This is a genomic window from Actinomadura sp. GTD37, assembly GCF_041951365.1.
GTDB lineage: Bacteria > Actinomycetota > Actinomycetes > Streptosporangiales > Streptosporangiaceae > Spirillospora.
In genome coordinates this window covers 170072-226568 of the sequence record NZ_JBGNUS010000005.1, presented here as the reverse complement: position 1 = coordinate 226568, position 56497 = coordinate 170072, and the positions used below count along the sequence as shown (strand labels likewise).

Sequence of the window (56497 nt, the reverse complement as noted above, 5' to 3'; positions counted from 1 at the left end):
CGCTGGAGTTCGCGGGCCTCCGCGTCCGCACCTACGACCTGGTCGTCCTGCTCGTCGCCGCCGTCGCGGTGGTCCTGCTCGTCGGCTTCCTGCAGCGCACCAAGATGGGCGCGGCCATGCAGGCGGTCGCGATGGACCACGAGGCGGCCACCGCCGTCGGCATCCACGTCGGCCGCAGCAACGCCATCGCGTTCGCGATCGGCGCCGGGCTCGCGGCCCTCGCCGGCGGGCTCGTCGGCCCGCTGCTGTACGTGAACCCGACGATGGGCGGGACGATCGGGATCAAGGGGTTCGCGGCCGCGATGCTCGGCGGCTGCGGCAACATCCCCGGCGCCATCGCCGGCGGGTTCGCCATCGGGGTCCTGGACTCCTTCGCCGCGGGGCACTTCCAGGGGTACTCGGAACTGGTCGTCTTCCTGGTGTTCACCGCGGCCATCATGATCCGCCCGACCGGCCTGTTCGGAGAGATGACGGTGAGCCGGGCATGAACGCGCTCCTCCGGCACCCCCGCGCGCCGCGGCTCGGGGCGATCGCCGCCCTCGCCGCCGCGGCCTGGCTGCTGCCGTACCAGCTCGGCGGCTACGCGATCCACGTCGTCAACATCTCGCTGGTCTTCGCGCTGCTGGCGATCGGCATGGGCCTCGCCATGGGCATCGCGGGCCAGATCAACCTGGCGCAGATCGCCTTCTTCGGGGTGAGCGCCTACGCGACCGCGATCCTCACCACGCACAGCGGGCTCGGCTTCTGGGCGGCCGCGGCGCTGGCGATGGCCGCCTCGGCGGTGATCGGCCTGCTGGTCGGGATCCCGGCGCTGCGCATGCAGTCGCACTACCTCGGCATCGTCACGCTCGGGCTCGCGCTCGGCTTCATCAACTGGGCGACGAACGCGGAGATCGCCGGCGGCGCGGAGGGCATCTCGGCCATCCCCGTCCCGCCGATGTTCGGCATCGACCTGTCCAGCGAGTACCTGTACTACTACCTAGAGGTGGTGGTGTTCGCGCTGGCGCTCGGCTTCGGCGTGTTCGTCGTCCGGACGGGCCTCGGCCGCCGGATGATGGCGATGCGGGACGACCCGCTCGCGGCGGGCTCGGTCGGCGCCGAGATCCCGCTGCTGCGGATGACCGCGTTCATGCTGTCCAGCGTGTTCGGCGGCCTCGCGGGCGTGCTGTACGCGGGGCTGATCCGCTACGTCGCGCCCGACACCTTCAGCATCGCGAACATGTTCCTGCTGCTGGCGATGGTCGTGATCGGCGGGCGGCAGAGCCTGGTCGGCTGCGTCGTCGGGGCGGTCGGGCTGACGCTGATCCGCGAGCAGCTCGTCGGCTACCCGACCTACGCCCAGCTCGGCTTCGGCACCGTCGTGGTGCTCATGGTGGTGTTCGCGCCCACCGGTCTCGCGGGCGTCCCGGCGCGTATCAAGGCCGTGCTGGACCGCAGGCTCGGCAGGTCCGCCGACCGGGCCGCGCTGCGCCCCTTCCGGCCCTACGAACCCGCCGAGCCCGCCGAACCCGCCGAGCCCGGCGCGGAACCGACGGCCGGGACGCCGATGCTGGAGGTCCGCGAGATCGCCAAGCACTTCCGGGGGCTGAAGGCGCTCAAGGACGTCTCCCTCACGGTGGAGCGCGGCGAGATCCGCGGCATCGTCGGCCCGAACGGGTCCGGCAAGACGACCCTGTTCAACGTCATCAGCGGCTTCTACCGGGCGTCCGGCGGCAAGGTGCTGCTGGACGGGCGGGTCGTGTCCGGGGCCCGCCCGTACCGGCTGTCCATGCTCGGCGTGGCCCGCACGTTCCAGAACCTCCGGCTGTTCGGGGAGCTGACCGTCCGCGACAACCTGCTGGTCGCCCTGGACCGGACGCGCACCTACGCGATCTGGCGCTACCTGCTGTGGCCGGTCGGGATCTGGCGGCACGAGCACCGGCTCCACCGGCAGGTCGAGGACCTGCTCGAACGCTTCGGGCTGGCCGAGTTCGCCGGCGCGGCGCCGGGCGCGCTGCCGTACGGCATCCAGCGCCGCATCGAGATCGCCCGCGCGATGGCGGGCTCGCCGCGGCTGCTCCTGCTGGACGAGCCTGCGGCGGGCCTGAACGGCGAGGAGGTCCGCCAGCTCTCGGAGATCGTGCGCTCCATCCGCGGCAGCGGGGTCACCATCGTGCTCATCGAGCACAACATGGGCCTGGTCATGTCGCTGTGCGAGCGCGTGACCGTCCTCGCCGGCGGCACGGTGATCGCCGAGGGCACGCCCGCCGAGGTCGCGGGCGACCACGCGGTGATCGAGGCCTATCTCGGCGATTCCGCCATGGCCGGCATGCCCCTCCCGAGTCCCACCGAGGTGAGCCCGTGAACGCCGACACGACCGAGACCGGTGCCACCGCCCCCAGGACGTCGGCCGGGCCCGACCCGGCGACGCTGACGGTGGCGGACCTCTCCGTCCACTACGGGGGGGTCTGCGCCGTCAGATCGATCGGTTTCACCGTGGCGCCGGGCCAGTCGGTCGGCATCATCGGCGCGAACGGGGCGGGCAAGACGTCCACGCTGAAGGCGCTGATGGGCCTGGTGCCCCGCAGCGGCGGGACCGTCACCTTCGGCGACACCGACCTGACGAGGGTCAAGGCCCGCGACGTGGTCCGGCACGGCATCGGCTACGTGCCCGAGGGACGGCACGTGTTCCCGGGGCTCACCGTGGAGAAGAACCTGCTGCTCGGCGCCTACGCCCGCGCGTGGCGCGGCGCCGAGACCAAGGAGGCTCTGGCGGAGGTCCACGAGCTGTTCCCGGTGCTGGGGGAGATGCGGTCGCGGCTCGCCGGCGCGCTGTCGGGCGGCCAGCAGCAGATGCTGGCGATCGGCCGGGCGCTGATGGCGCGGCCGCGGCTGATCCTCCTGGACGAGCCGTCCATGGGGCTGTCGCCGAAGCTGGTCGAGGACATCCTCGCGGTCCTCGTCCGGCTGCGCGAGGAGGGGCTGAGCCTGCTGCTCGTGGAGCAGAACGCCAAGCTGACGTTCGAGGCGACCAGCGACTGCGTGGTCATGGAGAACGGCGAGGTCGCCATGACCGGCGCCTCGCGCGACCTCCGCGACGACGTCCAGGTCCGGCGCATCTACCTGGGCCTGTAGCCGGCGCTCGCCGGGGGGCGGGGGGAGGACCCGTCCACCGGCGAGCGCGCTCGCGGCCGGACGCGCCGCTACCGGCAGAAGGGCTTCCTGCCCATGGCCGACTCGATGCCGTTCAGGAGGAGGTGCTGGAACTCCCCGGCTCCGGCGAAGCCCGTGGTCGTAGTAGTTGGCGCCGCCGAGGAGCCCTTCGTACCAGGGCCAGTTGTACTCGGTGCCGAACGCGCTGTGGACGCCGACGAAGCCGCCGCCCCCGCGGACGTACTGGCGCAGCGAGGTCTGGGCCGCGTCGTCGAGGGTGTCGCGGGTGGTGCTCATGAAGGCGACGGCGCCGAGCACACCGGGAACGGCGCGCCGCGCGCACCGGCCCGGCCTGCGCGCTCTCACCCGACCACCGTCTCGTCCGGGAACCGGCCGGGGCCGCAAGCCGCGCCGTCTCGTCGCAGACCGAGTCCGCCTCGGCGGAGCCGCTCGTCTACCGGCGTCCGGGCCGGACGCGGCACGCGGGCGCCGGGGCGGAACGCTGACCATTTCTGTCAGAGCGGATCGGCGCGCGGCGTTGCGCGGCCCGCGCCGGTCAGGTAGGCGACCACCATCTCGCCGATCATCTCGCGGTGGCGGGAACGGTGCTCGGGCGCCGTCAGGTCCCTTCCGAACAAGGTGCCGAACGTGTACTGGTTCGCGATCCGGAAGAAGCAGAACGAGCTGATCATCATGTGCACGTCGACGGCGTCCGCCGCGGTGACGAAATCGCCGCTCGCCCGCCCGGCGTCCAGGATCTGGGAGATCAGCCCGGCGACCGGCGCGCCCAGGTTCACCAGCACCTCGGATTTGCGCAGGTGCTCGGCCTCGTGGATGTTCTCGATGCTGACGAGCTTGATGAAGTCCGCGTGCGCCTCGTGGTGGTCGAAGGTCAGCTCGGCGAGCGTGCGGATCGCCTCGACCGGCGCCAGATGCTGGACGTCGATGGTGGCCTCGACCTCTCTGACCTCCGTGTACGCCTTCTCCAGCACCTCCACGTACAGCTGCTCCTTGCCGCCGAAGTAGTAGTAGATCATCCGCTTGGTCGTCCGGGTGAGCGCGGCGATCTCGTCCACCCGCGCTCCCGCGTAGCCGTGCCGCGCGAACTCCCGCTGCGCGATGGCGAGGATCTCCGCCCGCGTGCGTTCGGCGTCCCGCTGGCGTTCTCCAGAGGCGGGTGTGGCGGATTGCGACGACATTTGTCTCCACGAAAAATCGCAGTCGAGAAAAAGTTCATCCTAGAGCGGGCGAGCCCCGCCCGGGACGGCGTGCTGGGCGGCGAGCCGGATCGGCGCGTTGACCGCGCCGTATCCACGGTAGCCGCCGATCCGCTGGACGACCTCGAAGAACACCCTGCCGGACGTGGCGGTGTAGAAGTGCAGGAATTCCCCGTGCTCGTCCCGGTCGTAAAGCAGGCCGAGTTCGCGGAGCGTCCGGTGCCTTTCCGCGCCCAGATCATGGCGTGCTTCGAGGTCGTCGTAGTAGTTGTCCGGTATGGGCAGCGGCGCGGCGCCCGCGGCGCGGGCCCGCCGGACCGTGGCGACGATGTCGCGGCTGGCCAGCGCGATGTGCTGGCGGGCCGCGTCCGGCGCCCGCGACGGGCCGCCCGCGTAGGCGACGTTGAGGGCCATCCGGACGGCGCCGTCGCCGGTGGAGACCGCCCGGCTGCGCAGCAGCCCGTAGGGGTCGGGCAGCTCCAGGCTCTCGTGCGGGCGGAGCCCGAGGACGCTCCGGTAGAACAGCGACGCCTCGTCGAAGTGGTGCCAGGGCTGGGTGAGCGCCACGTGGTCGATACGGGTGATCTCCGCGGCGTCGCCCGCGGGGTCGCGGCGCCCCTCGGTGAAGTCGTCGGTCCAGCTCGAATGGTCCGCGTGCCTCGTCCGGCAGAAGAACAGCTCGGTGCCGTCGGGCGCGGCGACGGCGTCCAGCGGGGCGTCGCGCGGGCCGCGCGTGCGCGGCAGGACCGGGGACAGCAGCGCTTCGGCGCGCTTCACGGACGCGGCGGGGTCCGGCGACTCCAGCCCGATCGCGCCGAGCGCCGGCCCGTCCTCGCTCTCGGGGCTGCCGGTGTTCAGCAGGATGCGCGCCCCGCCCTGCTCCCACAGCTCGACCGGCTTGCCCGCGTGGACCCCCGTGCGGACGAAGCCGAGGGACGACAGCTGCTCGCCGGGCGCGGCGGTGCTCGGCACGGCCAGCTCCACGAAGGCGAATCCCGTCGGGACGACCGGCGGCGGGGGCGGTGCGAGCGACGCGGCGGAGCCGCCGAGGCGTTCGCCGACCGTCTCTTCCAGGAACGCCAGCGAGCGCATGGCGTCCAGGGCGGTGCGCATGCCGGCGGCCTGGCGGAAGATGTCGTTGAAGATCTCGAGCGAGAGCGGCCCGTCGTACCCGGCGCGCAGGACGTGCGCCGTGAACCCGGGCAGATCGAGGTCGCCCTGCCCGGGGAAGCAGCGGTAGTGCCTGCTCCAGTACAGGACGTCCATCGGCAGCGTCGGCGCGTCGGCCAACTGGAGAAAGAAGATCTTCTCCCCGGGAATGGTCTCGATCGCGTACGGGTCGGCATCGCGCGACAGGATGTGGAAGCTGTCGAGGCACAGCCCCAGATTCGGGTGGTCGGCCATCCGCACGATCCGCCAGGAGTGCAGGTAGTCGCTGACGTGCCGGCCCCAGGCCAGCGCCTCGTAGGCGATCTGGATCCCGTGCTGGGCGGCGCGTTCCGCGAGGGTCCGGAGCTGCTCCGCGGCGAGTTCGTCGTCGTCCACGGAGTCGGGGGAGACGGTCGAGCAGACCAGCAGCCGGGTGGCGCCGAGCCGGCGCATCACCGCGAACTTGTGCTCGGCCCTGCGCAGGTTGCGCTCCAGGAGCGCCGGCGGAACCGCCTCGAAGTCGCGGAGCGGCTGGTAGAGCTCGACGGCGAGCCCGAGACCGGCGGCCCGGTGGCGCACGTCCTCCGGGCTCATCCGGCTGGAGACCAGGTCGTTCTCGAAGATCTCGACACCGTCGAACCCGGCGCCGCCGATGGCGGTCAGCTTGTCGGCCAGGGAGCCGCTGAGCGACACCGTGGCGATGGACCTGCGCATGTCGCGGTACGCCTCCAGATTATGGACGAACTAGTACGTTAGCCTAGTCCGCGCGTCCCGCGGGCGTCTACGATCCGCCGCCCGGCCGTCGGGGCCCCGGGCTGGGGGAATTCGCGGGATCACCGTCGCCCGCCGGGTCGCGCACGCGGCGCGCCGCCCTTCCCGCCACTTCCACCGTATAACAGATCAGCGCGTCTCATGAGGCGCAAAAAATTGCCCCATACTGCCGCTGTCGCGAACTGGCCGGCGAAAGTTGGAGTAGTGGAATTGGGCTTTGTGCTGGGTTTCGAGCAGATCGACTCGACGAATGCCGCGCGCGTCGGCGGAAAGGGATCGCACCTGGGGGAGTTGTCGCGCGTCGACGGCGTCCGCGTGCCGGACGGCTTCTGCGTCACGACGGACGCCTTCCAGCGGGCCGTGGCCGAGGCGCCGTCGTTCGGCGCCCGGCTCGATCCGCTCTCGCGCGTGGAACCGGACGACCGCGACGCGATCCGCACCCTGAGCGCCGGGATGCGCCGCGTCGTCGAAGGCGCCGCGGTGCCCGCCGGCCTTGCGGCGGACATCGGCGCGTCGCTCGCCCGGCTCGGGGAGCACGCGTCCTTCGCGGTGCGTTCGAGCGCGACGGCCGAGGACCTGCCGACCGCGTCCTTCGCCGGCCAGCAGGACTCGTACCTGAACGTCGCCGGCCCGGCGGAGGTCCTCCGGCACGTGCGGCGGTGCTGGGCCTCGCTGTTCACCGAGCGGGCGGTGGCGTACCGGGCCCGCAACGGCTTCGACCACCGGAAGGTGCGGATGGCCGTGGTCGTGCAGCGGATGGTGCTCCCGGACGCGTCCGGGGTCCTGTTCACCGCGGACCCCGTGACCTCGAACCGGAAGACCGCCACCGTGGAGGCGGTCTGGGGGCTCGGCGAGGCGCTCGTCTCCGGTCTCGTCCCCGCGGACGTCTACACGGTGCGCGACGACCGGGTCGTCACCAGGGCGGTCGCCGAGAAGCGGCGTTCCGTCCGGGCGTCGCCGGAGGGCGGCACCGAGGACGTACGGGTCGACCCGGCGCGGCGGGCGCGGCCGGCCCTGACGGACGCGCAGGTCGTGCGCCTGGTGCGGCTCGGCCGGCGCATCGAAGCGCACTTCGGCCGCCCGCAGGACATCGAATGGTGCCTGGCCGGCGACGAGTTCCACATCGTCCAGAGCCGGCCGATCACCACCCTGTTCCCCCTTCCGAGGGCCGATGACGAGGAGAACCGCGTCTACGTCTCCGTCGGCCACCAGCAGATGATGACCGACGCGATCAAGCCGCTGGGGCTCTCCCTGTGGCAGCTCACGACCCCGCGGCCGATGCACGAGGCGGGCGGCCGGCTGTTCGTCGACGTGGCGCCCGTCCTGGCGACGCCCGCGGGCCGCACGAGTCTCCTGGAGACGCTGGGGAGGTCGGACCCGCTGATCCGCGACGCGCTCCAGGCCGTCGTCGACCGCGACGGCTTCCTCCGCCCGCTTCCGGACGAAGACCCCGGCCCCGCGCCCGCCGGTGACCCGCCCGCTCCGATCGAGACCGACCCGGCCATCGCGGCCGGGCTGATCCGGCGCGGCCGGGCGTCCGTCGCCGCCCTTCAGCGCGCGATAGGGGACCTGTCCGGGCCGGCGCTGCTCGACTTCGTCCTCGCCGACATCGCCGAGCTGAAGCGCGTCCTGTTCGATCCGCTGGGCTCCCAGGTGGTCATGGCGGGGATGGAGGCGGCCTGGTGGCTCAACGACCGCCTGGACGCGTGGCTCGGTGAGAAGAACGCGGCCGACGCGCTCACGCAGTCGGTCCCCGGCAACGTCACCTCGGAGATGGGGCTCGCGCTCCTCGACGTCGCGGACGAGATCCGGCCGCATCCGGACGTCGTGGCGTTCCTGCGGCGTGTCGCGGACGAAGGCCGGGAGGGCGCCGGCTTCCTGGACGAACTGGCCGGGTTGCCCGGCGGGCGGGAGGCGCGCGACGCCCTCCGGGGCTACCTCGACGAGTACGGCATGCGCTGCGCGGGCGAGATCGACATCACCAGGACGCGGTGGAGCGAGCGTCCCGCCATGCTCCTCCCCGCCGTCCTCGGCAACATCGGGAACTTCGGCCCCGGCGCCGGCGAACGGCGCTTCGCGGAAGGGCGCGAGGAGTCGCGGCGCAAGGAACGGGAGCTGCTGGCGAGGCTGCGCGCCCTACCAGGAGGGGAGCGGAAGGCCGCGGAGACCAAGCGGATGATCGACCGCGTCCGCGCCTTCGCCGGATACCGGGAGTACCCCAAGTACGGCATGGTCAGCCGCTACTTCGCGTACAAGCAGGCGTTGCTGGGGGAAGCCGATCGCCTCGTCCGGTCCGGCGTCCTGCGTGCGCGGGACGACATCTTCTTCCTTCGGCTCCAGGAGTTGCGGGACGTCGTGCGGACCGGCCGCGTGGACGCCGGGCTCGTCCAGGAGAGGCGGGAGGAGTTCCGTCTGCACGAGGCGCTCACACCGCCCCGGGTCGTCACGTCGGACGGCGAGGTCGTCACCGGCCGGTACCGGCGCGACGACGCCCCGCCCGGCGCGCTGGCCGGCCTCGCGGTCTCGGCCGGCACCGTCGAGGGCCGGGCCCGAGTCGTCATGGACATGGCGCAGGCCGATCTCGAGGCGGGCGACATCCTGGTCACGGCCTTCACCGACCCCGGCTGGACGCCCCTGTTCGTCACCGCCGCCGGACTGGTGACCGAGGTGGGCGGGCTCATGACGCACGGAGCGGTGATCGCGCGGGAGTACGGCCTGCCGGCCGTCGTGGGAGTGGAGCACGCCACCCGGCTGATCCGGGACGGGCAGCGCATCCGCGTCCACGGAACCGGCGGCTACGTTCAGATCCTCGCTTGAGGGCTCCCGGAGAAAGGTCGCCGTGCGGCCTGCGCGGCCGAAGAGAAGGCATTTTCGCGCAGCAGACCACCGTGACGTTTTGCCAAGTTTTGGAAATGGCTTGGCGGTCGCCTCGCCCACCCCGGCCGAAAAGGCGGGGCGGGCGGGGACGGTGGCTATAAAGTCCGTCGAACGGGGCATTTCGGCGCACTGGGAGGTGGCGCACATGCCGGCGACTTTGATCACGGGCGCGAAGGTGTGGGACGGTCTCGCCGATGGGCCCGCGGGGCCGCGGGACGTGCTCGTCCAGGACGGCTGGATCCGGCAGATCGCGACGGACGTCCCCGCGCCGCCGGGCGCCGAGGTGATCGACCTGGACGGGCACACCCTGTCCCCGGGCTTCATGGACTGCCACACCCATGTCACGATCACGCCCGACATCATGTCCGTGGTCACCGGTTCGCCCGCGGCGATGGCGCTGCGGTCGCTCCCGGTTCTGCGGACCCTGCTGATGAACGGGTTCACCACGGTCCGGGACCTGATGTGCGCCGACGTCGGATACGGCATCGTCGATCTGCGCGACGCGGTCGCGGCGGGCCGGATCGCCGGGCCGCGCATGCTGGTGGCCCCGCACCTGATCTCGGCCCGGGGCGGGCACGGCGACTTCAGCACGGTGCTCGCCGACCAGTTCCAGGGATCCCCGCCGCCGCTGGAGTTGGCCGCGGCGGACGGATGCGACGAGATCCGCACCCGCGTGCGCCAGGAGGTCCGCGCGGGCGCCGACTGGATCAAGTTCGGCGCGACCGGCGGCTTCTCCAGCCCCGGCGACGATCCCGGCCAGACCACCTACTCCCAGGAGGAGATGACCGCCCTGGTCTCGGCCGCGGCCGACCTCGGCGTCCCGGCCACGCCGCACTGCTACGGCGACGAGGGGGCCAGGCGGGCCGTGCGGGCGGGCGTCCGCAGCATCGAGCACGCCAACCTCGCGTCGGCGGACACGCTGAAGATGATCGAGGACGCGGGCGTCTTCGTCGTCCCGACCCAGTACACGGTCGTCAACGACGCCCGGAACGCCTTCAACGAGGGGCACTGGAGGGGCGCGCCCGCCTTCAAGCCCCGCAAGTTCCAGAAGTACCAGCAGGCGCTGCTCGACAGCGCGGAGAACCTCGCCGCGAGCGAGATCAGGATCGCCTTCGGCACCGACGCCGGGATGTTCCCGCACGGCGACAACTGGCGGGAGTTCCCGATGATGACGTCCAACGGCATCGCGCCCGCCCGCGCCCTGCGGGCCGCCACCAGCGTCGCCGCCGACCTCCTCGGGCTCGGCGATCTCGGCGTCCTCGCCGAGGGAAGGATCGCCGACATCATCGCCATGCCCGGCGACCCCTTCGCCGACATCCAGGTCACCGGACGAGTCGACTTCGTCATGAAGGACGGCGAGGTGTACAGGCGTCCCGAACCAGCGCAGGCCGCCTAGCCGGCCGCTTCCGCGGGCGGAGACCAGACGTAGGGGGTCGTCGTGGTGACGGGGGCGAAGCCGAGGCGCTCCAGGATGGGCCGGCTGTCGTCGGAGGCGTCGACGTGCAGGTACCGGTAGCCGCGCTCGGCGGCCAGGCGCGCCCGGACGGCCACGAGCGCCCGGTAGACGCCGCGGCCCCGCCACTCCTCCAGCGTCGACCCGCCCACCAGGGACGCGAACACCCCGTCCTCGCGGAGCGCCGCCCAGGCCGCCGCGACGACCCGGCCGGCGGCCTCCGCCGTGAAGATCGCCAGACGGCCGGGGGCGGCGGCCAGGCCGCCGGCCAGGTGGTCGCCGACGAAGCCGCAGTCGCGCCCCCACACCTGCGACTCCATCGCCACGATGGCGGGGATCGCCTCGCCGCCGACCCGGCGGAGCACCACGCCGCGGGGGGCGGGCGGCGCGGTCGCCAGGCCGGCGACGCGGCCGATCACGACGGTCTGGGCGGGCTCGGCGGCGAACCCCGCGGCCCGCAGCCGGTCGGGCAGGTCGGCGGGGAGGTCGTGGCCGCGCGCCTTCCACTCCACGGCCTCGCCGCGGGCTCCGAAGAAGGCGGTCTGCGCGGCGATGAGGGCGTCGACGTCGTGGCCGGACAGGTCGCGCGGGGCGGTGACGAAGCCGCGGTGCTCCCCGACGATCCGCAGCAGCGGACCGTCCCGCTCGACCCGCGCGCCGAGCGCCGGCACGCCCGTCCCGCGCAGATGCGCGTCATAGGCGGCCAGAAGATCTTCGCTCATCCGGCCGAGAATAGTGCGGGCGGCGCGGCCGGCGGCGGTTGACGGGCGATGGCGGTCGCCGCCTCCAGGGCCGGGCAGACGGGGATCGTTCCGCTGGGGCCGCATTCACTCACCGGCCGGGTCTCACCTCTGCTTTCGCGCGTGCGCCGGACCAGTCCGGTGTTATTTGCCACAGCGCAAGGAATCTGCGTCATCCTGACGGTGTGCCGGGCCGCGGGGGCCGGGTCCGCCCGACGTCGGGCGGACGGTCGCGAAGGGGGAGGGGACTGCGAAATGTCCTATACATCATTCTGTGGGCGGACTGAGGTGGCGTCGACCGACGCCGAGGCGCCGGAAGGGGACGCCGGGCGGCGCCGGGAGAAGCCCCAGGGGCCGGCCGGCCACGCGCCCGCCGGCCCGGAGTGCCGGCCGGGGGCCGGGTCTTCGGAGTCCCGGCGCATCCGCGGCGGTGCGCAGGAGCCGCGCTGAATGAGCCGGGCGCCGACGCGGACGCCGTCATCCGGGGCCCGCCCGCGTCCTCGCGGACCCCGGCTCTGATCCGGTGAGGGCCGGGACATTTCGCGGGCTTGCCGGAACATGACGACGATGTGGCCGCTCGAAAAGGTGACACGCCCCTTGGCAATGATCTGATTCGAATGCCGTCACGGGTGCGGTAACCCGTCGCGAGTGCGTGTTCCTATGAATGCGGTAAGAGGAATCGCTTCGAACTCGCGGAGAAGAGTCGATGACATGAGACGTGGGATGACTCGCGGCATCGCGGCGGTCGGCGCGGCCGCGGCCATCGCCTCGACCGGGCACGCCGCGGCGGCGTACCGGGGGCCGGGGCCGGTGCTGGTCGGCGAGTCGTTCACCGGAGCCGCCGCGGACGCGCGCTTCGTGGGCTACGGGGCCGCCTGCCTGACCGGTGCGCGGCGGGGTGGAGAGGTCGCGGACGCCGCGAACCACCCGCTCGGCGGATGCCATCCGGACCCGGCCGGCGCCGTCCCGCCGGTGGGTGCGGCGCCGCGCGGCTACCTCCAGCTCACCGACGCCCACTTCGAGGAGACCGGCGCCGTGCTGTTCGACTCGCCGGTCGCGGCGGAGGACGGCCTGGAGGTCACGTTCGAGCAGTGGCAGTACGGCGGCACGACGCGGTCGCCCGCGGACGGCATCTCCTTCTTCCTCACCGACGGCGCCGTCCGGCTCACCACGCCGGGGGCGTTCGGCGGGAGCCTCGGGTACGCCCAGAAACTGCCGGACGGCGGAACGGACGCCCATTTCGTCCCCGGCGTCGCCGGCGGGTACCTCGGCATCGGGCTCGACGTGCTGGGCGAGTACTTCGGCGACGGGGAGAGGCGCGGGAACGGCTGCGAGCGGCGTTCCCCGGCCGGTACCGCGCCTCGGCCGGCGCTTCCCGGCCCCAACATCGTGACGGCCCGCGGTCCGGGCGACGGCGTCGAAGGGTACTGCCTCCTCGCCGCCACGGCGAGCGGCAGAACGGGAGCCGGCCCCTGGTCGTCGACGCTGCCGGGGCGGCTCCACGGCGACTTGCGGACCCTTCCCGCCGGCGTCACGCCGGCGCGGGCCGAGCGGCTGCTGGAACCGGTCGGACGGACCGTCCGGGTCTCGGTGTCGCCGGAACCCGACCCGGTGGCGACGGTCGACATCGACTTCCGGGACGGGCGCGGCTTCCGGCGGGTGCTGCGCTTCCCGGCCCCCGAGCCCGTCCCGAGCACCGTCAGGTTCGGGTTCGCCGCGTCCACCGGTCCGCTCACCGACGTCCACCTCATCCGCCGGGTCGCCGTGCGCTCCCTGCCGGACTCCGCGGACGCCCCGGACTGACGCTCCGGCGCGGGATTCCGTTGCGCGCACAGCCATGGTAGAACGTGTTCTACTATGCTGGATCAGTGACTGGACACGTGTCCGGCCGGTCGTGCGCCTGGAGGTATCCGTGGTCCGAGCCGATTACGTCGTCGTGGGCGCGGGCAGCGCCGGGTGCGCGCTGGCGCGCCGCCTCGCCGAGAGCGGGGCGAGTGTGGCGGTGCTGGAGGCCGGGGGCCGGGACACCGCCCGCGGGGTGAAGAACCTGCTGGAGATCCCGGGCGCGGTCGCGGTGATGCTCTCCACGCCGCAGCTGAAGAAGCTCGTCGACTGGGGCTACAAGTCGGTGCCGCAGACCGCCGCCCTGGACCGGGTGATCCCGCAGACCCGCGGCAAGGTGCTCGGCGGCTCCAGCTCCGTCAACGGCATGCTGTTCGTGCGCGGCAACCGGCAGAACTTCGACGACTGGGCCGCGGACGGCGCCACCGGCTGGTCGTACGACGACGTGCTGCCGGCCTTCAAGCGGCTTGAGGACTGGGAGGGCGGCGCGGACGAACTGCGGGGCGCCGGCGGCCCGATCAAGGTGCGCCGCCAGAAGGACCTCACCGACGCCTCGCGCAGCTTCATCGACGCCGCGGCCGACCGGCTCGCCGTCCCGTTCCTGGACGACTACAACGGCCCCGAGCAGGAGGGCGTCGGCGTCTTCCAGCTCAGCGCGGACCGCGGCGTGCGCTACTCCGCGTCCCGCGCCTACCTGCGCACCGACCCGCCGGACAACCTCCTGGTCCTGACCGGTGCGGCGGCGTCCCGGATCGTGGTGAGCGGCGGCCGCGCCACCGGGGTCGAGGTGGTCGGCGCCGACGGCGACCGGCAGGTGATCTCCGCCGACCGGGAGGTGATCGTCTCCGCTGGCGTATTCGGCTCGCCCAAGCTGCTGCAGCTGTCCGGGATCGGGCCGGCCGCGCACCTGCGGCAGCACGGCATCGAGGTGGTCAGCGACCTGCCGGTGGGCGACAACCTCCACGACCACCTGTTCGTCCCCATCTCCTTCCGGATGGACTCCGCGCTGCGGCGGCCCACGCCCGCGTACTTCATGCGCGGGCTCGCGCAGGCGCGGTTGCGCCGCTCGGGCTGGGCCAGCGGCTCGCAGTTCGAGGCCACCGGCTTCGTCCGCAGCTCGCTGTCCGGTGCGATCCCCGACCTGCAACTGCACGCGCTCTACTGGGTGTACCCGTTCCCCAACCAGGACGGCGACAAGGCGGTGCGCCCGCCCACGACCAAGCCCGGCCTCAGCGTCTTCCCGACGCTGATCTACCCGGAGAGCCGCGGGACGGTCCGGATCGCGGGCCCCGACCCGGCGCTCCCGCCGCTGATCGACCCCGCGTACCTCACCGCGGGCAAGGACGCCGACGTGCTGCTCGAAGGCGTCTCGATCGTCCGCCAGGTGATGGCGGGGACCGGCGACAACGAGGGCGAGATCCGGCCCGGGCCGGACTACTCCGACTCGGCCGAACTGCGCCGGCTCCTGCCCGACATCGTGCACTCGGTCTACCACCCGGTCGGCACGTGCCGGATCGGGACGGACGAGCGCGCCGTCGTCGACCCGCAGCTGCGGGTCCTCGGCGTCGACGGCCTGCGGGTCGCCGACGCGTCGGTGATGCCGTCGGTGACCGGGGGTAACACCAACGCGCCCTCCATCATGATCGGCGAGCGCTGCGCGGACCTCGTGCTGGGAACGGAGGGACGGTGACCATGGAGGCTCCGATCCTGCGGGTCGAGGACGCCGACCGCGTCCGGACGGTCACGCTCGACCGGCCCGCCGCGCTCAACGCGTTCAACGAGGCCCTCTACGACGCGCTCACCGACGCGCTGCACGAAGCGGCCGAGGACCCCGCGGTGGCCGTGGTGCTGCTGACGGGCGCCGGCCGCGCGTTCAGCGCGGGGACCGACCTGGTGGAGATGGGCGAGCGCATCGCGAACCCCGACTTCGAGCCGGGCCGGCACGGCTTCCTCGGCCTCGTCGACGCGCTCGACGCGTTCGACAAGCCGCTGGTCCTGGCGGTCAACGGGCTGGGCCTGGGCATCGGGCTGACCGTCATCGGGTTCGCGGACCTGGTCCTGATGTCGGCGGACGCGCGGCTCAAGACGCCGTTCACCAGCCTGGGCGTCGCTCCGGAGGCCGCGTCGAGCTACCTGCTGCCCCGCCTGGTCGGGCGGCAGAACGCCGCCTGGATCCTGCTGTCGGCGGAGTGGATCTCCGCGGCCGAGGCCAAGGAGATGGGGCTGGTCTGGCGGGTGTGCGAGCCCGCCGCGCTGATGGACGAGGCGACGCGGGTCGCGGCGACGCTGGCGAGCCGTCCGATCTCCAGCCTGCGCGAGGTCAAGCGCGACATGACCGCGCCGCTGCGGGAGGAGATCCGGCGGGCGCGGGAGCGGGAGAACGACGGCTTCGCCCGGCTCATGGGCGGCCCCGCCAACGCCGAGGCGCTGACCGCGTTCGCGGAGGGCCGCGACCCCGACTTCACCTCGCTGCCGCCGGGCTGGTGAACCGCCCGGCCGGCGAGGGCCGCCGGACGAGAACGTGTTCTACTTCGCTCCCGGCGGGCGGTCGGCGTCCGCGCCGCGCGGGCTCCGCGGCGGATCCGGGGCGATGACGCCGAAGCGGGCCCCGGTCGGGTCGGTCAGCACGGAGATCCGGCCCTCGGCGATCTCGGTCGGGGGGAGGCGGAGCCGGGCGCCCCGCTCGGTGGCCTCGGCGGTCGCGGCGTCGCAGTCGGGGGTCTCGAAATAGGGCGTCCAGTGATTCGGGTAGTCCGCGGGCCACTGGCCGTCCATGGGGATGGCGCCGGCCACCAGCTCACCGCCCGCCCTCCACCGGGTGTAGCTGAAGCGCGGGTCGTCGAGGCTCTCGGCCGACCAGCCGAAGACGGCCCCGTAGAAGCGCTCGGCTCCGCCGACGTCCCGGCAGGCCAGCTCGACCCAGCGCGCGGCGGAGCGGTCGCCCATCAGCGTCGTCTCCCCGGACGGCCCCGGCTGCCAGACGGCGAACTCGGCGCCCTGGTCGTCGGCGAAGACGGCGATCCGCGCGATGTGCGCGACGTCGATGGGGTCGACGTGCGGGAGCCCGCCCGCGGCGAGGACGGTCCGCACGCACGCGTCCACGTCCTCGACCCGGAAGTAGCACGTCCACGACGGGGGCTGGGTGTCGTCCGCGAGGCTCTGGAGACCGGCGACCCCGGAGCCCGGCGCCTCGTCGGTGAAGACCTCGTAGTCGCCGAATCCGCCGGCGTTCAGCGTGTAGGAGTCCCAGCCGAAGAGGCCGCGGTAGAACGCCTTCGACGCCGCGGGATCAGGACTCGCCAGATCGGCCCACGACGGCATTCCGTGCAGGTCGATGTATCGGCGTCCGTACCACTCGGTCGCTGCGCCCATACATATCAGGCTAAAGAGGATTCGCCATGGGAACGGAAGGCGCGGTCCTGAGAGGAGCCAAGATTCCCCGGTTCACGCGCCCGGCCGGCGCCCCTCCAGCCGCATCGGCAGGTGCCGGATCCCGGTGTGCTTGTGGGACCTGACCCGCTGCACGGGCCCGGTGATGGCGAAGTCCCCGACCCGGTCCAGCAGCGCCTCGAAGACGACCCGCATCTCCATCCGCGCCAGACCGGCCCCCAGGCAGAAGTGCGGGCCGCGGCCGAGGGCGAGGTGCGGGTTGGGGGAGCGCCGGACGTCGAAGACGTCGGGGTCATCGAAGACGCCGGGGTCGCGGTTGGCCGACGCCCACCACAGGGTGACCTTCTCCCCGGCGCGGACGGCGGCCGTCGGCGCGGACCTGTCGGCAGTCCTCCCCCGGTTCGGGCGGCGCGGCGCGGCGACGTACGCCAGGTGGGGAGGGTTCCAGGCGTCGTCCGCTTCGAGGCCGGCGAGATGGCGGCAGGCGCGGGCCACGTCGAGCGGGTCCCCGAAGCCGGGCGCCGTCTCGGCGAGATGGCCCGCTCCGTGCAGCAGGGTCAGGATCAGCTCGGCCGACCGCACCCGCCGGCCGGCGCCCGGCGCCCGGCAGGATTCCAGGGCGAGGGCCAGCAGCAGGCCGTCCAGCCTCGCGAGCCCGGCCATGGCGGTGCGGCCCGGCTCGTCGTCGAACAGCTGAGTTGCCCGCCGGGCGCTAGACGGGGGTGATCGGCAGGGAGCGGCGCGGTTCGAAGGCGAAGCCGGAGCCGGTGCTGAACCGCACCACGGCCACCTCGCCCGGCTCGGGGGCCGGGTGGTCGCGGCGGACGACGGTCAGCCGCCAGTCCTCGCCGGCGCCGAGCCCGGTGACCTCGACGTCGAGGTGGTCGTCCAGGGCGCGGACGATGGCCTGGAGCGGGGCCGTCCAGTCGGGGCCGCAGAGCGAGATCCAGGCGTCGTCCTCGTGGGCGGGTGAGGGGCGGACGACGATCCCGGCGCGTTCGATGTCGGCGTCGACGTAGGCCGCGGGGTTGAGGAGCGGGTGCAGGGACAGCAGGCGGGTCGCCCCCTCGGCGTCGGCGGGGAGGTCCAGGGCGCGGGCCAGGCGTTCGGCGGCGATGCCGGCGATGCCAACGAGCTGCTTGCGGCAGATGCGGAGGAGCTCGCCGTCGTCGGCGGCGCGCTGCGCCACGGCGAGGGTGAAGGCCCGGTTGAGCAGGTGCATCTGCAGGCACACCTCGTCGGCGATCCGGGCGAGGGCGGAGCGGGAGAAGGCGGCGAAGTCCAGGTCGGACAGCAGCGGGCCGGAGTAGTCGGCGAGGCCGTCGTCGGCCGGGTCGATCGGGTCCAGGTCGAGGCCGGCGGCGCGGGAGCGCTCGTTGTCGGCGAGCAGGGGGGTGCCCTTGGCGTCCGGGTGCGACTCGTCGATGATCACGGTCCAGGCGCAGTGGGGGTGCCGGTCGGCGGGCCGGCGCGGGGGCCGGTGGATCGGGCGCACCTGCGCCTTGGGGTTGGTCGCGACCGCGGTCGCGTCGAAGGTCGGGTCCTCGATGTCGTGGCACATGGAGCGGACGTAGTCCTCGCCCATGGGCTCGACGTCCATCAGTGCGCCGCAGTGGTCGAGGTGGAACTCGCCGTGCCATCGGTCGTGGACGGTGTAGCGGAAGTCCATGAACTGCGGCGGGGCGCCGATGTCGAGCTGGAGGCCCTTGAAGATGGTCGGGACGTCGCCCTTTCCGGGGACGTCGGGGGCGTAGCCGAGAGCGCGTTGCATCCGCCTGGTGTAGATCGGGCTGGACGCGGCCCACTCGTCGATCGCGATCCGCGCCATCGCCTCCCGCCCGAACGCGGAGATGCACCACGCCATCCCGGAACGGTCGATGAGCTGCCCGATCAGGAGCAGTTCGGGAACGAGGGCGGCGAGCCGCTCCCGGGACAGGCCGGCGTAGCGGCTCGCGGGCGAGTCAGGCATGTGCGGTCTCCTCGGTGGGCGGTCGGCCACCGCCATGGTAGAACCTGTTCTACATGTGTTGGAATAGTGACTGGACATCTGTCCAGCAGGCCGCCGCCCGAACCGGCCCCGACCGGGGCCGTCCCACCCGTTGAGGAGCACCATGGCCATCCGCGTGCTGCATGTCGCGACCGGGAACGTCGGCCGCATCGCGCTGTCGCAGCTGATCGAGGACCCTCGCTTCGAGCTGGCCGGGCTGGTCGTGTCGAGCCCGGAGAAGATCGGGCGGGACGCCGGTGAACTCGCCGGCCTCGACGTGGTCACGGGCGTGGCGGCCACCGGCGACCTGGACGCGGCGCTGGCCGCGCGGCCGGACTGCACGGTCTACTGCGCGCTCGGGGAGACCCGGCTGTTCGAGGCGCTCGACGACATCCGGAGGATCCTCACGTCGGGCAGCGACGTCGTGGCCTCCTCCCCGGTGCCCCTGGTCCACCCCTGGGGCGTCCTGCCGGACCGCATGATCGCCCCCATCGAGGACGCCTGCCGCGCGGGCGGGACGAGCCTCTTCGCCACCGGAGTGGACCCCGGATGGATCAACGACCTGCTGCCCTTCGCGATCGCGAGCACCTGCCAGCGGGTGGAGCAGGTGCGCTGCTCGGAGATCGCCGACTACGCGACCTACGACGGCGGCCCCGTCATGTTCGACTTCATGGGCTTCGGCCGCCCGGTGGGGGACCTGCCGAAGATGTTCAAGCCGGGGATGCTGGCGGCGTCCTGGGGCGTCAGCCTCCGGATGCTGGCCCGCGGGTTCGGCTTCGAGCTCGACGAGATCACCGAGTGGTTCGAGCAGGAGCCGGCGCCGGAGGCGTTCGACGTGGCCGCCGGGCACATCCCCGCGGGCGGGGTGGCGGCCATGCGGTTCCAGATCACCGGCGTCGCCGGCGGCCGGGAGGTCCTCGTCATCGACCACACGACCCGGCTGCGCGGCGACCTGCGCCCCGACTGGCCGCAGCCCGCGCAGGACGGCGGCTCCTACCGGGTCGAGATCGTCGGCGAGCCGTCCTACCGCGTCGACGTCTGCCCGACCAGCGCCAGGGGCGACCACAACTACGCGGCGATCGCCTCCGGCGCCGGGCGCATCGTCAACTCGATCCCCGGCGTCGTGGCGGCCCCGCCGGGCCTGCGGACGCCGCTCGACCTGCCCTTCGACACCGCCCGTGGCGTCTTCGCGACGGCACTGGGCGGCTGAGACCCCGCGAACGGAGAGGACACCAGCGATGGGACGTGTGGACGGGAAAATCGCCCTGATCAGCGGGGGCGCGCGCGGCATCGGAGCGGCCAGCGCCCGGGCGCTGGCCGCCGAGGGCGCCCGGATCGTGATCGGCGACATCCTCGACGACGAGGGGAGGGCCGTCGCGGACGAGCTGGGCGCCGCGTGCCGCTACGTGCACCTCGACGTGACGCGCCCCGAGGACTGGACGGCCGCCGTCGAGGCGACCGTCGCCGAGTTCGGCGCCCTCAACGTGCTCTTCAACAACGCGGGGATCGCCAACGGCGCGGCCATCAACCGGTTCAAGCTGGAGAAGTGGCAGCGGATCATCGACGTCAACCTCACCGGCCCGTTCCTCGGCATCCGCGCGGCCACCGACGCGCTGATCGCGGCCGGCGGCGGCTCGATCATCAACAACTCGTCCATCGAGGGCCTGCGCGGCACGTCCTGGGCGCACGGCTACGTGGCCTCGAAGTGGGGCCTGCGGGGCCTGACCAAGTCGGTCGCCATCGAGCTGGCCCCGCACGGGATCCGGGTCAACTCGCTGCACCCCGGCCTGATCCGCACCCCGATCACCGAGGGCATCCCCGACGACATGGTCCCGATCCCGCTCGGCCGCCCCGGGCAGCCCGAGGACGTCGCCTCCTTCGTGGTCTTCCTCGCCAGCGACGAGTCCTCCTACGCCACCGGATCGGAGTTCGTCATCGACGGCGGCACCGTCAACCAGATTCCGCACAAGGGCTGAGCCGCAGGCCGGCGACCAGACGCAGCCCGGCTCATGAGACGCAGCCGGGCTCACGACACGAGGCAAGGACCGATGAACGCACAATCCTCCCCGGGACTGGCCGTCCCCCAGGTGATACCGGCCGCGGAGCTCGCCGAAGACGCCGAGCGGTTCGACGTCGTGGTGGTGGGTTTCGGCATCGCCGGCGGTTGCGCGGCGCTGGAGGCGGCGCGCGCGGGAGCGCGGGTGCTGCTGCTGGAGCGCGCCGCCGTCCACGGCGGCACGTCGAGCATGTCGGGCGGCCACTTCTACCTCGGCGGGGGCACGGCCGTCCAGCGGGCCACCGGCCACGAGGACACGGTCGAGGCGATGGCGCGCTACCTGACGGCGAGCACCAAGGACCCCGACGAGGAGAAGATCCGGGCCTACTGCGAGGGATCGGTCGCCCATTTCGAGTGGCTGGAGGCCCTGGGGTTCGAGTTCGAGCGGTCCTACTTCCCCGGGAAGGCGGTGATCCAGCCCGGCACCGAGGGCCTGATGTTCACCGGGAACGAGAAGGTGTGGCCGTTCCGCGACGAGATACCGCCCGCGCCGAGGGGGCACAAGGTCCCGGTGCCCGGCGACACCGAGGGCACCAAGATCGTGATGGACCTGCTGCGGGACCGGATCGAGGAGGCCGGGGTCGAGGTCCGCTACGAGACGGGCGCGACCAACCTGGTGGCCGCCGAGGACGGCGCGGTCGCCGGCGTCGCCTGGCGGAACTACGACCGGACCGGCGCCGTCCGCGCCGCCGCCGTGGTGATCGCGGCCGGCGGGTTCGTGATGAACCCGGACATGGTCGCGGCCTACACGCCGGCCCTCGGCGGGAAGCTGTTCACGCTGGGCGGCAGCTACGACGACGGGCTCGGGATCCGGCTCGGCCAGTCGGCCGGCGCCGCGCTGGAGCACATGCAGGAGCCCTTCATCACCGCGCCGTTCTACCCGCCGTCCTCGCTGGTGAAGGGGCTGATCGTCAACAAGCGCGGAGAGCGGTTCGCGGCCGAGGACGGCTACCACGCGCGCACGTCGTACTTCGTCCTCCGGCAGCCGGACGCGACGGCGTACCTGATCGCCGACAGCGAGCACATGGAGGAGCAGCGGATGCCGCTCGTGCCGCTGAAGGACGGCTACGAGACGGTCGAGGAGATGGAGGCGGGCCTCGAACTGCCGCGCGGCTCGCTCGCGGCGACGATGGCGCGCTACAACGAGCACGCCGCGCGCGGCGAGGACCCCGACTTCCACAAGCATCCCGACTGGCTGGCGCCGCAGACGAAGGGCCCCTGGGGCGTCTACGACCTGAGCCTCGGCACCGCCCTGTACGCCGGCTTCACGCTCGGCGGCATGGCCACCACGGTCGAGGGCGAGGCGCGGCGGGCCGACGGGTCGGTCATCGGCGGGCTCTACGCGGCGGGGGCCTGCGCGTCCAACATCGCGCAGGACGGCGCCGGATACTGCTCGGGCACCCAGCTCGGCGAGGGCTCGTTCTTCGGCCGCAGGGCAGGCCGCGCGGCGGCCCTCCGGGCCCGCGCCGCGTCCCGGTAGGGGAGCGGGTCAAGGACCCTCGTCCTCCGCGGGGAGCGGCTCCGTGGATCTTCTGCGGAGGACCAGCAGCGCCGTGTCGTCCGCCAGCCTGCCGTGTGTGTGCTGCTGCAGTTCGCGGTGGACGGTCGGTGCGATGTCACTGGGAGGGACGTCGTTCCAGGCGGCCGCACGCTCGTCCAAGGGGAAGAAGACGCCGGACGGGTCCCGCGCCTCGGTGACGCCGTCGGTGCACAGGAGGAGCGTGGTCCCCTGGGGGAAGTCGAACCATATGGCGGCGCGCGGCCGCGGATAGAGGGAGGCCAGCCCCAGCGGGAGTGACGCCTCGCCGAGGGGCACCTGGCCGGGATCCTCGCCGTGCAGCAGGTAGGGCGGGACGTGCCCGCAGTTGACGGCCTGCACCTTCGTCTCGGGGCCGATGCCCAGGACGAGCGCGGTGACGAAGCGCTCGGCCTCGCCCGCCTGCGCGGCGAACGAGTTGTGCCGGAGCACGGAGTTCTCCAGGGCGTCCACGACGGCGGTGAGGGTGGGCTCCGTCAGGGCCGCCTCGCGGAAGGAGTTCAGCACGGCGAAGGCCGTGCTGATGGCGGGCAGGCCCTTGCCCTGGACGTCGGCGATGAAGACCCGGCTGCCGTACGGGGTCGCGACGACCTCGTAGACGTCGCCGCCGACGAGGCTGTCCTCTTCGAGGGGCTCGTACAGGCCGTAGACGACGAGTTCGGCGGTGGTGAGGGGGAACGGGCGCAGGATCTGGCGCTGCAGGGCGGCCGCCGCCGAACGCAGCCGGATGATCTCCCCCTCGTTGCGGACGCGCTGCGCCGCCTGCGCCGTGCTCAGCCCGTTCAGCGCGACGGCGAAGAGGAGCACGCTCGCGTTCGCCGCCGCCGTGTCCAGCGGGCTGCGGATCAGGGATCCGGCGATGACCAGGGTCGACCACACCGACGCGACCGCGGTCTGCCGGACCGTTCCCCGTCCGGAGATCAGGGTGGGCAGGAAGACGAGGAACGGCGCCAGGCCCGTCTCCCTGCTGAGGACGACGCCGGTGACCGCGAGGACCGCCGTGATCCCCACGAGCCACAGGATCACGACCGGCCACGTGAGCGGGACGGTGCGCCCGTCCCGCCTCACGGCGACGTTCGGGCCGTCCGGATCGTTCGAGGTGCGCACCCTGGCCCCGGTCCTCCCCGCAGGTGATCGGCAGGACCGCCATTCTAGTGACCGGCCGGTCGCGGACCGTGACGCCGGGTCGTCAGCGCGCCGGGAAGGCGGATGTCGGGGCGCAGGGGGGCGGCGGAGCGGGCGCGCAGCGAGGCCGCCGTCACTCCGGACCCGTAGGCGGCGTCCTCGGCGAGCCGCAGGACGGTGTAGCGGACGGGGTCGACCGCGGGGCGTTCGCGCGCCCATTCCAGCGCGATCGGCGCGATCATGGCGAGGGTCGCGGCGCGGGCCGCGCGGCTGCGCGGGGAGGCGGCGAGCGCGAGCAGCCCGGCGGGCCACCATTCGCGGCGGAGCGCGTGCCCGAGCGCGGCGGCGTCGGCGACGGCGCCCTTCGCGACGATGGCCGCGGCCAGGCTCCAGTCGGCGGGCAGCCGGGACAGCCGGCGGGCGAGCAGCGCCGCGGCGAGGCCGGTACAGGCGGCGGCGGGCGCCGGGCGGCCGCGGGCGAGCAGGCCGAGGGCGGCGAGGTTCCAGACCGAGGGGCGGGCGGGGGCCAGCCTGCCGGGGTGGCGCCGGGCCAGGCCGGCGGCGGAGGTGCCGTACTGGTGGCGCCGCCGGGCCCAGTCCGCCGGGCGCAGCCGCGGCGTGTGGAAGACCTGGGCGGCGGGCTCGTAGCGCACGTTCCACCCTTCGTCGGCCAGCCGCCAGACCAGGTCGACGTCCTCGCCCAGCCGCAGCCGCTCGTCGAAGGGGGAGCCGTCCAGGGCCGCCACGCGGACCAGCAGCGTCGCCGTGGGGACGAAGCCGGGCCTCCCTCCCGGCCGGACCAGCGCGGGCTCGCGCCCCATGTCCAGCGCCGACCGGGCGTCCTCGTACCGGGCCAGGAGCCGGGTGTCGCCGGGCCGGGGCACGACCCTGGGGGCGGCGGCCGCGACGCGGGGGTCGTCGAAGTGCGGCATGAGGACGTCGAGCCAGCCGGGGGCGGGGCGGCAGTCGGAGTCCACGAACGCGGCGAAGGCCGTCTCCACGAGCCGCAGCCCGGTGTTGCGCGCGGCGGCGGGCCCGCGGTTGCGGTCGTGCCGGACCAGCCGCGCGCCGTGCGCGGCGGCGGCGCGGCGCAGCGGCCCGGGGTCGGGCGAGCCGTCGTCCACGACGATCACGGGCAGGCCCTTGACCGCGGCGAGCGAGGCGTCGAGTTCGTCGGCTCGTCCGTAGGCGGGGACGACGACCGTGACGTCGTGCGGGCCCGGACGCGGCGCCGGGAGCGGCCGGGCCAGGCCGTGGTCGAGGAGGCGGCGGGCCAGCGCCCGCCCGACGGGCGAGTCGTCGGCCAGCCCGCGCGGGCCCGCGCGGCGCAGCGCCGCGAGGTGCGGCAGGGCGGCGTCGCCGAAGCGGACGACCTTCCAGGGCACGCCGCCGGTGGCGATCCGTCCGCGCGACCGGAGGGACGTCCGCGGGTCCAGCACGATGGGGAAGCCCGCCGGGAGCGCGGACGGGCCCCGCGGGGCGCTCACCGGCGCGGCTCCGGGGACGGGGCGGCGCCGGGGCCGAGGAGGCGGCCGCGTGCGTCCGCCCGCCCGTCCCCGATCCGCCGGGCGGCCGACGCCGCGGCCGACGCCAGGATCTCGCGCCCCTCCTCGGCGGACGCCCCGGCGGGGTCGCCGAGGACGCCGGACGGGGAGACCGCGCGGACGCCCCGGGCGAGCAGGTCGGGCATCAGCTCCCCCAGCGGGCGCGTGTCGCCGGCGACCCCGTCGAACGGCCGGACGAGGTGCGGCGCCAGATGCAGCATGATCGAGGTCTCGGTGAATCCGGCGTGCGGGTCGCCGCCCGGGACGTCGCAGCCGGTCCAGGCGGCGTCGTGGCCCTCGGAGCGCATCACGGCCACGGCGGCGCCGAGGGTGGCGACGTTGCCGCCGTGCCCGTTGACGAAGACGATCCGCCCGGCCCACAGCGCCAGCGAGCGCACGGTCTCCACCAGCACGGCGCGCAGCGCCTCGTGTCCGATGGAGACCGTCCCGGGGAACCCGGCGTGCTCGCCGCTGGCGCCGTACGGGATCGGCGGTGCGACGAGCACCGGCCGGTCCGGGTGCGGCCCGAGGGCGCCGGCCGCGCGTTCGGCGACGGCCTGGGCGATCAGGGTGTCGGTGGACAGCGGGAGGTGCGGCCCGTGCTGCTCGGTCGAGCCGACCGGCACGAGCACCAGCGGTCCCGCCGGGACGCCGGGCCAGCAGGCGTCCGCCAGCCCGCGGCCCGCTCCTGCGGACATCTCAGCCCGCCGGCGCGCCGGGCGCGGGGTCCCCGCCGAGCGTCAGGGCGAAGCCGGGCGGGACGACCAGGTCGTCCGGGCACAGTTCGCCGACGCCGGCGCGGCCCAGGCCGAGGACGGCGGAGTCGAGGCCGCCGCGCATGATGTCCAGCACGTTCTCGACCCCGGCCTGCCCGTTGGCGGCCAGGCCCCACAGGTAGGCGCGGCCGATGAGGACGGCGCGGGCGCCGAGGGCGAGGGCCTTGGCGACGTCGCCGCCGCGCCGGACGCCGCCGTCCAGCAGCACCTCGACCTGGTCGCCGACCGCTTCGGCGATGGAGGGCAGGACGCGGATCGTGGCGGGCGTGGTGTCGAGGTTGTTGCCGCCGTGGTTGGAGACCGACAGGGCGGTGACGCCGGCGTCCACGGCCTTCCGGGCGTCGTCGACGCGGGTGACGCCCTTGAGCAGGAACGGGCCGTCCCACTCCTTGCGGAGCCAGGCCACGTCCTCCCAGGTGGGCGGCGGGGTCTGCATCCATTCGCCGTAGGCGCCGAAGAAGGTGGGGGCCGCGCCGCCCGGCGGCTGGAGGTTGGGGGCGGTGAGGTCGGGGAGGTGCCTGGTCTTGGCGAACCGCCACAGCCAGCCGGGGCGGGTCAGGACGCCGGGCGCCATCTTCAGCGCGGTCTTGACGTCGATCCGCTCGGGGATGGTGGGGCTTCCCCAGTCGCGGCCGTTGGAGAACGACCAGTCGAGCGTGGCGATGAGCGCCTTCGCCCCGGCCCGCCTGGCGCGGTCCATCCGCTGGACCATGGTGTCGCGGTCGCCGCTCCAGTACACCTGGAAGAACAGGTTCGGGTTGGCGGCGGCGACCTCCTCGACGGGCTTGCTCGCGAACGAGCTGAGCCCCATGATGACGCCCCGGTTGGCGGCGGCGCGGGCCACCGCGACCTCGCCGTCCGGGTCGACGGCCTGGACGCCCGTGGGGGAGATCAGCACGGGCATCGAGGTCTCGACGCCCATCACCGTGGTGGACAGGTCCCGGTCGGCGTGGTGGCCGGCGACGCGGGGCGCGAAGCCCAGCTCGGCGAACGCGCCGGTGTTGCCGTGGACCGTCCGGCCGCGCTCGGAGCCGGCGACCAGCGCGCCGTACACCATGGAGGGCAGCCGCTTCTCGGCCCTGCGCTGCGCCTCGGCGACGGTCTCGAACCAGGGGTTCTTCAACGGCATCGGTGTGTCTCCTCGCCAGGAGGCGGCGGGCGGCCGTGGCCCCCGCCAGGTAGGGATCGGACGTGGTCAGGTGAGCCGCAGGCCCGCGAGGGGGTCTTCGGCGCAGTCGCTCACCGGCGGGCGGACGGGGTCCGGGCGGCGGCGGGTGAGCGTCAGCGGCACCGGCCCGCTTCCGCGCCGGCCGGTGCGGCGCGAGTGGTCGGCGGACGGCCGGGGGATGCCCGCCCGGTCCTCGGGCCGCTGCGCGAGGAGCTTCTCGCCGTGGCCCTGGACGCATTCGGGGTCGGGGCCGTCCAGCGGCAGGCCGGTGAAGAACTTGGCGGCCATGCAGCCGCCCTTGCAGGTGTCGTAGAACGCGCAGGAGGTGCAGGCGCCGCCGTTCTGCGGCGCGCGCAGGTCCTGGAACAGCTCGGACTCGCGCCACACGCCGGTGAACCCGCCGGGCCGCCGGACGTTGCCCGCGAGGAACTCCTCGTGGATGGCGAACGGGCAGGCGTACACGTCGCCGACCGGGTCGATCAGGCAGACGACCCGTCCGGCGCCGCACAGGTTCAGCCCCGGGAGGGCCTGCCCGTAGGCGGACAGGTGGAAGAAGGAGTCGCCGGTCAGGACGTCCTCGCCGTGCGCGACGAGCCAGTCGTACAGCTCGCGCTGCTGCGCGGGGAGGGGGTGCAGCTCGTCCCACACGTCGGCGCCCCGCCCGGACGGGCGCAGCCGGGTCAGCCGCAGCTGCGCGCCGTACTCGTCGGCGATCGCCTTGAACTCGTCCATCTGCGGGATGTTGTGCCGGGTGCACACGACCGACAGCTTGAAGTTCCTCATGCCGGCGTCGCGCAGGTTGCGCATGGCGCGCACGGCGGTGTCGTAGGAGCCGGGGCCGCGGACCGCGTCGTTGACGTCGGCGGTCGCGCCGTCCAGCGAGATCTGAACGTCGACGTAGTCGTTGGCGGCCAGCCGCCGCGCCGCCTCCGGGGTGATGCGGACGCCGTTGGTGGAGAACTTCACGCCCACGTGGTGGGCGGTGGCGTAGTCCAGCAGCTCCCAGAAGTCGGACCGGACGGTCGGCTCGCCGCCGCCGATGTTGACGTAGAAGACCTGCATGGCCTCCAGCTCGTCGATGACGGCCTTGGCCTCGGCGGTGCTCAGCTCGCGCGGGTCGCGCCGCCCGGAGCTGGACAGGCAGTGCGCGCAGGCGAGGTTGCAGGCGTAGGTGAGCTCCCAGGTCAGGCAGATCGGCGCGTCGAGACCGTGCTCGAACAGGTCGACCAGCCGTGTCCCGGGCGCGGACTCGGCGGGCGCGGATGCGGCGGTGGTCATGGGGTCCTTTCGACGACCATCCGCGACCTGGCCAGGGCGGCCAGCGCCGCGGTGTAGCGGGCCAGGTCGGCGGCGGGGACCCCGGCCGACGTGCAGGCGGCGCGGGCGGTGGGCGCGTCCTTCAGCGTCTGCACGACCTCCAGCAGGCGGCGGTCCTTCAGGAAGGACAGCTTGCGCGTGCCGAAGTGGTAGAGGAGCGCGCCGAACGGTTCGGGCCGCACCGAGACCTGCGGGTGCAGGTCCCAGGCGCGGTCGAGGTCGAGGTCGGTCACCGGCGTGGCGGGGTCTAGTAGACGCCGCACATGCCGTCGATCGAGACCTCCTCGATCAGCGACTCGGCGGCGGCGAGCTCCTCGGCCGCGTCGCCGGTCTGGTTCTCGGCCTCAAGGTCGGGGGCGTTGTCCATGGGTCCTCCTCGCCGTCGGGCGGCTCCGGTCCCGGCATGCGGGTCACGGTATGTGGGTGCGGGGTGCGGCCGCGCCGCTTGTCCGCGATAGTAAATGCATCGAGTGCCAAAAGGGAAGATGCCCGAGATGGACGACTTCGTGACCGGCGTGCGCCGACCCGACGTGATCGTCGTCGGAGCGGGGGGCTGCGGCGCCGTCCTGGCGGCCCGGCTCAGCGAGGACCCGGGGTGCGAGGTCCTGGTGCTGGAGGCCGGACCCGTGCCCGCCGACCGGTCCGCCTTCCCGCCGGAACTGCTGGACGCGCTCCTCGTCCCCGGCGCGCGGCCCGGGTCCGCGGGCGTCCGCGTCCAGCCGGCGCGCCTCGGGCCGGGCCTGCCCTACGAGGCGCCCAGAGGGCGGTACCTCGGCGGCTCGACCACCGTCAACGGCGGCTACTTCGTCAGGGCGCGGCGCGAGGACTTCGACCGCTGGTCCGCGGACGCGGGCGACCCCCTCTGGTCCTACGAGCGGGTGCTGCCGCTGCTGCGGGCCCTGGAGACCGACCTCGACCACGGCGCCACCCCGCTGCACGGCGGCCGCGGGCCGATCCCCGTCCGCCGCACCGGGCTCGCGCACCCCGCCGCCGCCGCGTTCCAGGCCGCGGCCCGGGAGCTGGGCCATCCCGACGAGCCCGACAAGAACGCGCAGGAGCCGCCCGGATTCGGCCCGCTGCCGACCAACACCGTGGACGGCCGCCGGATCAACACCGGGATCGCCTACCTGCTCGGCGCGGCGGCCGGCCGGCCGAACCTCACCGTGGCGGGCGGCCGCCCGGTGCGGTCGGTCGTCGTGCGCGGCGGCCGGGCGGCGGGCGTCGTGACCGGGCGCACGCTGGTGGAGGCCCCGGAGATCGTGCTGTGCGCGGGCGCCTTCGGGTCGGCGCACCTGCTGCACCTGTCGGGCGTCGGCCCGGCGGACGACCTCGCCCGCGCCGGCATCGCCGCCGTCCACGACCTGCCCGCCGTGGGCGCCGCGCTCAGCGACCATCCGCAGGCGGTCGTGGAGTGGACGCCCCGGCGCCCGGTGGACGAACCGTCCGGCTGCTGGCTCGGCGGCGCCCTCCACCTGCGCTCCTCGGACGGGAACGAGGCGGGCGACCTGGAGATCCTCCAGTCGCTCGTGCCGATGGCCGGGCTGCTCGGCGGGACGGCCTCGGCGCCCGGCGAGCCCCTGCCGTTCCTCGTGTCCGTCCAGACGCCCCGGACCGCCGGCGGGCTGCGCACCGTCTCGGCCGACCCGGGCGTCCCGCCCCGCGTCGACTACGGCTACCTCGGCACCGGCGCCGACCGCCGCCGGATGCGCGAGGCGGTGCGGGCGGCGGCCGGTGTGGTGGCCGCCGAGTCCTTCGGCGCGGTGTCCGGGGGACTGGTGGGGCCCGACCCGGTCACGCTGCACGACGACCGGCTGCTCGACGGGTGGGTACGGGCCCGGCTCGGCACGGCCCAGCACACCTGCGGCACCGTCCCGATGGGCTCCGCCGTCGACGCCCGCGGCAGGGTGCACGGCCTGGCGGGGCTCCGCGTCGCCGACACGTCGATCCTGCCGACCGCGCCGCTGCGCGGGCCCGCCGCGACGGCGGTCCTCATCGGCGAGGTGATCGCCCGCGAGATGCGCCGGGAGTCCGGCTGAGCGAACCGGCGCCGCTCACCGCCGCTCGGGGCCGCTCCGGGGGGCGGCGTCGTCCAGCATGGCCGCCAGCCCGGCCCCCACGTGCCGGATCGCCTCGTCCAGCAGGTCCGACAGCGGCGGCGGCGTCTCCGACGACAGCCACTGCTCGTAGGCGGAGACCGCCGCGGCGAGGGTGACGTACCCGGCGAGCCGGGCGGGCGGCGCCGAAGCCGGCAGGCCGGTGCGCGCGGCCACGAAGTCGCTGACGGCCGCGCGCCACGCCGCGTACCGCAGGGTGGCGTCGGCCTGCAGCGTCGGCACGCCCAGGATGAGCTCCATCCGCTGCCGGTGCCAGGGGACGTCCACGGGGTCGAACCGGTTGAACTCGGCCACGGCGGCGCGGACCGCGTCCATCATCGGGGTGCGCGGATCGGTCTCGTCCAGCAGCTTGCGCAGCTTCAGCAGGTGCCCCTCGAAGTCGCCCCAGACCAGGTCGTTCTTGGAGGAGAAGTAGCGGAAGAAGGTCCGCCGCGCGATGCCCGCCGCCCGCGCGATGTCGTCGACGGTGGTCTCCTCGAAGCCCTGCCGGGCGAACAGCTCGAAGGCCAGCCGCTCCAGGGCGGCCCGCGACGTCGCGCGGGGCCTGCCCGTGGCCGATGGAAGAACCGCCTTGCCGCCGTCCGAGCTCACAGGGACCAGGTTCCCACCCTTTCGCCCCTCAGTAGGGTCGGATCATGCATGCGGGAGTCGACGCGGCCGCGGTCTGGGCCGAGAGCGGGGCGGCCGCCCTGTCCGGCCGCCCGGACGGCCCGCCCCTGCTGCCGCCCGGCCGGGCCGCTGCGGCGGCCCGGGAACTGGCCGCGCGGTTCGCCGCGACCACGGGCGCGCCCCTCCTCGACGGGGCGCGGCTGCTGGCCGAGCGCGCCGCGTTCACCGGCCACGGCCGGCGGGGCACGACGTCCGCCGGCGGCTCCTGCCGGCTCCTGCCCGCGGCCGACGGATGGGCCGCCGTCTCCTGCGCCCGGCCCGACGATCCGGCCCTGCTGGGCGCGCTGGCGTGCGGCGACGTGCGGGACGACCCGTGGCCGGCGGTCGAGTCGTGGCTGCGCGGCCACACCGGCGCCGAGCTGGCCGAACGCGCCGCGCTGCTCGGCGTCGCCGCCGCGCCCGTCCGGCCGTCCCCGGCGCGGGCGGCACCGCCGGAGCCGCTGGCGCCCCGTCCGGTCGCGGACGCGCTGGTCGTCGACTTCAGCGCCCTGTGGGCCGGGCCGCTGTGCGCCCACCTCCTCGGCCTGGCCGGCGCCCGGGTCGTGAAGGTGGAGACCCCGGCCCGCCCGGACGGCGCCCGCCGGGGCGACCGCGGCTTCTACGACCTCCTGCACGCCGGCCACCGCTCCGTCGTCCTGGACCCGGCCACGCGGGGCGGGCGGCGGGCGATGGCGGCGCTGGTGCGGGCGGCCGACATCGTCATCGAGGCGTCCCGCCCCCGCGCGCTCGCCGGTTTCGGCCTGGACGCCGGGGCCGCCGTCGCCGCCGGGACGCGGTGGGTCTCGATCACCGCGCACGGCCGGGCGTCCGACCGCGTCGGGTTCGGCGACGACGTGGCCGCCGGGGGCGGGCTCGTCTGCCGCGAGGCGGACCTCTCCCCGCTCTTCTGCGGGGACGCCATCGCCGACCCGCTGACCGGCCTCGCCGCCGCCGTCCTCGCCGCGACCGGCCCGCCGGACGGCGGCGGCGTCCTCTGGGACGTCTCGATGACCGACGTGGTGGCCGCGACGCTCGCGCCCGGACCGCCGGCGCCCAGCACGAGGGCCTTTCCCCACCGCGGCGGCTGGGCCTTCGAAACGGACTCGGGCGTCGTCCCCGTCGCGCCGCCCGTGGCGCGGAGGCCGGCCGGCCCCGCGCCCGCGTCGGGAGCCGACACTCAGGCCGTCCTGCGGGAGCTGGGAATCCCCGGCCCATGACGGACGCCGAGACCGGAGTCCTGTTCCGGAACGCCGAGGTGGCCGGGCGCGGCCGGACGGACGTCCGCGTCGCCGGTGCGGGCGTCGCCGAGGTCGGCCGCGGCCTCGCCCGCGCGAGCGGCGAGCGGATCGTCGACTGCCGCGGGGCGGCCCTGCTCCCGGGCCTGTGGGATCACCACCTGCACCTGCACGCCCTCTGGGCGTGGCGGCGCTCGACGCTGTGCGGGCCGCCCGCGGTCGGCGGGCGGCCCGGCCTCGCGGCGGCGTTGCGCGCCGCCCTTCCCGACGAGAACGGATGGGTCCGGGGCGTCGGCTACGCCGAGAGTGTCGCCGGCGACCTGGACGCCGCCGCCCTCGACGCGCTGCGAGCCGACGCGCCGGTGCGGGTCCAGCACCGGAGCGGCGCGCTGTGGATCCTGAACTCCGCCGCCGTCCGGGAGGCCGGGCTCGCGTCCGGCGGCCACCCGGGAATCGAGCGCGACGCGCACGGGGACCCGACGGGACGGCTCTGGCGAGCCGACTCCTGGCTGCGCGAGCGGATACCGGCCGCGCGCACCGCCGACCTGGGCGGCGTCGGGCGGGAACTGGCGGCGGCCGGAATCACCGGCGTCACCGACGCCACGCCCGACCTCGCCCCCGCGGCGATCGCGTCGATCGAGGACGGAGGGCTTCCCCAGCGCGTCCACCTGCTCGGCAGGCCGCTGGAGTCCCCGCCCGGCCGGAACCCGCGCGTGACCGCAGGCCCGTACAAGATCGTCCTGGCCGATTCGGGCCTGCCGGGCCTGGACGCGCTCGCGGCGCGCATACGGGCGGCGCACGCGGGCGGCCGGGCCGTGGCCGTGCACTGCGTGACCCGCGAGTCCCTGCTGCTGCTGCTCGCCGCGTTCGCCGACGCCGGCGTGCGGGACGGCGACAGGATCGAGCACGCCGCCCTCGTCCCGCCGGACGTCATCGGCCGGCTGGTCTCGCTCCGGCTCCGGGTCGTGACGCAGCCGGGGTTCATCGCCGACCGGGGCGACGACTACCTGCGCGACGTCCCGGCCGCCGACCGCGGCGACCTCTACCGGTGCCGCAGCCTGGCGGACGCCGGCGTCCCGGTCGCGCTGTCGAGCGACGCCCCCTACGGGCCCCTCGACCCGTGGCTGGTGATGGACGCCGCCGTCCGGCGCCGCACGAGGTCGGGGGCGGCCGTGGGGCCGGACGAGTCGATCCCCGCGTCCGCCGCCCTCCGCTCCTACCTGTCGGCGCCGGACGATCCGGGCGGCCCGCCGCGGCGGGTCCGGCCGGGAGCCGCCGCCGACCTGGTCCTGCTGCACACGGACCTCGGCGGGGCACTGCGCTCGCCCGATTCGGGCGCCGTCCGGCACACCATGATCGCCGGTCGGATCGTCGAAGCCTGAGCCCCGCCCGCCTCCTCAGTCGCTCGCCGCCGGCGCCAGGGAGACGTTCCAGTAGGCCGCGTACCGGCCGCCGCGGCGCAGCAGCTCGTCGTGGCCGCCCTCTTCGACGATGCGGCCGCCGTCCAGGAAGGCGATGCGGTCGGCGCGCTGGACGGTCCGCAGCCGGTGCGCGACCATCACCACGGTGCGGCCTGCCATGAGGTGCTCGATGCCGTCGTGGACGGCCGCCTCGTTGACGGGGTCCAGGGCGGAGGTCACCTCGTCCAGCAGCACGACGGGCGCGTCCTTCAGCAGGGCCCGCGCGATGGAGACGCGCTGGCGCTCTCCGCCGGACAGCAGTGCGCCGCCCTCGCCGACGTTCGTCGCCCATCCCGCCGGCAGCCGCTCGACGACCTCGTCCAGCCGCGCGGCGGCCGCCGCTGCGCGCACCTCGGCCTCGGTGGCGCCGGGACGGCCGAGGCGCACGTTCTCCTCGATCGTGGCGTCGAAGAGGTAGACGTCCTGGAAGACGATGGCGATCTGCGCCATCAGGACGTCGGTGCTGATGTCGCGGACGTCCACGCCTCCCATGCGCACCACGCCGGTGTCCACGTCGTAGAACCGGGCGAGCAGTTGCAGCAGGGTGCTCTTGCCGGCGCCCGACGGGCCGACGATGGCGAGCCGCCGCCCCGCGGGTACGGACAGCGACAGGCCGTCGATCACCGTCCGGTCGCCGTGCCGGAACCCGGCGGACGCGAACTCCAGGTCGTGGCCGCCCGGCCGGACCGGCTCGGCGGGCTCCGGCAGCGGCTCGGTGCGCAGCACCGCGTCCAGCCGGGTCAGTTCGGCGCGGGCGCCGCGGATCTGGCCGCCGATGTCGGCCAGCGACAGCAGCGGGTCGGCGCAGCGCGCGGCCAGCACCAGGATCGTCAGGACCTCCGCCGCGCCGGCGTCCCCGCCGAGCGCGAGGTAGGCGCCGAGGGCCAGCAGCGCGGTGAACACCGCCTGGACGGTGACGGTCAGGCCCAGGAAGCCGGGCAGCGCCGACAGCACGGTGCGGCGGGAGGCGCGCTGGACGCCGCGCAGCGAGTCGTCGAGCAGCCCGAAGCGCTCGGCGGTCCGGCCGCCGGCGCGCAGCACCGGCTGCGCCTGGAGGTACTCGATGACCCGGTCGGCGGCCTCCCGGTCGCGGTCGTGGCGCTCGGCGTCGGCGGCGGCCATGGAGCGCCCCGCCCAGATCTGGATCGCCGCCACGACGGGGACGGCGGCCAGCGCGGCCAGCCCCATCTGCCAGTTGAAGGCGAGCATCACGGCGACGATCGTCAGCGGCGTCACGGCGGCGAAGACGAACGGCGCCAGCAGGTGCGCGATCACGCTCATCGCCTGCAGGACGCCCCGGCTCGCCAGCACCGACACCTCCCCGACGCGGCCCGCGCCGTACCAGCCGACGGGCAGCCGGGCCAGGTGGTCGCCGAGCCGGCGGTACACGCCGCGCAGCAGCGTCGTCCCGACCCGGAACCCGGACCGGTCGGCGGCGAAGCGCAGCACCGCGTAGCCGGCGACCGAGGCCCCGAACGCGATCAGCCACGGCCGGGCGTCTTCGGGGGCGCTCCCCAGCAGTGCCCGCAGCACCGGCACCAGCAGCGCGTAGGACAGGCCCTCGGCCACCGCGGTCACCGTCATCAGGGCCACGGTGCGGCGCACCGGGCCGGCGTACTCGGGGCCGAGCACGCGCAGCAGCATTCGAATCATCGGGTCCGGTCTCCTCGGGGTGCGCCGTGGGCTGCGGTCTCGGCGGTGCCCGCCGGCCGGTGCGACCGCCGGAACGCGGCGAACCTGCCGCCGCCCGCCAGGAGTTCGGCGGGCCGTCCGCGCTCGACGACCGAGCCGTTGTCCAGCATCACGACGGTGTCGGCGTCGGCGATCGTCTCCAGGCGGTGGGCGATGACCAGGACCGTCCGGTCGCCCTTCAGTTCCGCCAGCGCCCGGCGCACGGCCTGCTCGGTGTGCGGGTCGGCGAACGCGGTCGCCTCGTCGAGCACCAGGACGGGCGTGTCGGCCAGCAGCGCGCGGGCGAGCGAGATCCGCTGGCGCTCACCGCCCGACAGACCGGCCTCGTCGCCGAGCACGGTGTCGTATCCGCGCGGCAGCTCCAGGATGCGGTCGTGGACGTTCGCCAGCCGCGCGGCGCGGACGACGTCGTCGATGCCGGCGTGCGGCACGGCCAGGGCGATGTTGTCGGCTACCGACGCGCGCAGCAGGCGGACGTCCTGGAAGACGAACGAGACCGTCCGGTACAGCTCCCGGCTGCCGATCTCGCGCAGATCGACACCGCCCAGGACGACCGAACCGTGCGTCGGGTCGAAGAACCTCGGCAGCAGTTGGACCAGCGTCGACTTCCCGCTCCCGGACGGCCCCACGACCGCGGTGACCGTCCCCGGTTCGAGGACCAGGTCGATGCCGCGCAGCACCTCGCGGCCGGGTTCGTACCCGAAGCGGACGTCGCGCAGCTCCACCCGGTGCCCCTGGGGCGCGGCCGGGTGCGCGGGTTCGGGCAGCGGCCGCACAGCGAGGACGTCCCGGATGCGGCCGACCGCGCGCCGGGCGGCCTGCAGGTCGTCGAAGCCGTGCCCGAGTGCCGCCACCGGGGCGGTCAGACCGAGGCCCAGCAGCAGGAAGGGCAGCAGGTCCGCCGCGGCCATGGAACCGTCGCCGATCAGGACCGCGCCGCCGGTCAGCACGGCCAGGAGCACGACCGGCGGCGACAGCGCGACCTGCATGGCCGCGGCGATCCCGAGGAGGGAGCGCACCACCCGGAGGAAGACTTCGGCGAAGTCGTCGGTGGCCGCGCGGAACCTGCGGTGGGCGCGCTCGGACCCGCCGAACGCCTTGACCACCGCGATGCCCTCGACGAACTCGACGACCGAACTGGCGATCCGCCCCATGGCCGCGTCGAAGTCCTTCTGCAGGCGCAGCCGGGCGGGGGACATCATCAGCGGGACCAGCGCCACCGCCAGCAGCACCGGGATCAGCGTGATCAGCGTGAGCCGCCAGTTGACGGCGAACAGGTAGGCCAGCGACGCCAGCGGCACCACGAACGCCGACACCAGCTCGCCGGGGGTGTGCGCGATGAACGGGTGCACGGCGCTCACGTCCTCGCCGACGACCTTCGCCAGCTCGCCCGTCCGCCGCCGGGAGAACCAGCCGATGGGGACGAGCCCCAGCCGCGCGGCCAACTGGCGGCGGAACGACAGCTGCACCCGTCCGTCGAGGAGGTGCCCGATTCCGGACGACGCGGCCGTGCACAGCAGCCGGACGAACAGCCCCGCCGCGCCGGCGATCACGATGGCCCGGACACGGCCGTGGTCGATCGGGCCGGGCGACAGCAGCTCGCGGCCCAGCTCGGCGACCGCCAGCAGCGGCGCCAGGCCCGCGAGGGCGCCGATCGTCTGCAGGATCACGACGCCGGCGAACGTCCGCAGGTAGGGCCGCAGCCGCGCCGCGTCCCGTCCGGGCGCGGGTTCGGCGGCGGTCATGTCCGCCGCTCCAGACGGCTGCCGCGGGGCAGGGTGACGGCCATGATGTTGCTGGGGACGTCCAGCTCGATGCGGTGCCACCGCCCGCGCGGGACGATGGCGGCGGCGCCCGTCACCAGCCGGACCTCCTCCTCCGGGCGGCCCGGCCGCTCGGGGCGGAGGAAGAGGCGGATCTTCCCGATGAGGCAGGACACGATCTCCTCGGCCTCGGGGTGCACCTCCCAGTGGTCGGCGTGGACGTCGGCGCCGGTCCTGGCGTGGAAGGCCGTCAGCCGCCACCCCTCCCGCTCGGAGCCGGACGCCTGCGGCGCGGCGCGGATCTCGCCGTCCTGGTCGAGGTGGATGGAGGACGCGAGGAGGTCGATCGGGGTGATGGTCATGCCGGGACCTCCTTCCCACCCTCGCGGAGGGCGTCGCCGCCGGCCGGCTCGGCCCGTGAGGGCGAGCCCGTCCGGGGCAGGACGGCGAGCGCGATGAGGACGGCGGCCACCAGGAGGACGGCGGCGAGGGACAGGCCGAACGCGTACCCGTCGTTGAGCGCGCCGGGCGTGAGGGAGTCGCCGGTGCGGCTGTGCGCGGCGGTGCCGAGGCCGGCCAGCCCGAGCGAGGCGCCGATCTGACGGGAGCTGTTGAGCAGGGCCGAGGCCGTGCCGGCCTCGTGGGCCGCGACGCCGGTCGTGGCGGTGGACACCACCGGGGCGAGGCCCAGCCCGATGCCGACGCTGGCGACGACCGCGGGGCCGAGGACGTCGACGGCGTAGTGCCCGTCCGGGCTGATCATGCCGAACCAGGCGAACCCCGCCGCGGTCACCAGCCCGCCGACGACGAGGAGCGTCCGCGGCGCGAACCGGTAGCCGAGCTTGACGGCGAGGACGGAGCCGGCGACCACGCCGAGGGCGAACGGCAGGAACTGCGCTCCGGCCAGCGCCGGACCGGACCCGAGCACGCGCTGCAGGTAGAGGGACACGAAGTAGAAGGCCGCCGCCAGGGCCGAGCCGACCAGGAGGTTGAAGGCGTTGGCGCCCGCGACCGAGCGGTTGGCGAACAGGCCGAGCCGGACGAGCGGTTCGCGGGCCGTGGTCCGCTCGACGAGGAGGAACGCGGCCAGCAGCGCGACCGCGGCCGCCAGCGTCCCCAGGGTGACCGCCGACGTCCACGCGTACCGGTCGGTGCGGACGACGCCGAACACCAGCAGCGTCATGCCCGCCGTGGCCAGGACGGCGCCGAGGACGTCCGGCCGGCTGCCGCGCGCCGGGGCGCCCGCGGCGACGCCCCGCCAGGCCAGGGCCAGCGCGATGGCGGCCATCGGCACGTTCACGAACATCACCCAGCGCCAGCCGGCGTACTCGGTGAGCAGCCCGCCGATCAGGACGCCGAACGCGCCCCCGGCGGCGTTCACCGCGCTCCACACGCCGAAGGCCCGGACGCGGGCCCGGCCCGCCGGGAACGTCGTGGCGAGCAGCGCCAGCGCGGCCGGCGCCAGCGCGGCGGCCCCGACGCCCTGCGCGGCGCGGGCGGCGACCAGGTGGCCGGGCTCCTGGGCGAGGCCGCCGATGAGCGAGGCCAGGCCGAACAGGCCGAGCCCGGCCAGCAGGACCCGCTTGCGGCCGTAGCGGTCGGCGGCCTTGCCGCCCAGCAGGAGCAGCCCGCCGAAGGTGAGCGCGTAGGCGTGGATCACCCAGGTCACGCCCACCGCGCCGAACCCGAGGCCGGCGGCGATCCGGGGGAGCCCGACGTTCACGACCGACAGGTCCAGCGACACCATGAACTGCACGACGGCCACCACGGCGAGGGTGAGCCCGGGTCTCGGCGCGGTCGGTGACGGCGGGCGGTTCGCCGGGCTCCCGCGACGGGAGCCGCTCTTGTCTCGGATCATGTGCATGCCGGACATGGTGTTATCCGGGCAGGCCGGGGGTCATCGTGCCGGGGAAGACTCCTGCGCATGGCACCGGGGGAGCAGGATCGGCCCGGCTACTCCGCGGGGAGTAGTGGCGCATTGCGACGTCCGGCGGAGGTCTTCGACCAGAAGAACGCCTTAATCTACCCAGATGACCCTTATCGGCAGGTGGCGGCCGCTCGCCCAGGACGTCCTGCGCGCCGTGGTCGTGGCCGTGCTACCGGCGGTCTTCGTGCTCGCCGCGCCGGGCGCGGGCGCGGCGGACCTCGTCCTCGTCCTCGCCGCCTGCCTCGCGCTGACCCTCCGGGAGCGGGCGCCCCTGGCGACGCTGCTCGTCAGCACGGCCTGCATGCTCGCGGTGACGCTGCACGTCGAGCCGGGCCCGTCGGCCGTCTTCCCCGTGCTGGTGGCGGTGTTCGTCGCGGTCCAGGCCGGCCACCGGCTGGCCCCGGCCCTGGCCGCCGCGGCCTTCCTCGGCGCCGATCTGGCGGTGAACCTGCCCGGCCCCGGCGGAGCGCTGGAGGACCTGGAGAACACCTCGCTGCTGCTCGGCTGGTTCGTGGCGGCCTCGGGGGCGGCGACGGTGACCCGGCACCGCCAGGCGTACCTGGAGGAGGCCGAGCGGCGGGCCGAGGAGGCCGAGCGCACCCGCGAGGAGGCGGCCCTGCGCCGCGCGGGCGAGGAGCGGCTGCGCATCGCGCGGGAGCTGCACGACTCGCTCACGCACAGCATCTCGATCATCAAGGTCCAGGCCGGGGTGGCCGTGCACGTGGCGCGCAAGCGCGGCGAGGACGTGCCCCCGGCGCTGCTCGCCATCCAGGAGGCGAGCGGCGACGCCATCCGCGAGCTGCGCGCCACCCTGGAGGTGCTGCGCGACTCCGACCGCTCCGCCGGTTCCGCGGGCGACGCCGCGGGCAGCGGCCTCGACCGGCTCGGCGACCTGGTGGAGCGGGCCCGCTCCACCGGGCTGCCGGCCACGGTGACGATCTCCGGTGCGCGCCGGGACCTGCCGGACGAGGTGGACCGGGCCGCGTACCGCATCGTCCAGGAGGCGCTCACCAACGTCTCCAGGCACGCCGGCGGGGCGGCCGCGGCGGTCAGCGTCGACTACGCGGACGGGGAGCTGGTCGTCCAGGTCGACGACGACGGCAAGGCCGACCCGGACGCGCCGCCCGTGCCCGGCACCGGCCTGCTCGGCATGCGCGAGCGCGTCGCCGCGCTCGGCGGCCGGCTGCGGGCCGAGCCCCGCCCCGGGGGCGGCTTCACCGTCCGCGCCGAACTCCCGCTGGGGGAGGCGTCGTGATCCGCGTCGTGCTCGTGGACGACCAGGCCCTCATCCGCGGCGGCTTCCGCGCCCTGCTGGAGATCGAGGACGACATCGAGGTGGTGGCCGAGGCCGCGAACGGCGAGCAGGGCGTCGCGCTCGTCCGCGAGCACCGGCCCGACGTCGCCCTCGTCGACGTCCAGATGCCGGTGATGGACGGCATCGAGGCGACCCGGCTGATCGCCGCCGACGAGCGGCTGGCCGGCGTCCACGTCGTGATCCTCACCAACTACGGCCTCGACGAGTACGTCTTCAACGCGCTGCGCGCCGGCGCCTGCGGCTTCATGGTCAAGGACACCGAGCCCGCCGACCTGCTGCAGGGCGTCCGGGTCGCGGCCCGCGGCGACGCGCTGCTGTCGCCCGCGATCACCCGCCGCCTGATCGGCGAGTACGTCGCCCGCCGCCCCGAGCCCGCCGCGGGCGCGCTCGGCGTGCTGACCAACCGCGAGCGCGAGGTCACCGCGCTGGTGGCCCGGGGGCTGTCCAACGACGAGATCGCCGCCCACATGGTGATCAGCCCGACCACCGCGAAGACGCACGTCAGCCGGGCGATGACCAAGCTGCACGCCAGGGACCGCGCCCAGCTCGTGGTGTACGCCTACGAATCCGGCCTGGTCGCGCCGCGGCGCGCCTGACCGCCCGTCCCGGCCAGGAAGGCGGCCAGCTCGGCCTCGTAGGCGGCGGCGGCCTCCTCCCGTTCCCCCCAGGTGCGGCGGGCCAGGGAGACGAGGGCGGGGGACTTGCGCAGCACGGCGTGCGCCGCGTCCGCCGCGGCCCCGGCCAGTTCTTCCGGCGGGCAGACGAGGGCGGCGCCGATGCGTTCGGCCGGGATCCGCTCGGAGGTCAGCAGGGCGCGGCTCGCCACGGCGGGCGGGAGGAGGCGGCGCAGGACGGCCTGGCCGACCGTGACGCCCACGTCGAGTTCGGGGAGCCGCAGCCAGGCGCCGGACGCGATGACCGGGACGTCGGCGGCGGCGAGGAGCAGGGCCCCGGCGCCGATCGCCGGGCCCTGGGCCGCGACCACCACGGGCGCCGGGCAGCGCAGGACGGCGGCCAGCGCGGCGACGCCGGCGGCGAGGCTCTCGCCGCCGGCCGGTTCGCCGCGGTCGTGCCCGGCGCTGAAGACGTCCCCGGTGGCGTCGATCAGCAGGCACTCGTCCGGGCGCATGGCCGCGCAGGTCTCGGTGAGCCACCGGTAGGCGGCCGAGTCCAGGGCGTTCACCGGTGGACGGGACAGCGTCGCCCTGACCAGCGCCCCCTCCCGCCGGACGCGCATCAGTACGACCGGGGCAGCGCCAGGCGCTTGTGCGCGACGTGGTTCAGCAGCATCTCGGAGCTGACCGGCGCGATCCGGAAGAGCCGGACCAGGCCGTGCAGCGTGGCGAGGCCGTACTCGCGGGACATGCCGTTCCCGCCGAGCGTCTGCATGGCGGCGTCCAGGGCGGCGGTGGCCGCCTCGGAGGCGGTGAGCTTCGCCATCGCCGCCTCCACGCCGCCGGGCTCGCCCCGGTCGAAGGCGCGTGCGGCGGACTCGGTCAGCAGCCGGGACGCGGTGAGCGCCGTCTCGGCCCGCGCCAGGGGGTGCGAGACCGCCTGGTGCGCGCCGATCGGGACGTCCCAGACCGTCCGCTCGCGCGCGTAGGCGGCGGCGATGTCGATCGCGTAGCGGGCGATGCCGTTCAGGAGGGCGGCGCTGACGATGCGTTCTGGGTTGAGGCCCGCGTGCAGGACGGCCATGCCGGCGTCGGGGCCCACCAGTGCGGACGAGTCCACGCGGACGTCGTCGTAGAAGACGCTGTACTGGCGTTCGGGGGACAGGATCTCGACCTTGATGGGGCTCTTGGCCAGGCCGGGCGCGCCGGTGGGGACGATGAAGACCTTCAGCCCGTCGTCGACGCGGGCGACGGTGAGCAGCGCGTCGGCGTTGTCCACGTGGGAGACGTAGTACTTCTGGCCGGACAGCACCCACGCGCCGCCGTCGCGGCGGGCGCGCATGCGGATGTTGTGGGTGTTGGAGCCCGCGTCGGGTTCGGTGATGGCGAAGCCGAGGATCCGCGAGCCGTCCGCGAGGCCCGGCAGCCACTCGGCCTTCTGGGCCGGCGAGCCGAACCCGTCGATGATGGTCGCGCAGACGGCGGGGGAGAGCGCGACGAGCATCAGCGGGACGCCGGCCCGCGCGACCGACTCGGCGACCGCGGCGAGCGCCTCGACGCCCGCGCCCGCTCCGCCGTGCTCCGCGGAGATGCCGGCCCCGAGGGCGCCGATGCCGCCGAGGGCGCGCCACAGGTCGCGCGCGTTGTCCCCCGCGTCGGACGCGCGGACGTAGTACTCGTGCCCGAACGCGCGGCAGGTCCGCAGGACGCTCGCGCGCAGTTCCGCCAGCTCAGCCGCCGAGGGTGCCGCACCCACATTGCCTCCCCGTTACTCGGGTGTAAAAGACTGACGTATTGAACCCTAGGCCACCGCGAGGCACTCGGTCGACCCCGCTTCAGCAGGAACGAAGCCCGCCAGGGGCTTGTCTTGGCTGGACTTCGTCCTGCAAACTCTGACGTATTCACCACCTGCCCCGGCAGGAGGTGTCCGGTTCGCCCGACCAAGGCGATCATTGAGGAGACACCATGAGAGCAGCCATGCGTGGCCACGCGGTCATCGCGGCCCTCACCGCTTTGGCGCTGTCCGCAACGGCCTGCGGGTCGTCGGATTCGGATACGTCAGATGCTTCGAGCGGAGACACCTACACGATCGGCGTCCTCAACTCGACGACCGGCGCTCTCGGGGCGGTCGGGCAGCAGGAGGCCAAGGGCATGCGACTGGCCGTCGAGGAGATCAACGCGGCCGGCGGCGTGAAGGGCCGCAAGCTCAAGCTGGCGGAGGTGGACGACCAGGGCTCGGTGAACCTGACCACCGCCGGGTTCAAGAAGCTCGCCACCGACACCAAGGTGCCGATCGTGATCGGCCCCGGCATCTCCGCGAACGCCAAGGCCGTGGCGCCGCTCGCCGACCAGTACGGCGTCACGCAGATCCTGCTGGTCGCGCAGCCCGACGTCGCCAACGGCACCGAGCACGTCTTCCAGACGCCGCTGCCGGGCAAGGCGAACTCCGAGGCCATGGTCGCGTACGCCAAGTCCAAGGGCGTCAAGAACGCGGCGATCATCTGGGCGAACAACCCGTACGGGCAGGCGGGCGACACCGACGTCTCCAACGCCGCCAAGGCCGCCGGGATCTCGATCGTCAACTCCGAGGGCTTCGACCCGGGCAAGTTCGACTTCACCGCCCAGGCGGGCAAGGCGGCCGGCAAGAAGCCCGACGCGATCTTCCTGTACGGCGCGGGCGGCTCCAGCGACGCCCTCGTGCTGAAGAGCGTCGGCGCGACGGGCTACACGGGACACATCATCGGCGACCTCACCTACTCCGCCGACTTCATCCCGGAGACCGCGGGCCCCGCGGCCGACAAGGTCGTCTCGCTGACGGCGGTCAACTACGGCGCCCCCGAGCCCGAGACCAAGAAGTTCCTCGACGCCTACCGCGCCAAGTTCGGCGACGAGGCCACCGTGCTCGGCGCCTACGCCTACGTCGCGGTGAAGCTCGCCGCCGCGGGCATCGAGAAGGCCGCCTCCTACAAGGGCGACGACATCTCCAAGGCCATCGAGTCGCTGAACTACCGGAGCATCGTCGGCACGCTCGCCTACACCGACAAGTACCGCGGCGGCCCCAACGCCGACGCATTCAAGCCGGTCACCTTCAAGAACGGCGAGTACGCGGCCCCGGACCAGGGTTGATCCCCTCCCGCAGCAGATGACGGCGGCCGGTCCCGCACCGGCCCGGCCGCCGTCCCCCTAGAAGGAACCCGCCCGTGCGCATCATCGACCTTCTCGTCTCCGGTCTCACGCTCGGCGCCATCTACGCGCTGGTGGCCCTGGGCTTCCACCTCGTCTTCAAGATGACGGGGGTCATCGACTTCGCCCAGGGCGACAAGGTGATCATCGGTGGCCTGATCGGCCTCACCCTGGTCGACCGGGGGCTGTCCACGATCCTGCTCGTCGCGCTGATCGTGCTGGCCGCGGGGATCGTCCTCGGCCTCGCCTACGACGCGATCGTGATCCTGCCGACGCAGGGCAACGGCCCCATCGCCGCGATCGCGGCGACCGTCGGGATCACGCTGGTGTTCGCCAACGGCGGCCAGCTCGTCTGGGGCCCGGACGGCAAGCCGTTCCCGCCCGTGCACGGCGGCGCGGTCGAGCTCGGCGAGCTGCGGATCGGCTACCAGGACCTGCTGATCTGGGCGGTCGTCCTCGCCGTCGGGATCGGGCTGGCGCTGCTGCTCGGCCGGTCCCGCACCGGCCGCGGCATGGTCGCCGCGGCGACCGACCCGCTCGCCGCCACCGCGGTCGGCATCAACGTCTCGCGGATGCGCGCCATCGCGTTCGCGCTGGCGTTCGGGCTCGCCGCGCTCGCGGGCGTGCTGGTCGCGCCGATCACCCTCGCCGGCGGCTCGCTCGGCACGGCGCTGACGCTGAAGGGCTTCACCGGCGCGGTGCTCGGCGGCCTCGCCAGCACCCGGGGCGTCCTCGCGGGCGCGGTGCTGCTCGGCGTGTTCGAGAGCGAGCTGGCCGCGATGATCCCGAACAGCTACGTCGACCCGATCGTGCTGCTCGCTCTGATCATCATCCTGCTAGTGATGCCGAACGGCCTGTTCGGCCTGAGGAGGCAGCGCCTTGCCTGACGAAGCAGCGCCCGACAAAGCAGCCCCGGACAAAGCGACGCCGGACGAAGCAGGGCCCGGCAAGGCAGTGCCCGACAAGGCAGTGCCCGAGAAGGCAGCGCCCGGCAAGGCAGTGCCCGACGAAGCGGGGCCCGGCAAGGCGGGGCCGGGCCGGGCCTTCGCCGTCCGGGCCGGGCGGCACCTGGGCCCGACCGTCGTGGCGGCCGTGATCCTCATCGGCTTCGCGTTCACGAACCCGGGCGCGACCGACCTCGCCCTCGGCGTGAACATCGGCGTCGCGGCCATCGCCTCGGTCGGCCTGACCCTGACCATCGGCGGCGCGGGCCAGCTCGCGCTCGGCCAGGCGGGGTTCATGGCCATCGGCGCGTACGGCACCGCCTACCTGATGCTCGACCGGAAGATGGCGTTCCTGCCCGCGCTGGTCCTCGGCGTCGTGCTGGCGCTGGTCGTCGGCGTGCTGGTCGGCTACATCGCGCTGCGGCTGCGCGGCCACTACCTGGCGATGGCGACGCTCGCGGTCGGCACCGCCGTCCACGCGCTCCTGATGCTGCCGGGCCCGCTCGGCGGCGCCAACGGGTACGCGCCCATCCCGTTCCCGGAGATCCTCGGGCACCGGCTGCTCGACCCGCGCGACCAGTACCTGCTGGTCGCGGCCACGCTGGTCCTGGTGCTGCTCGGGTCGCGCCTGCTGCTGTCGGCCCGGCTGGGACGGGAGCTGGCGGCGATCCGGGACGACGAGGTCGCCGCGCGGTCGGTCGGAGTGAACATCACCGCGCGCAAGGTGCAGGTGTTCGCGATCTCCGCCGGGATCGGCGCGCTCGCGGGCGGCGTCAACGCCCCGCTGCAGACGGCCATCGACCCGTCGCTGTTCTCGACGGCGGTCTCGCTGCAGCTGTTCGTCATGGTGATCCTCGGCGGCCTCGGCAACATCTACGGCGCGGTGCTCGGCGCGGCGCTCGTGACCTGGCTGATCTCGGAGGTGCCCGGCGGCGGCTCGTGGGCGCTGACCGTCCTCGGCGTCATCGTCATCGCGTTCATGGCCCTGCTCCCGGACGGGCTCGCGGGGCTCGGCAGGGTCGCCCGCTCGCTCCCGGCCCGGCTGTCGCGGCGGCCGCGAACCGGGGCAGTGATCACGGAGGTGCCGGAATGAGGACGCCGGGAACGGCGGAGGCGCGCGGGGTCACCCGCCGCTTCGGCGGGCTGACGGCGGTCTCGGACGTGAGCTTCGCCGTCGCCAAGGGCGAGATCCACGGGATCATCGGCCCGAACGGCGCGGGCAAGACGACGCTGCTGAACATCCTGAGCGGCCTGCAGCGCCCGTCGAGCGGCGCGGTGCTGGTCGGCGGCGAGGACGTCACCCGCTGGCCGAGCCACCGGCTGGTGCGGCGCGCGCGCCTCGTCCGGACGTTCCAGACCGTCCGGCTGTTCTCCAGCATGTCGGTCCGGCAGAACATGGCGATCGCGGCGCGGACCACGGCCGGCCCGGCGCGGGCCGGGGAGCGGGTCGAGGACGTCCTCGCCCGGCTGTCGCTGGACGGGCTCGCGGACGAGCCGGCCGCGGCGCTGTCGTACGGGCTGCAGCGGCGGGTGGAGCTCGCCCGCGTGCTGGTGGCCGACCCGGCGGTCGTCCTGCTGGACGAGCCCGCCGCCGGCCTCAGCCCGCAGGAGCGCCACGACCTCGCGGACATGCTGCGCGAGATGCGCGACGCCGGGGTCACGGTGATCCTCGTCGAGCACCACATGGACCTCGTGCACGCCGTCTGCGGGGCCTGCACGGTGCTCGACTTCGGCAAGGTGATCGCGCGCGGCACGCCCGCGGAGGTCACCGCGGACCCGGCCGTCCTGGAGGCATACCTGGGCGGCGGGCACCACCGGGCGCCGGACGTCGGCGCCACCGTTTCCACGGGCGAGGAGGACTGATGGCGCAGGCTCGGCCGCAGGAGCGGGACCGGCCGCTGCTCGAAGCGCGCGGCGTCGTCTACCGGTACGGGGCGATCAGCGCGCTGCGGGGCGTGGACCTGCACGTCGGCCGGGGCGAGGCGGTCTGCGTGATCGGGCCGAACGGCGCCGGGAAGACGACGCTGGCGCGCGTCGCGGGCGGGCTGTACCGCCCGGCCGAGGGGGCGCTGCTGGTGGACGGCGAGCCGCTGCCCAGGCGCCCGCACGAGGCCGTAGCCCGCGGCATCGGCAGCGTCCTGGAGGGCCGGCACCTGTTCGTGGAGCAGACCGTCCGGACGAACCTGGAACTCGGCTGCTACCGCGGGAAGGTGCCGAAGGCGGTCGTCGAGGAGCGCCTGGAGAAGGTCATGGACCTGTTCCCGGTGCTGCGCAAGCGCGCCGGGCAGCAGACCTCGACGATGTCCGGCGGCGAGCAGCAGATGGTCGCGGTGGGCCGCGCGCTGATGGCCGAGCCGGACGTCCTGATCCTGGACGAGCCGTCCATGGGCCTCTCCCCGAAGATCACCGGCGAGGTGTTCGACGCGCTCGCGGCGCTGCGCGAGGGCGGGCTGTCGATCCTGCTCATCGAGCAGAACGCGCCGCTGGCCTTCGAGCTGGCCGACCGCGGCTACCTGCTGCGGCAGGGCGCGGTCGTGGTCGAGGGCAGCATCGAGGAGCTGACCCACGACGACGTCGTCCGGTCCGCCTACCTGGGGGCCTGATGGGCGCGCCGGCGGGGGCGCCGCTGTCGGACGGCCCCCTGCACGCCGGCCTGGAGCGGCTCTACCGCATCCCGCTGGACGACGCGGGCCTGCCGGGCGCGCTCTTCCAGGGCGATCCGCCCGCCGCCACCGGGCTGCCCGTCCCCGCCGGCGGCGGGCCCGGACCGGGTGACCGCGTCGAGGAGGCGCTGCAGCGGATCGCCGCCACCGACGGCGAGATCCGGGCCTGGGCGCTGGTGGACGCCGAAGGGGCCCGCGCCCAGGCGCGGCGGGAGCCGGACGGGCGGCCGCTGCGCGGCGTCCCGGTCGGGGTGAAGGACCTCATCGACGTGGCCGGGCTCCCGACCGGCGGCGGTTCCCGGCACCTCTCCGGCCCCGGCCGGGAGCGGGTCCCGGCGGCCGACGCGGGCTGCGTGGCGCTGCTCCGGCGGGCCGGCGCGGTCGTCGTCGGCAAGACCACCACGCACGAGTACGCGTTCGGCGGCACCACGCCGCCGACCCGCAACCCGCACGACCCCGCGCGGATCCCGGGCGGCTCGTCCGGCGGGTCGGCGGCGGCGGTCGCCGCCGGGCACGTGCCGCTCGCCCTCGGCAGCGACACCGGCGGGTCGGTGCGGATCCCGTCCGCGTACTGCGGGACCGCCGGTCTCGTCCCCTCGCCCGGACGGCTGCCCGGCGACGGCGTGCTGCCGCTCGCGTGGTCCCTGGACCGGGTCGGGCTGATCGCCGCGACGCCCGGAGACCTCGCGGGCTTCGCGGCGGCCCTCGGCGTCATCGCCCCGGACGGCGGCGGCGCCCGTCCGTCCGGGTTCGCGGGCCTCCGGGTCGGCGTGCCCGCGGGGACGCTGGACGAGCCCATCGACCCCGACGTCGGCGCGGCGGTCGAGCGCGCCTTCGCCGCCGTCCGCGACCTGGGCGGCGAGGTCGTGGAGGTCGCGATCCCGCACGGCTGGGCGGCCGTGACCGCGGGCATGGCGATCATCCTCGCGGAGTGCCTCGACTACCACCGGGAGCGGCGCGCGTCCGGCGATGAGCTGTTCGGCGCGGACGTGCGCGCGATGCTCGACCTCGCCGCCGGGCTCCCCGCCGGAGCGTACGTGCGCGCCCAGCGGGTGCGGCGCGTCCTGCGCGGTGAGGCGCTGGCCGCGCTGTCCGGCGTCGACCTCCTCGCGATGCCGACCATGCCGTGCGTCGCGCCCCGCGCGGACGCCGTCGGGGACGGAACGGTCCCGGTCGGCGGGACGGAGGTGCCCATGGCGGAGGCGCACCTGCGCTACAACGCCCTGGCGAACCTGGCCGCCCTCCCGTGCGGGACGCAGCCGCTCGGCGCGGACGGCCGCGGCCTCCCGATCGGCCTGCAATGGGTCGCCGCGCCCGGCCGGGACGACGCGCTGCTCGGCGCCATGACCACCTTCGCGTCCCATGGGCGCTAGCGGCCGCGGGCTGCCGTGACCGGCCGGCCCCCGGCGCCGGCTCCGCCAGAGGAGTCAGCGCTGCCAGAAGAGGAAGCGGGCGCCGTAGCGGGAGGCCAGGCCGAGCCGGCGGCCCTCCGCCGTCTCGACGACGCCCGTGGACGCGCCGTGCGCGCCGGTCGCGAGGCGGGCGGCGAGGGCGTCGAGATCGTCCACCGCGCAGCCCGCGACGGCCCGCGGGTACGCGTGCGGCGGCCGCGGACCGCGCGGCGCGAGGTGCCCGATGAACTCCAGGCGGGCGTTCCGGGACGCCGGGCCGCGCGCGATGACGGCGTCGAAACCCTCGCCCGGGGCCAGTCCGAGCAGCCGCTCGACGGCCGGTCCGGCGAAGCGGCCGGAGAAGTAGACGCGGCCGCCGAGGACGTCCGTGACGAACGCCCGCGCGCCGGGGAGGTCGCCGGTGGCGAACACGGCGGCGGCGACCTCGCTGACGTCGGCCTCCGGCCGCTCGCCGAGGACGCACCGCGTCCGGCCCTCCCGGTACTGGACGAACGCGTGCCGCAGCCCCGAGCGGGTCTGGTCGAGCATGCGCTCCCTGACCGGGTGGCGGGTGCCGGGGAGGAGGTAGTCGACGGGGTCGGCGACGAACGTCCAACCGCGCTTCCCGGCGGCGTCCTCGGTGGCGGCGGGATCGCGCAGGTAGAAGTCCAGCGCGTAGGCGCCGGGACGGTCGGGGGCGCCGGCGGCGTCCGGGGCGGGCAGGCCGGGCACGCCGACGAGCCGGATCCATCCGCCCTCGCTGCCCGGCTTGCCCAGCAGCACCGACTCGGCGGGCGGCAGCGGCAGGCCCCACAGGCGCGACCAGAGCGAGGGGTCGCGGACGGGCCCCCGCTCGACGACCTCGAAGCCCATCGCGTCCGCGTACAGCTCGCGCAGGGGTCCGGTGTCGGCCACCGGAAGGACCACGATGTCGATGCCGTCGAACACTTACCCGACCCCCAGCACTGCCGCCGAACGCTTGATGGCTTTAAGTCTGATGTATTGCGGTATCGGTGTTCAAGCGTACCGGAGCGGGCGTTGGGCGACGAGTCCACCGCCGTCACGGACCTGGCGAGCGCCGGTACCAGGGAGTGTCCGACGTATGTTTCGCCCCATCTCGCGCAGCCTGCGGGATGGTCGGGAGGCCCGGCGCGCGCGAGAGCGCCGCCGGACCGGCGCCACCCGGGAGCGCATGTTGTCTGATGTATGCTCGACAGGCTGTGAGTCCCGGTGGCGCGGAGTTCCCGACTCGACATCCAGCAGCACTGAGGCCCGACCAGGGGGACGACGACGTGTCCAGCACCAAAGGCAACACCTCCGGCCGCTCCGGCGCCGGGGCCGCGACGGCACTGCCGGTCAGCCGGCTGCGCCCGGCCTACCAGCAGGTCGCCGACCAGCTGCGCGACCTGATCCTGGACGGCTCGCTCGCCCCGGGCGACCGCCTGCCGCCGGAGGGCGAGATCGGCGGCAACTTCGGGGTCAGCCGCAGCACGGTCCGCGAGGCGCTGCGCGTCCTCGCCTCCCAGGGGCTGGTCAGGACGGTCCGCGGCACCACCGGCGGCACGTTCGTCTCGCACATCGAGCCGGGCCAGATCAGCGACTTCCTGGAGGCCGGGATCGGGCTGATGTCGGGCTCGGACGCGCTTCCGCTGGCGGCCATCCTGGAGGCCCGCGAGATGCTGGAGGTGCCCGCCACCGCCGTCGCGGCGGAGCGGCGCGAGCAGCGGCACCTCGACGGGCTGCGCGCGGTGATGGACCGCGAGAAGCGCTCCCGGGGCCGGAACATGAAGTTCCAGGAGCACCGCCACTTCCACGGGATCATCATGGAGGCGACCGGCAACGGCCTCCTCACGATGATGACCCAGCCGGTCTTCCACGTCCTGCGGACGCGGTTCCTGAACACCGACTCGCCCGCCGAGTTCTGGTCGCGGGTCGACGACCAGCACGCGGAGATCACCGGGCTGCTGGAGACGGGCGACGGCGCGGCCGCCAGCGCGGCGATGCGCGACCACCTGCGGTTCATCCGGGGCGCCTACCGCGAGGCCTGACGGCCGTCAGGCCCAGGAGGGCGGGCGGTTCTCCCGGTAGGCGCGGAAGCCCTCCTGCCCGTCGGAGTCCGGCGGCGTGACGTGCGCGACGAACTCCGCGATCTCCGGGCCGACCGCGTCCGCGACGGGCAGTCCGTCGGCCGCGGCGAGCTGCCGCTTCATCGCGGCCATGCAGGCGCGCGAGTTCCGGGCGAGCGCGGCGGCCAGCTCGTCCGCGGCGGCGGCCAGCTCCCCGGCGGGGACGGCCCTGAGCGCGATGCCGAGCTCGACCGCCTCGGCGGCGGGGATCCACCGGCCGGTGAGGAAGATCTCCCTGGCCCGCTGCCGGCCGACGATCCGCGGCAGCCGCGCCGTCGACCCGCCCGCCGGGACGACGCCGAACTCGGCGTGCGCGTCGGCGATCCGCGCCGAGTCCGCGATCAGCACCAGGTCGCAGGCCAGCAGCAGCTCGAACCCGCCGGCCCGGGCCAGCCCGTTGGCCGCGGCGATCACCGGCATCGGCAGCCGCTCCAGCCGCAGGGTGAGCGCCGCGAGCCGGCGGGCGATCCGCTCCCACACGGCCGCGTCGGCGAACGCCTCGTCCAGGAGCGCGAGGTCGAGCCCCACGCAGAAGGCCCGGCCCGTCCCGCCGAGGACCAGGACGCGGACGCCGGGGTCGGCCTCCGCCGCGTCGATCGCGGCCTCCAGGTCGTCGAGCGCGCGCAGGGTCAGGCTGTTCAGCGCCTCCGGGCGGGTGAAGGTGACGCGCGCCACCCGGCCGGTCACCTCAAGGCTCATGGTCTCCAGCGTCGGCACGTCCGCCCGCCCCTCCGGGCGGCCAGAACGCCGCCCCAGCGATATATCTGATGTTTCAGCGTCCGCAGCGTATCCGGAGCCTCCGCCTGCGCGTCAAGCGCCGATCCAGCGACCGCCGAGCATGCCAATATGGCGCGTCTCGGCTAAAAATCTGACTTATATAGAAGCGGAGCCGGTCGCGATCAGGCGGGCGACGCCGCGGCCGAGTCCGGCGCGCCCCGGCGGCGCCGGCGCCGTCCGCGCGCGCCGGGCGGCCGCGTCCGCCGGGCGCGGGCGCCGGTCGTGATCGTCCGGGACGCGGCGTCGCACGCGCTTGCGGCACGCCATCCGGCAGGTGGCCGCACCAGATACCTCTGATGTTTCGGTGAAGAGCACCTTCCGGCGAGCGTAGCGGCCGTGATCGAATGGGAGGAAAGTGCAGGTACGACCCTGATGGCGGGGAGATCCGGATGGGCGCAGGGCTTGGACAAGGAAGCCTGCCGTACCCTACGATCTATACGTCTGACTTTAACCGACCAGTGCGATGCGAGAGGGCGGCCATGACGCTCAAGGACGGGTGGAACGGACGGTTCTACGAGGACTTCCAGGTGGGCGACGTCTACCGGCACCCCCTCGGGCGCACGGTCACCGAGAGCGACAACACCTGGTTCACGCTCCTGACGATGAACACGAACCAGATGCACTTCAACGGCGAGTACGCCGCGAAGTCGGAGTTCGGCCGGCCGCTGGTCGTGTCCACGCTGACCGTCGCGATCGCGGTCGGGCAGAGCGTCATCGACACCACCCAGAACGCGTTCGCCAACCTCGGCTGGGAGGACATCAGGCTGCCCAACCCCGTCTTCGCCGGCGACACGCTGTTCAGCGAGTCGCTCGTGCTGGACAAGCGCGAGTCGTCGAGCCGCCCGCACGCCGGCATCGTCACCATCCGCACCCGCACCCTCAACCAGGACGGCGACGAGGTCTGCACCTTCCGGCGCACCTTCTACGTCTACCGGAAGGGCGCCGAGCCGCTGAACGACCTGTTCCCGGAGGCGAAGACGCCGCTGAGCCTCGAAGCCGAGGCGGAGCGCGCATGAGGATCACCTTCGCCCCCTGGGGCGAGACGCTCGCCGAGGTGGCGGACGCGGCGCGCCGCGCGGAGGCGGCGGGCGCCGAGGCCGTCTGGGTCCCCGAGCTGCACCGCAGCGCCACCGTCGCCGCCGCCGCGCTCGCCGCCGCGACCGAGCGCGCCCGCGTCGGCACCGGGATCGCGCTCGCGTTCACCCGCAGCCCCATGACCACGGCGCTGGAGGCCCTGGACCTGGACGAGCTGTCCGGCGGGCGGTTCGTCCTCGGCCTCGGCACGGGCGTCCAGCGGCTCAACGAGGACTGGCACAACGTCCCGTTCGGCAAGCCCGTCCGGCACATGCGCGAGACCGTCCGCGACGTCCGGCGGTTCTGGGCGTCCTGCACGACCGGCGAGCCGATCGACCTCCCGGGCGAGGAGGAGCCGATGCGGATCCGCGGCTACCAGCGCCCCTTCGGCGTCCACCGGACGGACATCCCGGTCTACATCGCCGCGATGGGCCCGGCCATGACGCGCCTCGCCGGGGCGATCGGCGACGGCTGGATCGGCCACGAGCTGTGCTCGCCCCGGTACCTCGCCGAGCGGGTCCTGCCCGAGCTGGAGGCCGGGATCGCCGGCGCCGAGGGCAGGAGGCGCGAGGACGTCGACGTCGTCGTGTCCGCCTGCTGCTCGGTCGCGGGCGACCGCGCCACCGCGCTGCGCCGCGTGTCCGGGCTCGTCGGCTTCTACGCCAGCGTCCGCACCTACGCCGACTTCTTCGCCTTCCACGGGCTGGCCGAGCAGCAGCAGGCCGTCGTCGCCGCGTTCCGCAACGGCACCGGCGCCGAGCACCTCGCCGAGACCGTCTCCACCGAAATGATCGACGCGCTCACGGTGGCCGGCGGGCGCGACGACGTCGCCGCGCGCATCGCGGGCTACGCGGGGCTCGCCGACTCGGTGAAGCTCAGCCCGCCCACCCACGGCCTCACCGCCGCCGAGACCCGCGCGGCCCAGGACGAGCTCCTGGCGCTGCTGCCCGACCTCACCGGGAGTGCTTCGTGAAGCCGTTGGAGGATGTCCGCATCATCGCTGTGGAGCAGTACGGGGCCGGTCCGTTCGGGAGTGTGCATCTGGCGGATCTGGGTGCGGAGGTGATCAAGATCGAGGAGCCGCGGTCGGGGGGTGATGTGGGCCGGTACGTCCCGCCTTATGGGGAGGGTGAGGACTCGTTGTTCTTCGAGACGTTCAACCGGAACAAGCGCAGTCTGTCCCTGGACCTGTCGACGGACGCGGGGCGGCGGGTGTTCGAGGACCTGGTGAGGGTGTCGGACGTGGTGTACTCCAATCTGCGGGGTGATGTGCCGGCCAAGATCGGTATCACCTACGACGCTCTGAAGCATCTGAACCCGGCGATCGTGTGCTGCTCGCTGACCGGGTTCGGGATGACCGGGCCGCGCAGCGCGGAGCCGGGCTACGACTACGTGCTGCAGGGGCTGGCGGGCTGGATGGACCTGACCGGGGAGCCCGGCGGTCCGCCCACCAAGTCGGGGCTGTCGCTGGTCGACTACTCCGGCGGGTTCGTCGCGGCGATCTCGCTGCTGGCCGGGCTGCACGCCGCGCGCCGCGACGGCACCGGGATGGACTGCGACGTCAGCCTCTACGACACCGCGATCGGGCTGCTGACCTACCCCGCGGTGTGGCACCTCAACGCCGGGTTCTCCCCCGCCCGCACCCGCCACTCCGCCCACCCCTCCCTGGTGCCGTTCCAGGCGTTCCAGGCCGCCGACGGCTGGTTCATCGTCGGCTGCGCCAAGGAGAAGTTCTGGACCAGGCTCGCCACCGTCGTCGGCCACCCCGAGTGGGCCCGCCCCGACTCCGGATACGGCACCTTCGCCGACCGCGCCGCCAACAAAGACACCCTGCTGCCGCTGCTGGAGGACATCTTCGCGCAACGCACCGTCGACGCCTGGCTCACCGAGTTGTACGCGGCGTCCATCCCCTGCGGCCCCATCAACAACGTCGAACAGGCCATGCACGAAGACCACACCCGAGCACGCGGACTCCGCATCACCACCGAACACCCCCGCTTCGGCACCGTCGAGCAACTCGCCTCACCCGTCCGCGTCGGAACCCAACCATCCCAGTACCGCCGCGCCCCCCTCCGCAACGAAGACTTCGACCTGGTCACCCGCCAAATCGCCGGATACGACGACACCACACTGGAAGAACTGCGGGCCGGGGGAGCGTTCGGCGACGCCGCCGAGCCCGCCGAGACCGCGGCGGGCGAGGCGGAGGCGGCGTCGCGATGATCGCACGGGAGCTGGCCGGCTGGGCGCTGGCCCTCGACCGGGTGCCGGACGACGTCGCCGCCGCCGCGACCCGGCACCTGCTGGACGGCTTCGGCACCGCGCTCGGCGCCCTGCGGACCGGCGCGGCCGGGCCCGCGGTCGAGGTGGCGCGCGGGCTCGGCGGGCCGCCGGAGGCGGCGGTGCTCGGCACCGGCGAGCTGCTGTCCGCGCCCGCCGCCGCGCTCGCGAACGGCACGCTCGTGCACGCCCTCGACTTCGACGACACGCACGCGGGCGGGCTCGTGCACGCGACCGCGGTCGTGCTGCCCGCCGCGTTCGCCGTCGGGCAGCAGACCGGCGCGTCCGGGCGGGAGATCCTCACCGCGGCGGTCGCCGGCTACGAGACGGCGTGCCGGGTCGCCGCCGCCGCGCCGCACGGCTTCCACGCGCGCGGCCTGCACGCGACGATGGTCGCCGGGGTCTTCTCCGCCGCCCTGATCGGCGCGCGCCTCCTCGGCCTGGACGCCGGGCGGGCGGCGAACGCGCTCGGCATCGCGGGCAGCCAGGCGGGCGGCCTGCTGGCGTTCCTCGGCACCGGGGCGTCGACCAAGCAGCTGCACCCCGGGTTCGCCTCCCAGTCCGGGATCATCGCGGCGCGGCTGGCGGCGGCGGGCGCGACCGGCCCGGAGACCGTCTTCGACGGCCCGCACGGCGTGTTCGACGCGCTCTCCGCGCACCCGGCCGACCCCGCGTCCATCGTGGCCGGCCTCGGCGAGCGGTGGGAGACCACCCGGATCGGGATCAAGCCGTACGCGGCGTGCCAGCTGTCGCACGCCACGATCGGCGCGGTCCTGGACGCGATGGCGCGCGAGCGGTTCGGCCCCGGCGACGTCGCCGGCGTGCGCGCCCGCGTCCACCCGGACTCGGCGCCCGTCGTCTGCGACGACTCCCGCGACCTGACCCGTCCCGCGAGCCCGTACGCGGCGAAGTTCTCGCTGCCCTGGACGGTCGCGGCACTGATCACCGACGGGGCGCTGACCCTGGAGACCTTCGACCCGGCCTCGATCGCCCGTCCCGAGGTGACCCGGCTGGCCGCCCGCGTCCGCTGGGACGTCGCCGGCGGCCCCGGCGTCGCCGCCGACGCGCCCGGCCACGTCACGATCACGCTCGGCGACGGCCGCGAGGTGACCGGTTCGGTGCCGCGCAGCGAGGGCGGCGGAGACTTCCCGCTCGGCCGCGCGGCGCTGCTCGCCAAGTTCACCGGCAACGCCGGCGTCCCGGCCGCGGACGC

General features: G+C 74.4%; 49 protein-coding genes and 1 pseudogene (2 of these 50 cut by a window edge). 27 read left to right on the top strand and 23 right to left on the bottom strand.

All coding sequences use genetic code 11. The features are described from left to right. The 3 genes in view from ACA511_RS25625 to ACA511_RS25615 are tightly spaced (each overlapping or abutting the next) and all read left to right on the top strand, a layout consistent with a single transcriptional unit that may run on beyond the window. A protein-coding gene (locus ACA511_RS25625) for a branched-chain amino acid ABC transporter permease (RefSeq protein WP_375027147.1) crosses the window boundary here: on the top strand, positions 1-488 show its 3' portion. It extends 382 nt beyond the left edge of the window; the window shows 488 of its 870 coding nt (coding positions 383-870); its start codon lies off the left edge, out of view; its stop codon occupies positions 486-488. After that, complete coding sequence (locus ACA511_RS25620; RefSeq protein ID WP_375027146.1) at positions 485-2344, top strand: ATP-binding cassette domain-containing protein; 1860 nt, start codon at positions 485-487, stop codon at positions 2342-2344. The genes ACA511_RS25625 and ACA511_RS25620 overlap by 4 nt, the downstream gene beginning before the upstream one ends. Beyond that, positions 2341-3114 carry an ABC transporter ATP-binding protein gene (locus ACA511_RS25615; RefSeq protein ID WP_375027145.1) on the top strand — a complete coding sequence of 258 codons (774 nt, stop codon included), beginning with the start codon at positions 2341-2343 and terminating at the stop codon, positions 3112-3114. Before ACA511_RS25620 ends, ACA511_RS25615 begins: the two co-directional genes overlap by 4 nt. Before the next feature lie 168 nt (positions 3115-3282). On the opposite strand, the pseudogene ACA511_RS25610 reads toward ACA511_RS25615, so the two are convergent. The 3 genes and pseudogenes from ACA511_RS25610 to ACA511_RS25600 form a co-directional block, all read right to left on the bottom strand. After that, a pseudogene (locus ACA511_RS25610) lies at positions 3283-3429 on the bottom strand (ThuA domain-containing protein); the annotation flags it as partial. Between the two features lie 218 nt (positions 3430-3647). Next, a complete protein-coding gene (locus ACA511_RS25605) occupies positions 3648-4331 on the bottom strand; it encodes a TetR family transcriptional regulator (protein ID WP_375027144.1) in 684 nt (227 codons plus the stop codon). A 39-nt stretch (positions 4332-4370) separates the two neighbouring features. Further along, positions 4371-6212: a bifunctional sugar phosphate isomerase/epimerase/4-hydroxyphenylpyruvate dioxygenase family protein gene (locus ACA511_RS25600; RefSeq protein WP_375027143.1), complete on the bottom strand. Its 1842-nt coding sequence runs from the start codon at positions 6210-6212 to the stop codon at positions 4371-4373. A gap of 261 nt (positions 6213-6473) precedes the next feature. Between ACA511_RS25600 and rph the strand changes: the two genes are divergently transcribed. Together rph and ACA511_RS25590 are read left to right on the top strand one after the other, a co-directional pair. Beyond that, complete coding sequence (gene rph / locus ACA511_RS25595) at positions 6474-9086, top strand: rifamycin-inactivating phosphotransferase (RefSeq protein WP_375027142.1); 2613 nt, start codon at positions 6474-6476, stop codon at positions 9084-9086. 205 nt (positions 9087-9291) lie between these two features. Beyond that, complete coding sequence (locus ACA511_RS25590; protein WP_375027141.1) at positions 9292-10542, top strand: amidohydrolase family protein; 1251 nt, start codon at positions 9292-9294, stop codon at positions 10540-10542. Here the strand turns inward: ACA511_RS25590 and ACA511_RS25585 are convergent. Further along, on the bottom strand, positions 10539-11321 hold the full coding sequence (locus tag ACA511_RS25585; protein WP_375027140.1) for a GNAT family N-acetyltransferase: 783 nt from the start codon (positions 11319-11321) through the stop codon (positions 10539-10541). The two genes, ACA511_RS25590 and ACA511_RS25585, sit on opposite strands and share 4 nt — an antisense overlap. A 729-nt stretch (positions 11322-12050) precedes the next feature. On the opposite strand from ACA511_RS25585, the gene ACA511_RS25580 reads away from it, so the two are divergent. The 3 genes from ACA511_RS25580 (at position 12051) to ACA511_RS25570 (ending at position 15668) form a co-directional block, all read left to right on the top strand. Further along, positions 12051-13142, top strand: a complete 1092-nt coding sequence (locus ACA511_RS25580; protein ID WP_375027139.1) for a hypothetical protein — start codon at positions 12051-12053, stop codon at positions 13140-13142. Positions 13143-13251: 109 nt separating this feature from the next. After that, complete coding sequence (locus ACA511_RS25575; protein ID WP_375027138.1) at positions 13252-14871, top strand: GMC family oxidoreductase; 1620 nt, start codon at positions 13252-13254, stop codon at positions 14869-14871. A 2-nt stretch (positions 14872-14873) separates the two neighbouring features. After that, entirely contained in the window at positions 14874-15668 is a 795-nt protein-coding gene (locus ACA511_RS25570) for an enoyl-CoA hydratase/isomerase family protein (protein ID WP_375027137.1), read from the top strand. 39 nt (positions 15669-15707) lie between these two features. On the opposite strand, the gene ACA511_RS25565 is transcribed toward ACA511_RS25570, so the two are convergent. From ACA511_RS25565 to ACA511_RS25555, 3 genes are all read right to left on the bottom strand, one after another. Then, entirely contained in the window at positions 15708-16553 is an 846-nt protein-coding gene (locus ACA511_RS25565) for a VOC family protein (RefSeq protein ID WP_375027136.1), read from the bottom strand. Between the two features lie 72 nt (positions 16554-16625). After that, positions 16626-17234: a cytochrome P450 gene (locus ACA511_RS25560; RefSeq protein WP_375027135.1), complete on the bottom strand. Its 609-nt coding sequence runs from the start codon at positions 17232-17234 to the stop codon at positions 16626-16628. Between the two features lie 49 nt (positions 17235-17283). Beyond that, a complete protein-coding gene (locus ACA511_RS25555) occupies positions 17284-18540 on the bottom strand; it encodes a hypothetical protein (RefSeq protein WP_375027134.1) in 1257 nt (418 codons plus the stop codon). 142 nt (positions 18541-18682) lie between these two features. Here ACA511_RS25555 and ACA511_RS25550 point away from each other — a divergent pair, with 142 nt between their 5' ends. From ACA511_RS25550 to ACA511_RS25540, 3 genes are all read left to right on the top strand, one after another. Continuing rightward, entirely contained in the window at positions 18683-19768 is a 1086-nt protein-coding gene (locus ACA511_RS25550; RefSeq protein WP_375027133.1) for a dihydrodipicolinate reductase, read from the top strand. A 28-nt stretch (positions 19769-19796) separates the two neighbouring features. Then, positions 19797-20534, top strand: a complete 738-nt coding sequence (locus ACA511_RS25545; protein WP_375027132.1) for a glucose 1-dehydrogenase — start codon at positions 19797-19799, stop codon at positions 20532-20534. Positions 20535-20606: 72 nt separating this feature from the next. Then, the gene (locus ACA511_RS25540) at positions 20607-22094 is read left to right on the top strand and encodes an FAD-binding protein (protein WP_375027131.1); all 1488 of its coding nucleotides are present in this window, start codon (positions 20607-20609) and stop codon (positions 22092-22094) included. Positions 22095-22103: 9 nt separating this feature from the next. Here ACA511_RS25540 and ACA511_RS25535 read toward each other — a convergent pair whose 3' ends face one another. The 7 genes from ACA511_RS25535 to mftA form a co-directional block, all read right to left on the bottom strand. Next, positions 22104-23258, bottom strand: a complete 1155-nt coding sequence (locus ACA511_RS25535; RefSeq protein WP_375027130.1) for a PP2C family protein-serine/threonine phosphatase — start codon at positions 23256-23258, stop codon at positions 22104-22106. 44 nt (positions 23259-23302) lie between these two features. Next, entirely contained in the window at positions 23303-24763 is a 1461-nt protein-coding gene (gene mftF, locus ACA511_RS25530) for a mycofactocin biosynthesis glycosyltransferase MftF (RefSeq protein WP_375027129.1), read from the bottom strand. After that, a complete protein-coding gene (mftE, locus tag ACA511_RS25525; RefSeq protein WP_375027128.1) occupies positions 24760-25518 on the bottom strand; it encodes a mycofactocin biosynthesis peptidyl-dipeptidase MftE in 759 nt (252 codons plus the stop codon). Before mftE ends, mftF begins: the two co-directional genes overlap by 4 nt. A gap of 1 nt (position 25519) precedes the next feature. Beyond that, a complete protein-coding gene (mftD, locus tag ACA511_RS25520) occupies positions 25520-26725 on the bottom strand; it encodes a pre-mycofactocin synthase MftD (protein ID WP_375027127.1) in 1206 nt (401 codons plus the stop codon). 66 nt (positions 26726-26791) lie between these two features. Continuing rightward, a complete protein-coding gene (gene mftC / locus ACA511_RS25515; RefSeq protein WP_375027126.1) occupies positions 26792-28042 on the bottom strand; it encodes a mycofactocin radical SAM maturase in 1251 nt (416 codons plus the stop codon). Beyond that, positions 28039-28314: a mycofactocin biosynthesis chaperone MftB gene (mftB, locus tag ACA511_RS25510; RefSeq protein ID WP_375027125.1), complete on the bottom strand. Its 276-nt coding sequence runs from the start codon at positions 28312-28314 to the stop codon at positions 28039-28041. The genes mftC and mftB overlap by 4 nt, the downstream gene beginning before the upstream one ends. A 14-nt stretch (positions 28315-28328) precedes the next feature. Then, a complete protein-coding gene (gene mftA / locus ACA511_RS25505; protein ID WP_375027124.1) occupies positions 28329-28448 on the bottom strand; it encodes a mycofactocin precursor MftA in 120 nt (39 codons plus the stop codon). A 127-nt stretch (positions 28449-28575) separates the two neighbouring features. Between mftA and mftG the strand changes: the two genes are divergently transcribed. Next, on the top strand, positions 28576-30117 hold the full coding sequence (gene mftG / locus ACA511_RS25500; protein ID WP_375027123.1) for a mycofactocin system GMC family oxidoreductase MftG: 1542 nt from the start codon (positions 28576-28578) through the stop codon (positions 30115-30117). A 15-nt stretch (positions 30118-30132) separates the two neighbouring features. Here mftG and mftR read toward each other — a convergent pair whose 3' ends face one another. Then, positions 30133-30786, bottom strand: coding sequence for a mycofactocin system transcriptional regulator (mftR, locus tag ACA511_RS25495; RefSeq protein ID WP_375027122.1), 654 nt, complete (start codon positions 30784-30786; stop codon positions 30133-30135). A gap of 44 nt (positions 30787-30830) precedes the next feature. Here mftR and ACA511_RS25490 point away from each other — a divergent pair, with 44 nt between their 5' ends. Together ACA511_RS25490 and ACA511_RS25485 are read left to right on the top strand one after the other, a co-directional pair. After that, on the top strand, positions 30831-32060 hold the full coding sequence (locus ACA511_RS25490) for a CoA transferase (protein WP_375027121.1): 1230 nt from the start codon (positions 30831-30833) through the stop codon (positions 32058-32060). Further along, complete coding sequence (locus ACA511_RS25485; RefSeq protein ID WP_375027120.1) at positions 32057-33460, top strand: amidohydrolase family protein; 1404 nt, start codon at positions 32057-32059, stop codon at positions 33458-33460. Before ACA511_RS25490 ends, ACA511_RS25485 begins: the two co-directional genes overlap by 4 nt. A 15-nt stretch (positions 33461-33475) precedes the next feature. Here ACA511_RS25485 and ACA511_RS25480 read toward each other — a convergent pair whose 3' ends face one another. Genes ACA511_RS25480 through ACA511_RS25465 form a run of 4 tightly spaced genes read right to left on the bottom strand, consistent with a single transcriptional unit; the run spans position 33476 to position 38857 of the window. Continuing rightward, positions 33476-35191: an ABC transporter ATP-binding protein gene (locus ACA511_RS25480; RefSeq protein WP_375027119.1), complete on the bottom strand. Its 1716-nt coding sequence runs from the start codon at positions 35189-35191 to the stop codon at positions 33476-33478. After that, entirely contained in the window at positions 35188-36975 is a 1788-nt protein-coding gene (locus tag ACA511_RS25475; RefSeq protein WP_375027118.1) for an ABC transporter ATP-binding protein, read from the bottom strand. Before ACA511_RS25475 ends, ACA511_RS25480 begins: the two co-directional genes overlap by 4 nt. Further along, complete coding sequence (locus ACA511_RS25470) at positions 36972-37355, bottom strand: cupin (RefSeq protein WP_375027117.1); 384 nt, start codon at positions 37353-37355, stop codon at positions 36972-36974. Before ACA511_RS25470 ends, ACA511_RS25475 begins: the two co-directional genes overlap by 4 nt. Further along, positions 37352-38857 carry an MFS transporter gene (locus ACA511_RS25465; RefSeq protein WP_375027116.1) on the bottom strand — a complete coding sequence of 502 codons (1506 nt, stop codon included), beginning with the start codon at positions 38855-38857 and terminating at the stop codon, positions 37352-37354. The genes ACA511_RS25470 and ACA511_RS25465 overlap by 4 nt, the downstream gene beginning before the upstream one ends. Positions 38858-39023: 166 nt before the next feature. Here ACA511_RS25465 and ACA511_RS25460 point away from each other — a divergent pair, with 166 nt between their 5' ends. Both ACA511_RS25460 and ACA511_RS25455 read left to right on the top strand, forming a co-directional pair. Next, positions 39024-40175: a sensor histidine kinase gene (locus ACA511_RS25460; protein WP_375027115.1), complete on the top strand. Its 1152-nt coding sequence runs from the start codon at positions 39024-39026 to the stop codon at positions 40173-40175. Next, positions 40172-40831: a response regulator gene (locus tag ACA511_RS25455; RefSeq protein WP_375027114.1), complete on the top strand. Its 660-nt coding sequence runs from the start codon at positions 40172-40174 to the stop codon at positions 40829-40831. The genes ACA511_RS25460 and ACA511_RS25455 overlap by 4 nt, the downstream gene beginning before the upstream one ends. Here the strand turns inward: ACA511_RS25455 and ACA511_RS25450 are convergent. After that, positions 40795-41472: an enoyl-CoA hydratase/isomerase family protein gene (locus tag ACA511_RS25450; RefSeq protein WP_375027113.1), complete on the bottom strand. Its 678-nt coding sequence runs from the start codon at positions 41470-41472 to the stop codon at positions 40795-40797. The genes ACA511_RS25455 and ACA511_RS25450 overlap by 37 nt on opposite strands. Beyond that, complete coding sequence (locus ACA511_RS25445) at positions 41472-42605, bottom strand: acyl-CoA dehydrogenase family protein (protein ID WP_375027112.1); 1134 nt, start codon at positions 42603-42605, stop codon at positions 41472-41474. The genes ACA511_RS25450 and ACA511_RS25445 overlap by 1 nt, the downstream gene beginning before the upstream one ends. A gap of 209 nt (positions 42606-42814) precedes the next feature. Between ACA511_RS25445 and ACA511_RS25440 the strand changes: the two genes are divergently transcribed. From ACA511_RS25440 to ACA511_RS25415, 6 genes are all read left to right on the top strand, one after another. Continuing rightward, positions 42815-43975 carry an ABC transporter substrate-binding protein gene (locus tag ACA511_RS25440; RefSeq protein WP_375027111.1) on the top strand — a complete coding sequence of 387 codons (1161 nt, stop codon included), beginning with the start codon at positions 42815-42817 and terminating at the stop codon, positions 43973-43975. A 74-nt stretch (positions 43976-44049) separates the two neighbouring features. Continuing rightward, positions 44050-44919 carry a branched-chain amino acid ABC transporter permease gene (locus tag ACA511_RS25435; protein ID WP_375027110.1) on the top strand — a complete coding sequence of 290 codons (870 nt, stop codon included), beginning with the start codon at positions 44050-44052 and terminating at the stop codon, positions 44917-44919. Then, positions 44912-46069 carry a hypothetical protein gene (locus ACA511_RS25430; protein ID WP_375027109.1) on the top strand — a complete coding sequence of 386 codons (1158 nt, stop codon included), beginning with the start codon at positions 44912-44914 and terminating at the stop codon, positions 46067-46069. The genes ACA511_RS25435 and ACA511_RS25430 overlap by 8 nt, the downstream gene beginning before the upstream one ends. Next, positions 46066-46839: an ABC transporter ATP-binding protein gene (locus ACA511_RS25425; RefSeq protein ID WP_375027108.1), complete on the top strand. Its 774-nt coding sequence runs from the start codon at positions 46066-46068 to the stop codon at positions 46837-46839. The genes ACA511_RS25430 and ACA511_RS25425 overlap by 4 nt, the downstream gene beginning before the upstream one ends. Next, complete coding sequence (locus ACA511_RS25420) at positions 46839-47579, top strand: ABC transporter ATP-binding protein (protein ID WP_375027107.1); 741 nt, start codon at positions 46839-46841, stop codon at positions 47577-47579. The genes ACA511_RS25425 and ACA511_RS25420 overlap by 1 nt, the downstream gene beginning before the upstream one ends. Next, entirely contained in the window at positions 47579-49012 is a 1434-nt protein-coding gene (locus tag ACA511_RS25415; RefSeq protein WP_375027106.1) for an amidase, read from the top strand. Before ACA511_RS25420 ends, ACA511_RS25415 begins: the two co-directional genes overlap by 1 nt. Positions 49013-49066: 54 nt before the next feature. Here ACA511_RS25415 and ACA511_RS25410 read toward each other — a convergent pair whose 3' ends face one another. Continuing rightward, complete coding sequence (locus tag ACA511_RS25410) at positions 49067-49978, bottom strand: hypothetical protein (RefSeq protein WP_375027105.1); 912 nt, start codon at positions 49976-49978, stop codon at positions 49067-49069. A gap of 344 nt (positions 49979-50322) precedes the next feature. Between ACA511_RS25410 and ACA511_RS25405 the strand changes: the two genes are divergently transcribed. After that, the gene (locus tag ACA511_RS25405) at positions 50323-51078 is read left to right on the top strand and encodes a FadR/GntR family transcriptional regulator (protein ID WP_375027104.1); all 756 of its coding nucleotides are present in this window, start codon (positions 50323-50325) and stop codon (positions 51076-51078) included. Positions 51079-51084: 6 nt separating this feature from the next. On the opposite strand, the gene ACA511_RS25400 is transcribed toward ACA511_RS25405, so the two are convergent. Next, a complete protein-coding gene (locus ACA511_RS25400; RefSeq protein ID WP_375027103.1) occupies positions 51085-51855 on the bottom strand; it encodes an enoyl-CoA hydratase/isomerase family protein in 771 nt (256 codons plus the stop codon). Positions 51856-52412: 557 nt separating this feature from the next. Here ACA511_RS25400 and ACA511_RS25395 point away from each other — a divergent pair. The 4 genes in view from ACA511_RS25395 to ACA511_RS25380 are tightly spaced (each overlapping or abutting the next) and all read left to right on the top strand, a layout consistent with a single transcriptional unit that may run on beyond the window. Beyond that, entirely contained in the window at positions 52413-52949 is a 537-nt protein-coding gene (locus tag ACA511_RS25395) for a MaoC family dehydratase (protein ID WP_375027102.1), read from the top strand. After that, positions 52946-53980 (top strand): LLM class flavin-dependent oxidoreductase, encoded by a 1035-nt coding sequence (locus tag ACA511_RS25390; RefSeq protein WP_375027101.1) that lies wholly within the window; start codon positions 52946-52948, stop codon positions 53978-53980. The genes ACA511_RS25395 and ACA511_RS25390 overlap by 4 nt, the downstream gene beginning before the upstream one ends. Beyond that, on the top strand, positions 53977-55227 hold the full coding sequence (locus ACA511_RS25385) for a CaiB/BaiF CoA transferase family protein (protein WP_375027100.1): 1251 nt from the start codon (positions 53977-53979) through the stop codon (positions 55225-55227). Before ACA511_RS25390 ends, ACA511_RS25385 begins: the two co-directional genes overlap by 4 nt. After that, a protein-coding gene (locus ACA511_RS25380) for an MmgE/PrpD family protein (protein ID WP_375027099.1) crosses the window boundary here: on the top strand, positions 55224-56497 show its 5' portion. Its footprint extends 109 nt past the window's final position; 1274 of the gene's 1383 nt are visible here — the first part of the coding sequence; it begins with the start codon at positions 55224-55226; the stop codon falls past the right edge of the window. The genes ACA511_RS25385 and ACA511_RS25380 overlap by 4 nt, the downstream gene beginning before the upstream one ends.

What these genes read in the sequence shown, in the direction of transcription:
- ACA511_RS25620 (WP_375027146.1), top strand. Translation starts at nt 485, where the DNA reads ATGAACGCGCTCCTCCGGCACCCCCGCGCGCCGCGGCTCGGGGCGATC.
- ACA511_RS25605 (WP_375027144.1), bottom strand. Translation starts at nt 4,331, where the DNA reads ATGTCGTCGCAATCCGCCACACCCGCCTCTGGAGAACGCCAGCGGGAC.
- ACA511_RS25600 (WP_375027143.1), bottom strand. Translation starts at nt 6,212, where the DNA reads ATGCGCAGGTCCATCGCCACGGTGTCGCTCAGCGGCTCCCTGGCCGAC.
- ACA511_RS25590 (WP_375027141.1), top strand. Translation starts at nt 9,292, where the DNA reads ATGCCGGCGACTTTGATCACGGGCGCGAAGGTGTGGGACGGTCTCGCC.
- ACA511_RS25585 (WP_375027140.1), bottom strand. Translation starts at nt 11,321, where the DNA reads ATGAGCGAAGATCTTCTGGCCGCCTATGACGCGCATCTGCGCGGGACG.
- ACA511_RS25580 (WP_375027139.1), top strand. Translation starts at nt 12,051, where the DNA reads ATGAGACGTGGGATGACTCGCGGCATCGCGGCGGTCGGCGCGGCCGCG.
- ACA511_RS25570 (WP_375027137.1), top strand. Translation starts at nt 14,874, where the DNA reads ATGGAGGCTCCGATCCTGCGGGTCGAGGACGCCGACCGCGTCCGGACG.
- ACA511_RS25565 (WP_375027136.1), bottom strand. Translation starts at nt 16,553, where the DNA reads ATGGGCGCAGCGACCGAGTGGTACGGACGCCGATACATCGACCTGCAC.
- ACA511_RS25560 (WP_375027135.1), bottom strand. Translation starts at nt 17,234, where the DNA reads ATGGCCGGGCTCGCGAGGCTGGACGGCCTGCTGCTGGCCCTCGCCCTG.
- ACA511_RS25555 (WP_375027134.1), bottom strand. Translation starts at nt 18,540, where the DNA reads ATGCCTGACTCGCCCGCGAGCCGCTACGCCGGCCTGTCCCGGGAGCGG.
- ACA511_RS25550 (WP_375027133.1), top strand. Translation starts at nt 18,683, where the DNA reads ATGGCCATCCGCGTGCTGCATGTCGCGACCGGGAACGTCGGCCGCATC.
- ACA511_RS25545 (WP_375027132.1), top strand. Translation starts at nt 19,797, where the DNA reads ATGGGACGTGTGGACGGGAAAATCGCCCTGATCAGCGGGGGCGCGCGC.
- ACA511_RS25540 (WP_375027131.1), top strand. Translation starts at nt 20,607, where the DNA reads ATGAACGCACAATCCTCCCCGGGACTGGCCGTCCCCCAGGTGATACCG.
- mftE (WP_375027128.1), bottom strand. Translation starts at nt 25,518, where the DNA reads ATGTCCGCAGGAGCGGGCCGCGGGCTGGCGGACGCCTGCTGGCCCGGC.
- mftD (WP_375027127.1), bottom strand. Translation starts at nt 26,725, where the DNA reads ATGCCGTTGAAGAACCCCTGGTTCGAGACCGTCGCCGAGGCGCAGCGC.
- mftC (WP_375027126.1), bottom strand. Translation starts at nt 28,042, where the DNA reads ATGACCACCGCCGCATCCGCGCCCGCCGAGTCCGCGCCCGGGACACGG.
- mftA (WP_375027124.1), bottom strand. Translation starts at nt 28,448, where the DNA reads ATGGACAACGCCCCCGACCTTGAGGCCGAGAACCAGACCGGCGACGCG.
- mftG (WP_375027123.1), top strand. Translation starts at nt 28,576, where the DNA reads ATGGACGACTTCGTGACCGGCGTGCGCCGACCCGACGTGATCGTCGTC.
- ACA511_RS25490 (WP_375027121.1), top strand. Translation starts at nt 30,831, where the DNA reads ATGCATGCGGGAGTCGACGCGGCCGCGGTCTGGGCCGAGAGCGGGGCG.
- ACA511_RS25485 (WP_375027120.1), top strand. Translation starts at nt 32,057, where the DNA reads ATGACGGACGCCGAGACCGGAGTCCTGTTCCGGAACGCCGAGGTGGCC.
- ACA511_RS25480 (WP_375027119.1), bottom strand. Translation starts at nt 35,191, where the DNA reads ATGATTCGAATGCTGCTGCGCGTGCTCGGCCCCGAGTACGCCGGCCCG.
- ACA511_RS25475 (WP_375027118.1), bottom strand. Translation starts at nt 36,975, where the DNA reads ATGACCGCCGCCGAACCCGCGCCCGGACGGGACGCGGCGCGGCTGCGG.
- ACA511_RS25470 (WP_375027117.1), bottom strand. Translation starts at nt 37,355, where the DNA reads ATGACCATCACCCCGATCGACCTCCTCGCGTCCTCCATCCACCTCGAC.
- ACA511_RS25465 (WP_375027116.1), bottom strand. Translation starts at nt 38,857, where the DNA reads ATGCACATGATCCGAGACAAGAGCGGCTCCCGTCGCGGGAGCCCGGCG.
- ACA511_RS25460 (WP_375027115.1), top strand. Translation starts at nt 39,024, where the DNA reads ATGACCCTTATCGGCAGGTGGCGGCCGCTCGCCCAGGACGTCCTGCGC.
- ACA511_RS25450 (WP_375027113.1), bottom strand. Translation starts at nt 41,472, where the DNA reads ATGCGCGTCCGGCGGGAGGGGGCGCTGGTCAGGGCGACGCTGTCCCGT.
- ACA511_RS25440 (WP_375027111.1), top strand. Translation starts at nt 42,815, where the DNA reads ATGAGAGCAGCCATGCGTGGCCACGCGGTCATCGCGGCCCTCACCGCT.
- ACA511_RS25425 (WP_375027108.1), top strand. Translation starts at nt 46,066, where the DNA reads ATGAGGACGCCGGGAACGGCGGAGGCGCGCGGGGTCACCCGCCGCTTC.
- ACA511_RS25420 (WP_375027107.1), top strand. Translation starts at nt 46,839, where the DNA reads ATGGCGCAGGCTCGGCCGCAGGAGCGGGACCGGCCGCTGCTCGAAGCG.
- ACA511_RS25415 (WP_375027106.1), top strand. Translation starts at nt 47,579, where the DNA reads ATGGGCGCGCCGGCGGGGGCGCCGCTGTCGGACGGCCCCCTGCACGCC.
- ACA511_RS25400 (WP_375027103.1), bottom strand. Translation starts at nt 51,855, where the DNA reads ATGAGCCTTGAGGTGACCGGCCGGGTGGCGCGCGTCACCTTCACCCGC.
- ACA511_RS25395 (WP_375027102.1), top strand. Translation starts at nt 52,413, where the DNA reads ATGACGCTCAAGGACGGGTGGAACGGACGGTTCTACGAGGACTTCCAG.
- ACA511_RS25390 (WP_375027101.1), top strand. Translation starts at nt 52,946, where the DNA reads ATGAGGATCACCTTCGCCCCCTGGGGCGAGACGCTCGCCGAGGTGGCG.